This is a genomic window from Novosphingobium sp. CECT 9465 (assembly GCF_920987055.1).
Classification (GTDB): Bacteria; Pseudomonadota; Alphaproteobacteria; order Sphingomonadales; family Sphingomonadaceae; genus Novosphingobium.
Map to the genome: position 1 here is coordinate 1,867,915 of NZ_CAKLBX010000001.1, position 57,671 is coordinate 1,925,585.

The 57,671-nt window shown below is 62.1% G+C and carries 49 protein-coding genes and 1 pseudogene (1 of these 50 running past the window's edge); 23 read left to right on the top strand and 27 right to left on the bottom strand.

What is annotated here, in order from left to right; all coding sequences use genetic code 11:
- Positions 1-271 precede the first annotated feature (271 nt).
- Entirely contained in the window at positions 272-2,386 is a 2,115-nt protein-coding gene (locus tag LUA85_RS09130) for a TonB-dependent siderophore receptor (protein WP_231468960.1), read from the top strand.
- Complete coding sequence (locus LUA85_RS09135) at positions 2,386-3,654, top strand: PepSY domain-containing protein (protein ID WP_231468962.1); 1,269 nt, start codon at positions 2,386-2,388, stop codon at positions 3,652-3,654. The genes LUA85_RS09130 and LUA85_RS09135 overlap by 1 nt, the downstream gene beginning before the upstream one ends.
- 1 nt (position 3,655) lies before the next feature.
- On the opposite strand, the gene LUA85_RS09140 is transcribed toward LUA85_RS09135, so the two are convergent.
- Complete coding sequence (locus LUA85_RS09140) at positions 3,656-4,252, bottom strand: DUF2585 domain-containing protein (protein ID WP_231468963.1); 597 nt, start codon at positions 4,250-4,252, stop codon at positions 3,656-3,658.
- A gap of 96 nt (positions 4,253-4,348) precedes the next feature.
- On the opposite strand from LUA85_RS09140, the gene crtY reads away from it, so the two are divergent.
- From crtY to LUA85_RS09170, 6 genes are all read left to right on the top strand, one after another.
- The gene (gene crtY / locus LUA85_RS09145) at positions 4,349-5,545 is read left to right on the top strand and encodes a lycopene beta-cyclase CrtY (RefSeq protein ID WP_231468965.1); all 1,197 of its coding nucleotides are present in this window, start codon (positions 4,349-4,351) and stop codon (positions 5,543-5,545) included.
- Positions 5,542-7,020, top strand: coding sequence for a phytoene desaturase (locus LUA85_RS09150; RefSeq protein WP_231468967.1), 1,479 nt, complete (start codon positions 5,542-5,544; stop codon positions 7,018-7,020). Before crtY ends, LUA85_RS09150 begins: the two co-directional genes overlap by 4 nt.
- A complete protein-coding gene (locus LUA85_RS09155) occupies positions 7,017-7,598 on the top strand; it encodes a TIGR00730 family Rossman fold protein (protein WP_231468970.1) in 582 nt (193 codons plus the stop codon). The genes LUA85_RS09150 and LUA85_RS09155 overlap by 4 nt, the downstream gene beginning before the upstream one ends.
- Positions 7,599-7,601: 3 nt before the next feature.
- Positions 7,602-8,582, top strand: a complete 981-nt coding sequence (locus tag LUA85_RS09160; protein ID WP_231468972.1) for a phytoene/squalene synthase family protein — start codon at positions 7,602-7,604, stop codon at positions 8,580-8,582.
- A 90-nt stretch (positions 8,583-8,672) separates the two neighbouring features.
- Positions 8,673-9,524 (top strand): cytochrome b/b6 domain-containing protein, encoded by an 852-nt coding sequence (locus tag LUA85_RS09165; RefSeq protein WP_231468974.1) that lies wholly within the window; start codon positions 8,673-8,675, stop codon positions 9,522-9,524.
- On the top strand, positions 9,521-10,270 hold the full coding sequence (locus LUA85_RS09170; RefSeq protein ID WP_231468976.1) for a molybdopterin-binding protein: 750 nt from the start codon (positions 9,521-9,523) through the stop codon (positions 10,268-10,270). The genes LUA85_RS09165 and LUA85_RS09170 overlap by 4 nt, the downstream gene beginning before the upstream one ends.
- 26 nt (positions 10,271-10,296) lie before the next feature.
- On the opposite strand, the gene gorA is transcribed toward LUA85_RS09170, so the two are convergent.
- Together gorA and pgi are read right to left on the bottom strand one after the other, a co-directional pair.
- Complete coding sequence (gene gorA / locus LUA85_RS09175; protein ID WP_231468978.1) at positions 10,297-11,658, bottom strand: glutathione-disulfide reductase; 1,362 nt, start codon at positions 11,656-11,658, stop codon at positions 10,297-10,299.
- A gap of 88 nt (positions 11,659-11,746) precedes the next feature.
- Entirely contained in the window at positions 11,747-13,270 is a 1,524-nt protein-coding gene (gene pgi / locus LUA85_RS09180; RefSeq protein ID WP_231468980.1) for a glucose-6-phosphate isomerase, read from the bottom strand.
- A gap of 166 nt (positions 13,271-13,436) precedes the next feature.
- Between pgi and lepB the strand changes: the two genes are divergently transcribed.
- From lepB to LUA85_RS09200, 4 genes are all read left to right on the top strand, one after another.
- Positions 13,437-14,288: a signal peptidase I gene (lepB, locus tag LUA85_RS09185; protein WP_371823666.1), complete on the top strand. Its 852-nt coding sequence runs from the start codon at positions 13,437-13,439 to the stop codon at positions 14,286-14,288.
- On the top strand, positions 14,261-14,959 hold the full coding sequence (gene rnc / locus LUA85_RS09190) for a ribonuclease III (protein WP_371823715.1): 699 nt from the start codon (positions 14,261-14,263) through the stop codon (positions 14,957-14,959). Before lepB ends, rnc begins: the two co-directional genes overlap by 28 nt.
- A gap of 49 nt (positions 14,960-15,008) precedes the next feature.
- The gene (era, locus tag LUA85_RS09195; RefSeq protein WP_231468981.1) at positions 15,009-15,902 is read left to right on the top strand and encodes a GTPase Era; all 894 of its coding nucleotides are present in this window, start codon (positions 15,009-15,011) and stop codon (positions 15,900-15,902) included.
- Positions 15,903-16,085: 183 nt separating this feature from the next.
- Positions 16,086-17,645 (top strand): hypothetical protein, encoded by a 1,560-nt coding sequence (locus LUA85_RS09200; RefSeq protein ID WP_231468983.1) that lies wholly within the window; start codon positions 16,086-16,088, stop codon positions 17,643-17,645.
- Positions 17,646-17,651: 6 nt separating this feature from the next.
- Here LUA85_RS09200 and topA read toward each other — a convergent pair whose 3' ends face one another.
- The 3 genes and pseudogenes from topA to plsY form a co-directional block, all read right to left on the bottom strand.
- Positions 17,652-20,273, bottom strand: a complete 2,622-nt coding sequence (gene topA, locus LUA85_RS09205; protein WP_231468985.1) for a type I DNA topoisomerase — start codon at positions 20,271-20,273, stop codon at positions 17,652-17,654.
- A 75-nt stretch (positions 20,274-20,348) separates the two neighbouring features.
- Positions 20,349-21,457 (bottom strand): annotated as a pseudogene (dprA, locus tag LUA85_RS09210) (DNA-processing protein DprA).
- Positions 21,454-22,047 (bottom strand): glycerol-3-phosphate 1-O-acyltransferase PlsY, encoded by a 594-nt coding sequence (gene plsY / locus LUA85_RS09215; protein ID WP_231468987.1) that lies wholly within the window; start codon positions 22,045-22,047, stop codon positions 21,454-21,456. The pseudogene dprA and the gene plsY overlap by 4 nt, the downstream one beginning before the upstream one ends.
- A gap of 70 nt (positions 22,048-22,117) precedes the next feature.
- Here plsY and murI point away from each other — a divergent pair, with 70 nt between their 5' ends.
- The 3 genes from murI to hemA all read left to right on the top strand — a co-directional run bounded on the left by murI (position 22,118) and on the right by hemA (position 25,263).
- Positions 22,118-22,939: a glutamate racemase gene (gene murI, locus LUA85_RS09220; RefSeq protein WP_231468990.1), complete on the top strand. Its 822-nt coding sequence runs from the start codon at positions 22,118-22,120 to the stop codon at positions 22,937-22,939.
- Between the two features lie 45 nt (positions 22,940-22,984).
- A complete protein-coding gene (locus LUA85_RS09225) occupies positions 22,985-23,905 on the top strand; it encodes an MBL fold metallo-hydrolase (RefSeq protein WP_231468993.1) in 921 nt (306 codons plus the stop codon).
- A gap of 137 nt (positions 23,906-24,042) precedes the next feature.
- Positions 24,043-25,263 carry a 5-aminolevulinate synthase gene (gene hemA / locus LUA85_RS09230; RefSeq protein WP_231468995.1) on the top strand — a complete coding sequence of 407 codons (1,221 nt, stop codon included), beginning with the start codon at positions 24,043-24,045 and terminating at the stop codon, positions 25,261-25,263.
- A 356-nt stretch (positions 25,264-25,619) separates the two neighbouring features.
- Here the strand turns inward: hemA and LUA85_RS09235 are convergent, their stop codons facing one another.
- The 4 genes from LUA85_RS09235 to LUA85_RS09250 all read right to left on the bottom strand — a co-directional run bounded on the left by LUA85_RS09235 (position 25,620) and on the right by LUA85_RS09250 (position 29,843).
- Positions 25,620-26,825, bottom strand: a complete 1,206-nt coding sequence (locus tag LUA85_RS09235; protein WP_231468998.1) for a type III PLP-dependent enzyme — start codon at positions 26,823-26,825, stop codon at positions 25,620-25,622.
- Positions 26,826-27,075: 250 nt separating this feature from the next.
- Positions 27,076-28,275, bottom strand: a complete 1,200-nt coding sequence (locus LUA85_RS09240) for a carboxynorspermidine decarboxylase (RefSeq protein ID WP_231469000.1) — start codon at positions 28,273-28,275, stop codon at positions 27,076-27,078.
- 36 nt (positions 28,276-28,311) lie between these two features.
- The gene (locus LUA85_RS09245) at positions 28,312-28,638 is read right to left on the bottom strand and encodes a DUF1488 family protein (protein WP_231469002.1); all 327 of its coding nucleotides are present in this window, start codon (positions 28,636-28,638) and stop codon (positions 28,312-28,314) included.
- Complete coding sequence (locus LUA85_RS09250; protein WP_231469004.1) at positions 28,638-29,843, bottom strand: saccharopine dehydrogenase family protein; 1,206 nt, start codon at positions 29,841-29,843, stop codon at positions 28,638-28,640. Before LUA85_RS09250 ends, LUA85_RS09245 begins: the two co-directional genes overlap by 1 nt.
- Before the next feature lie 191 nt (positions 29,844-30,034).
- Here LUA85_RS09250 and LUA85_RS09255 point away from each other — a divergent pair, with 191 nt between their 5' ends.
- The gene (locus tag LUA85_RS09255) at positions 30,035-30,466 is read left to right on the top strand and encodes an MAPEG family protein (RefSeq protein ID WP_231469006.1); all 432 of its coding nucleotides are present in this window, start codon (positions 30,035-30,037) and stop codon (positions 30,464-30,466) included.
- A 21-nt stretch (positions 30,467-30,487) separates the two neighbouring features.
- Here LUA85_RS09255 and LUA85_RS09260 read toward each other — a convergent pair whose 3' ends face one another.
- The 7 genes from LUA85_RS09260 to LUA85_RS09290 all read right to left on the bottom strand — a co-directional run bounded on the left by LUA85_RS09260 (position 30,488) and on the right by LUA85_RS09290 (position 38,676).
- Complete coding sequence (locus LUA85_RS09260) at positions 30,488-31,693, bottom strand: class I SAM-dependent RNA methyltransferase (protein ID WP_231469008.1); 1,206 nt, start codon at positions 31,691-31,693, stop codon at positions 30,488-30,490.
- Complete coding sequence (locus tag LUA85_RS09265; protein ID WP_231469010.1) at positions 31,690-33,099, bottom strand: NAD(P)H-hydrate dehydratase; 1,410 nt, start codon at positions 33,097-33,099, stop codon at positions 31,690-31,692. The genes LUA85_RS09260 and LUA85_RS09265 overlap by 4 nt, the downstream gene beginning before the upstream one ends.
- Positions 33,083-33,436, bottom strand: coding sequence for a hypothetical protein (locus LUA85_RS09270; RefSeq protein WP_231469012.1), 354 nt, complete (start codon positions 33,434-33,436; stop codon positions 33,083-33,085). The genes LUA85_RS09265 and LUA85_RS09270 overlap by 17 nt, the downstream gene beginning before the upstream one ends.
- Positions 33,437-33,439: 3 nt before the next feature.
- Positions 33,440-35,287, bottom strand: a complete 1,848-nt coding sequence (gene ilvD / locus LUA85_RS09275) for a dihydroxy-acid dehydratase (protein WP_231469014.1) — start codon at positions 35,285-35,287, stop codon at positions 33,440-33,442.
- Between the two features lie 121 nt (positions 35,288-35,408).
- Positions 35,409-36,143: an N-formylglutamate amidohydrolase gene (locus LUA85_RS09280; RefSeq protein ID WP_371823667.1), complete on the bottom strand. Its 735-nt coding sequence runs from the start codon at positions 36,141-36,143 to the stop codon at positions 35,409-35,411.
- Positions 36,140-36,937: a 4-(cytidine 5'-diphospho)-2-C-methyl-D-erythritol kinase gene (locus tag LUA85_RS09285; protein ID WP_231471817.1), complete on the bottom strand. Its 798-nt coding sequence runs from the start codon at positions 36,935-36,937 to the stop codon at positions 36,140-36,142. Before LUA85_RS09285 ends, LUA85_RS09280 begins: the two co-directional genes overlap by 4 nt.
- Before the next feature lie 89 nt (positions 36,938-37,026).
- Positions 37,027-38,676, bottom strand: coding sequence for an electron transfer flavoprotein-ubiquinone oxidoreductase (locus LUA85_RS09290; RefSeq protein WP_231469016.1), 1,650 nt, complete (start codon positions 38,674-38,676; stop codon positions 37,027-37,029).
- Positions 38,677-38,779: 103 nt separating this feature from the next.
- Here LUA85_RS09290 and LUA85_RS09295 point away from each other — a divergent pair, with 103 nt between their 5' ends.
- The 4 genes from LUA85_RS09295 (at position 38,780) to LUA85_RS09310 (ending at position 42,966) form a co-directional block, all read left to right on the top strand.
- The gene (locus tag LUA85_RS09295; protein ID WP_231469018.1) at positions 38,780-39,547 is read left to right on the top strand and encodes a uracil-DNA glycosylase family protein; all 768 of its coding nucleotides are present in this window, start codon (positions 38,780-38,782) and stop codon (positions 39,545-39,547) included.
- Between the two features lie 74 nt (positions 39,548-39,621).
- Entirely contained in the window at positions 39,622-41,328 is a 1,707-nt protein-coding gene (locus LUA85_RS09300; RefSeq protein ID WP_371823716.1) for a lytic transglycosylase domain-containing protein, read from the top strand.
- On the top strand, positions 41,318-41,845 hold the full coding sequence (moaB, locus tag LUA85_RS09305; protein ID WP_231469022.1) for a molybdenum cofactor biosynthesis protein B: 528 nt from the start codon (positions 41,318-41,320) through the stop codon (positions 41,843-41,845). The genes LUA85_RS09300 and moaB overlap by 11 nt, the downstream gene beginning before the upstream one ends.
- Positions 41,846-41,892: 47 nt before the next feature.
- Entirely contained in the window at positions 41,893-42,966 is a 1,074-nt protein-coding gene (locus LUA85_RS09310; RefSeq protein ID WP_231469023.1) for a PA0069 family radical SAM protein, read from the top strand.
- A 3-nt stretch (positions 42,967-42,969) separates the two neighbouring features.
- On the opposite strand, the gene LUA85_RS09315 is transcribed toward LUA85_RS09310, so the two are convergent.
- From LUA85_RS09315 to LUA85_RS09350, 8 genes are all read right to left on the bottom strand, one after another.
- Positions 42,970-44,589 carry a long-chain fatty acid--CoA ligase gene (locus LUA85_RS09315; RefSeq protein WP_231469024.1) on the bottom strand — a complete coding sequence of 540 codons (1,620 nt, stop codon included), beginning with the start codon at positions 44,587-44,589 and terminating at the stop codon, positions 42,970-42,972.
- A 21-nt stretch (positions 44,590-44,610) separates the two neighbouring features.
- Positions 44,611-48,201 carry a DNA polymerase III subunit alpha gene (gene dnaE, locus LUA85_RS09320; RefSeq protein ID WP_231469025.1) on the bottom strand — a complete coding sequence of 1,197 codons (3,591 nt, stop codon included), beginning with the start codon at positions 48,199-48,201 and terminating at the stop codon, positions 44,611-44,613.
- A 75-nt stretch (positions 48,202-48,276) separates the two neighbouring features.
- Positions 48,277-48,765, bottom strand: a complete 489-nt coding sequence (locus LUA85_RS09325; protein ID WP_231469026.1) for a glutathione peroxidase — start codon at positions 48,763-48,765, stop codon at positions 48,277-48,279.
- A complete protein-coding gene (locus LUA85_RS09330; RefSeq protein WP_231469027.1) occupies positions 48,762-48,995 on the bottom strand; it encodes a hypothetical protein in 234 nt (77 codons plus the stop codon). Before LUA85_RS09330 ends, LUA85_RS09325 begins: the two co-directional genes overlap by 4 nt.
- A 69-nt stretch (positions 48,996-49,064) precedes the next feature.
- Positions 49,065-49,328 (bottom strand): hypothetical protein, encoded by a 264-nt coding sequence (locus tag LUA85_RS09335; RefSeq protein WP_231469028.1) that lies wholly within the window; start codon positions 49,326-49,328, stop codon positions 49,065-49,067.
- Between the two features lie 53 nt (positions 49,329-49,381).
- Positions 49,382-50,071: an ABC transporter ATP-binding protein gene (locus LUA85_RS09340; protein ID WP_231469029.1), complete on the bottom strand. Its 690-nt coding sequence runs from the start codon at positions 50,069-50,071 to the stop codon at positions 49,382-49,384.
- Positions 50,064-51,305, bottom strand: a complete 1,242-nt coding sequence (locus LUA85_RS09345) for a lipoprotein-releasing ABC transporter permease subunit (RefSeq protein ID WP_231469030.1) — start codon at positions 51,303-51,305, stop codon at positions 50,064-50,066. Before LUA85_RS09345 ends, LUA85_RS09340 begins: the two co-directional genes overlap by 8 nt.
- A 133-nt stretch (positions 51,306-51,438) precedes the next feature.
- The gene (locus LUA85_RS09350; protein ID WP_231469031.1) at positions 51,439-52,377 is read right to left on the bottom strand and encodes an MASE1 domain-containing protein; all 939 of its coding nucleotides are present in this window, start codon (positions 52,375-52,377) and stop codon (positions 51,439-51,441) included.
- Positions 52,378-52,579: 202 nt separating this feature from the next.
- Here LUA85_RS09350 and purF point away from each other — a divergent pair, with 202 nt between their 5' ends.
- The 3 genes from purF (at position 52,580) to LUA85_RS09365 (ending at position 55,245) form a co-directional block, all read left to right on the top strand.
- Positions 52,580-54,070: an amidophosphoribosyltransferase gene (purF, locus tag LUA85_RS09355; protein ID WP_231469032.1), complete on the top strand. Its 1,491-nt coding sequence runs from the start codon at positions 52,580-52,582 to the stop codon at positions 54,068-54,070.
- Entirely contained in the window at positions 54,071-54,790 is a 720-nt protein-coding gene (locus LUA85_RS09360; RefSeq protein ID WP_231469033.1) for an SDR family NAD(P)-dependent oxidoreductase, read from the top strand.
- Positions 54,791-54,885: 95 nt separating this feature from the next.
- On the top strand, positions 54,886-55,245 hold the full coding sequence (locus LUA85_RS09365; protein ID WP_231469034.1) for a PilZ domain-containing protein: 360 nt from the start codon (positions 54,886-54,888) through the stop codon (positions 55,243-55,245).
- Here LUA85_RS09365 and LUA85_RS09370 read toward each other — a convergent pair.
- Together LUA85_RS09370 and LUA85_RS09375 are read right to left on the bottom strand one after the other, a co-directional pair.
- Positions 55,232-56,503, bottom strand: a complete 1,272-nt coding sequence (locus tag LUA85_RS09370) for a cyclopropane-fatty-acyl-phospholipid synthase family protein (protein ID WP_231471818.1) — start codon at positions 56,501-56,503, stop codon at positions 55,232-55,234. The genes LUA85_RS09365 and LUA85_RS09370 overlap by 14 nt on opposite strands.
- 37 nt (positions 56,504-56,540) lie before the next feature.
- Positions 56,541-57,671 carry the 3' portion of a deoxyribodipyrimidine photo-lyase gene (locus LUA85_RS09375; RefSeq protein WP_231469035.1) on the bottom strand. 231 nt of this gene lie beyond the right edge of the window, so only the last 1,131 of its 1,362 coding nucleotides appear in the window; its start codon lies off the right edge, out of view; the stop codon is at positions 56,541-56,543.

Here is a 57,671-nt window from a genome sequence, read left to right on the forward strand (position 1 = left end):
TGTGTCTTTCCGTTGCCGCGAACCCGAACGTCCGCTTTTCATCTGATCGCGGTCAGCATCGCTTCCGTCGGCATTCAATAAGGCTGGCGGCAGCACTGAAGGGGCCAGAGCTAGGCAATGAAGGACTTTTGATTGCTGCGCCTGAGAAAAAGTTCTTCAGCCACCCGTTGCAATGACGCATTTTGAGTTTTTAACGAGAATGAGTTGCAATAGCATTGACTCTTGCGATTCACTCGCATTAAAGGCGCGCATCATTTGATGGGAGCCTGCCGTGCTGCACCACCTGCGTTGTTCGTCCACGATTTCGTTTCCCGCCCTGCTGACAGCCCTGCTGCCGTCGCTGGCGCTGGACATTTCCCCGGCATGGGCCATCGAGGCCGAAGAACCTTCAACCCGGATTACCGTGATCGGTGAAAAGGCGGAAGGTGTGACGCGCGGGGCGACCGGGCTGCCGCTGGCGATCGTCGATACGCCGCAATCGGTAACGGTGATCGATCGCGATGTGATGGACGATTTCGCGTTTGACGAGGTCAACGATGTATTGCGCTACGTTACCGGCGTGAATGTCGAGGAGGTTGAAACCGACCGCACTTATTACAACGCGCGCGGCTTCGACATTACCGAAGCAATGGTCGATGGTGTGCAGATCCCGAACATCTGGGGGCCTTCGATCGGATCGCTCGACACCGTGGCGTGGGATTCCATCGAAGTGGTGCGCGGAGCCAACGGACTGCTTTCGGGCGTGGGCAACCCTTCGGGTACGATCAATTACCGGAGGCGACACCCCACCGGTGAGCGCCGCATTTCGGGTGAACTGACCGCCGGATCATGGAACCGGGTGCGCGGTGAAATCGATCTGGATACACCGCTGACCGCCGATGGAAGCTGGGCGCTGCGGATCGTGGGCGCTGCGCAGAATTCGGATTCGTACCTTCGCGATTATCGCACCAGCCGCAGCGCGGTCCAGGGTGTGCTGGATGGACGGGTGACTGACACGGTGAGCGTATCGCTGGGCTATACCCGCCAGCAGAGCAAGGCGCGCGGGGTGATGTGGGGCGCACTGCCGCTGCTCGACAGCGAAGGCGAACAACTCGACTGGGATTTTTCCACCTCTACCACACAGGACTGGACCTATTGGAACAATACCGACCAGACCGCCTATGGCGAAGTGACCTGGGCGTTTGCGCCGGGCTGGACCGCCCGGACCCATCTGACGCGGCGGATTACGGATGAACCGTCACGGCTGTTCTACACCTATGGCACGCCAGACGCAGAGACGGGGCTTGGGCTTTACGGCTATCCGGGCGGGTATGAATCCACGGCGCGCGGGTGGATCTGGGACAACAGCTTACAAGGTACGTTCCAGCTGTTCGGGCGCGAGCACAAGCTGAACGTCGGTTTGCAGCGCACCTGGGCCGATTTCGAGTATCTTTCGTTTCCGGTGCCGGGGACCGATCCGGCATGGGGCGCGTTGCCTTCGCTGGCGAGCGGATGGGACGGAACCGAAGTGCCCTTCCCCGCTTTCGGTGCGGCGGTGCAGAGTTCCGACATATCCGACAAGCAGTGGCGCGTACGCGGGGCAACCGATCTGGAATTGACCGACCGGCTCAACCTGATCGTCGGGGCCAACTACGTTGACGTCAGGACGACCGGATACACCTTTGGCGTGAGCGCGGCGCGCAGCGAGAATGCGGTCAGCCCGTTCGTGGGCGCGACCTTTGCCGTGGTGCCGGGCGTCAATCTCTATGCAAGCTATACCGACATCTTCAATCCGCAGAAGGAACTGGGCACGGACCTGCGCCCGGTGGGATCGGCCAAGGGCACGAGCTGGGAAGCGGGCATCAAGGGCGAAACGCCGAACAAGGCGCTGTTCGGATCGATCGCGCTTTTTCGCGCCGAACAGAACAACCTGGCCGAAGCCGCGGGATACAACGTGGAACTGGGGCAAACGCTTTACAACGGGATCGACGTGCGCAGCCAGGGCATCGAGGCTGAAATCGGCGGGCGGATTGCGCCGGGGCTGACTGTGCAAGGCGGCATGACGCATCTTTCGCTGGAAGGTGCAGATGACAGCGCGGTTCGCAAATATGTGCCGCGCACCACGGCCAACCTGCTGGTACGGTGGGAGCCGGTGGACAGGCTGCAACTGGGTGCCGCAATGCGCTGGCAGGATGATGTCTCGATCACCAATGCACTCGGCACGATCCGGCAGGATGCCTATGCCACGCTGCAATTGCAGGCGGGGTATCGGTTAAGCGAAAACGTCAGCTTCAACCTGAATGTTGCCAATGCCACCAACCACAAGCACCTGACCAGCCTGTACTGGGATCAGGCACTGATTGCCGCGCCCCGCAATGTGACGGGATCGGTCAGGATGACGTTCTGATGGCAAGTCGCGTTGCTGCCTTTGCGCCTTCGCGGTGGCTGGCGCTTCCCCGCCGCGCGTTCTGGGTGATGGCCCATCGCTGGGCGGGGCTTACGCTGGCACTGTTTCTGGGCGTGGCCGGGCTGACCGGATCGCTGCTGCCGTGGATAGAGGAACTGGAAGCGGCGACGGCGCCGGGATTGCACAACGCGCAATGGGCGGGGGCGCCCGATCCACTGGTTGTTCGCGATAAGGTTCTGGCGCGCTATCCGGGGGCGGCGGTGGATTTCCTGCCACTGACGATCGAGCCGGGCAAGGCGCTCAGATTGCACCTGCACTGGCTTGACCCAAAAACCGGGCTTGAACGCGAACACGGTCCGGGCATACCCGATTGGGATGATATTTTCCTCGATCCGGTGACCGGTGCGGAACAAGGGCGGCGCCAATGGGGGGCGATCGATCAGGGCATCAAGAACCTGATGCCGTTCGTCTACCGGCTGCATTACAGCCTGGCGCTGGAGACTTTCGGCCTGCTGGTGTTCGGCATTGCCGCGCTGGTGTGGACGCTGGATTGCTTCATCGGATTTTACCTGACCCTTCCGCCGCGCATGGTCAAATCGGTACACGCGCCATTCGTTCAGCGGTGGCGGCCAAGCTGGCGGGTGCGCTGGCGGGCAACGCCCTACAAGCTGAACTTCGATCTGCATCGCGCAGGCGGGTTGTGGCTGTGGCCGCTGCTGCTGGTATTTGCGTGGTCGAGCGTATCGTTCAACCTGCCGCAAGTGCATGTGCCAGTGATGCGCGCGCTGGGGGCTGAAGATCCGCGCATGGTCCTGTTCGACAATACGCTGCCCAGCCCACGCAACGCGCCCGCGCTCGATTTCCGCGAGGCGACCGCGCGAGGGCAGGAACTGGCGGAGCGCGTGGCGCAAAGCCATGGGCTTGGTGTGCGCGAGGATGGCGAGCGCTGGATCTGGCATGTGCCCACAAGCGGCATGTATGTTTATGGCTTCACCACCGATGCGGACATCGGCCACCATGGCGGAGGGACGCGCGTGGCGTTCGACAGCAACACCGGGGAACTCAAGGCGGCGGAAATTCCAAGTGGGGTGAACGGCGCGAACACTTTCACCAACTGGCTGACCGCACTGCACACCGCCCATGTGTTCGGCCTGCCTTATCGCGTGTTCGTGAGTGTGCTGGGGCTGGCAGTGACGATGCTGAGCGTGACCGGTGTGGTGATCTGGCTGAAGAAGCGGTCGGCGCGGGCAGGCCGTGCCTTGCGATAGCCTACCCCGCTGCCTGCCACTGGCGCACGGACTCTACCGGCGAGACGAGCATCAGCACGTTGAGCGTCAGGTTATCGCGGATCATCCAGAGCGTGAACGCTTCGAAGATGAGCGCGATCATGACGGTCAGCAGTGCAGGCACACGGGCAGCGAAAAGGAAGCCCAGCGTCATGAAACCCATGTCGGCGGCAGAATTGAGCACGCTGTCGCCCGAATAGCCCCACGAGATCGTTACGGCACGGTAGCGATCGATGATGATCGGTGAGTTTTCGAGGATTTCCCATGATCCCTCGACCAGAACCGCCAGCATGAGCGCCCATTTCGATGAAAGCGCTTCGAACCCGAACCTGCGCCAGATGACATGTGCCGCGCCATAGAACAGGAAGCCGTGGATTACGTGGCTGAAGCTGTACCAATCGGAAATCTGCTGGCTGTTCTCGGCCGATTCGACCACGCCCTGCCATAGCCGGACCGTACCGCAGGGACAGATCGGCGGGCGGTGCATGCCCAGCAATATGATGACAATGCCGAGCGCCATGCCAATCGCAGCGATGGTGCCAGCCCGATCCGGCAAAAGCTGCGGTTTTACATTGTTCATTCTGTCCCCCGATCCCCTGACCTTTCTGACGTGTGCCGAAGCGGTGCACAAGGGCATGGTTGCACCGGCAACCGCATACCCCTAAGCGCTTGAGACATGACGGCACGGCACTGCGATATTGCAATCCTTGGCGGCGGCCTTGCGGGCGGACTGACTGCGCTGGCCTTGCGCCGCGCCCGCCCCGATCTGGCGCTGACGGTGATCGAGCAAGGGCCAACGCTTGGCGGCAATCACGTATGGTCGTTTTTCGGGTCGGACGTGGGCAAGGCCGGACGGGAATTGCTGGACGGGATGACCGTGGCGGCATGGCCGGAGTATTCGGTCGAATTTCCTGCATTCCAGCGGCGATTGAAGACCAGCTATTATTCGATCACGTCCGAACGGTTCGACGCGGTGTTGCAGGCGGAACTGGGGCCGGATGCGATCGTGACCGGGGTGCGCGCGCTGGCATGCAGCGCTACCAACGCGACCCTGCTGGACGGAACCCGGATCGAGGCGGATGCGGTGATCGACGCGCGCGGGATTCGCAATCTGGGGCACCTGACGGGGGGCTGGCAGAAGTTCGTCGGGCAACGGCTGAAATTGGCGGCACCGCACGGGCTGGACGCGCCAATCGTCAAGGATGCCACAGTGGAGCAGCACGACGGTTATCGTTTCGTATATTGCCTGCCGTTTGCGCCGGACGAAGTGTTCGTCGAGGACACATATTATTCTGATAGCGCGATGCTGGACGTGCCGGTGCTGAGCGCACGGATTGCAGATTATGCGCGCAGGCGCGGGTGGCAGATAGCCGAAGTGCTCTCCGAAGAACACGGCGTTTTGCCGGTGGTGGCAGGCGGCGATTTCGATGCGTTCTGGCGCTCTACGGGTGGCACCGTGGCGCGCGCCGGAGCGCGAGCCGGGCTGTTTCAGGCGGTAACCAGCTATTCCCTGCCCGATGCGGTGCGCTATGCTCTGGCGCTGGCGAAGCAGGATGACCTCTCAGGCCCTGCCCTCGCCGCGTTTTCAGAAGACTGGGCACGGCGGCACTGGAAACGCGGAGCCTATTTACGTGCGCTTTCGGCCATGTTGTTCGGCGCGGCCGAACCTGCTGAACGCTATCGCATTCTGGAACGGTTCTATCGCCTTGACCGCCGCCTGATCGAGCGGTTCTATGCCGGGCGCATGACCTTTGCGGACAAGGCGCGCATTCTGGCAGGCAAGCCGCCCGTGCCCATCGGCAAGGCCATCGGTGTGCTGACCGGCCTTGGCCACAAGCCGCAATCCCTCTCGCTTGCAGGAACCCGCGCATGAAGCGTGCATGTGTCATCGGTGCCGGATTCGGCGGTCTTGCGCTGGCCATCAGGCTGCAATCGGGCGGCGTGCAGACCACGCTGATCGAAGCCCGCGACAAGCCGGGCGGGCGGGCCTACGTCTGGGAGAAGGACGGCTTCACTTTTGATGCCGGGCCAACCGTGATTACCGATCCTTCGTGCCTCCAAGAATTGTGGGCGCTGAAGGGCCACCGCATGGCCGACGATGTGGAACTGATGCCGGTGATGCCGTTCTACCGGCTGAACTGGGGCGATGGCACCAATTTCGATTATTCGAACGATGACATCAGCCTGAAAGCCGAGATCGCCAAGCTGAACCCCGCCGATGTGGCGGGCTATGACGATTTCCTCGAATATTCGGCCGGTGTGCTGGAGGAAGGCTACGTCAAGCTGGGGGCAGTGCCGTTCCTCGATTTTGCGAGCATGATCAAGGCGGCCCCTGCCCTTGCCCGTTATCAGGCGTGGCGGTCGGTCTATTCGATGGTGTCCAGCTTCGTGAAGCACGAAAAGCTGCGCGAGGCGTTCAGCTTCCACAGTCTGCTGGTGGGTGGCAATCCGATGACCACCAGCGCGATCTATGCGCTGATCCACAAGCTGGAAAAGAACGGCGGGGTGTGGTGGGCAAAAGGCGGCACCAACAAGCTGATCGAGGGTATGGTCACGCATTTCCGGCGGATCGGCGGCGAAGTGCGGCTGGGCGATCCGGTGACGCATATCGCGACGCTGGGGACGCGGGTGACCGGCGTGGAAACGAAAAGCGGGTGGTCAGGGCAATTCGATGCCGTCGCCTCGAACGCCGATCTGATGCATTCCTACCGCGATCTTATGGTGGACAATACCCACGCCCAGCGCCGGGCCAAGGCGCTTGCGAAGAAGCGCTATTCGCCCAGCCTGTTCGTTGTCCACTTCGGCATCGAGGGCACATGGCCGGGCATCCCGCATCACATGATCCTGTTCGGGCCGCGCTACAAGGGCCTGCTCGATGACATCTACAATCACGGCGTGTTGCCGCAGGATTTCTCGATTTACCTGCACCACCCGACCGTGACCGACCCCTCGGTCGCGCCTGAGGGGATGAGCACGTTCTATGCGCTGGTGCCGGTGGCCAACATGGGCAAGCTGCCGGTGGACTGGGACGAGGTTGGGCCGATCCTGGAGAAGCGCATCCTCGACGAAGTGGGCCGCCGCCTGATTCCTGATATCCATACCCGTATCGTAACGAAGTTCAGCTATGCCCCCAGCGACTTCAAGAGTGACCTTTCGGCGCACCTGGGCAGCGCCTTCAGCCTTGAGCCGCTGCTGACGCAGAGCGCGTGGTTCCGTGCCCACAATCGTGACGATACGATTTCGAATTTCTACCTTGTTGGCGCTGGCACCCATCCGGGCGCGGGCATTCCCGGCGTTGTCGGATCAGCCAAGGCCACCGCCGGACTGATGCTGGAGGACCTTTCGTGAAGCGCCTTGCGGTCTATTGCGGCTCTGCCTCACCCGCCGATACCCGTTACGTTACGCTGGCCCGCGAAGTGGGGCAGGAACTGGCCCGGCACGGCATCGGGGTGGTCTATGGCGGCGGGCGACTGGGCCTGATGGGCGCGGTGGCCTATGGTGCGCTGGATGCTGGTGGCGAAGTGATCGGGGTGATCCCCGAAGCGCTGATGGGCAGCGAGGTGGCCAACAACGATTGCACCGAACTGCATGTCGTATCGGGCATGCACGAGCGCAAGAAGCGGTTCACCGACCTTTCGGATGGTTTCCTGACCATTCCGGGCGGCGTGGGCACCATGGACGAGCTGTGGGAAGCCGTCAGCTGGGCGCAGCTGGGATACCACGCCAAGCCGGTGGGTCTGCTCAACGCCTTCGGGTTTTTCGATCACCTGCTGGCGTTCAACCGGCACATGATCGAAGTCGGTTTCATCCGGCAGGCCCATGCCGGGATCATCCTTGCCGAGCCGAGCCTTGACTTGTTGCTGGCACGGATGACCGCCCATGAACCGCACGTACCGATCTTCGCGATGAAGGCTGACGATCTCTGAGCGATGAAGGATCGCGCCGCTCTCGTTAGTAACGCCCGCCAGTCGATCCTCAAGGGATCGAAAAGCTTCGCAGCGGCCAGCCATCTTTTCGATCGGGAAACGCGCGAGCGGGTGTGGCTGCTCTATGCCTGGTGCCGCCGTTGCGACGATATCGTGGATGCACAGGATCACGGCGGCGCGCTGGGCGATCAGAGCGGCGCCGCGGAACGGCTTCAGGCAGTCCGTGAAAAGACGATGCTGGCCTTTGCAGGGAAGCCTGCGGGCGATCCGGCCTTCGATGCGCTGGGCCTTGTCGCGCGCGAGACCGGGCTTGCTCTGGACATGGCCGAGGCAGTGATCGAGGGTTTCGCGCTGGATGCCGCCGACTGGCAGCCGCATTCCGAGGGCGACCTGATGCGCTATTGCTGGCACGTGGCGGGCGCTGTGGGGGTGATGATGGCCGTGGTCATGGGCGTTTCACCAAACGACGAGGACACACTCGACCGCGCCTGCGATCTGGGCCTTGCCTTCCAGCTGGCCAACATCGCGCGCGATATCGAGGAAGATGACGCGGCAGAGCGCTGCTATATCCCGATGGACTGGCTGGTAGACGAGGACATTCCGCCGGGCGAGCAGATGAAGCCCCGGTATCGGCCCGCGCTGACGCGGATCGTGGCGCGCATGTGCCATAGCGCGCATATTTATGAATGTTCCGCACGGATCGGCGCAGCGCGATTGAAGGGGCGGCAGCGATGGGCGATCCTTGCCGCAGCAGGCATTTACGGCGAAATTGCCCGCGAAGTGGCCCGGCGGGGCGATCACGCGTGGGATCATCGGACGGTCGTTAGTAACGCGCGCAAAGTGGGCTTCATTGGCAAGGCTGCATGGGCGGCGATGCGCCCGGTGCCGCGATCATGCATTGCCGCTGCCAGCCAGCGGCCATTCTCGCGGGCTGACCTGATCGCGCTGTCGCGGCGCGAGCCTGGGGGAATCGTCGCGACTTGAACGTGACGGCGCATCACGCGGCTTGTCCTTTTGCGGGGATATGGCACTCTGGCAATTCAATCGCACCGGGAGGCGGGCGTGGACACTGTAATGGCTTCCGTTACGGCACGGGATGAAGCTCAGGTCGTTCCACGACCGCTGATATACCGCACGCGGCTGCCCGTGCGGATCTGGCACTGGATCAACGCGCTGACGATCTTCGTCATGCTGATGAGCGGGGCGACGATCTTCAACGCCCACCCCCGGCTCTACTGGGGCGTTTACGGCGCGAATTACGACAATCCCTGGCTGGTCATCGGACGACGTGGGCAGGAGGGCTATCTCCGGCTGGCCGGGATGGAAATCCCGACGACCGGCATCCTCGGATTTACGGAAAATTCGATCAAGGCATTCCCGCCACTGGTGACGATACCGAGTTACTACAGTCTGGCAGAAGGGCGGCAGTGGCACTTCTTCTTTGCGTGGGTGTTGGTAATCTCGATCGCGATTTTCATAATATATTCGATAATTTCAAAACATTTATCCCGCGATCTTGTACTGAAACCTGAAGAGCGGAAACCCGCTCACCTGTGGCATGACGTCAAGGAGCATGCCCGGCTGCGCTTCCCCACCGGGGAGGCAGCAAGGGCTTACAATCCGTTGCAGAAAATGGCCTATCTCGGCGTCATCTTCCTTCTGATCCCGCTGGTTGTGCTCACCGGGTTAACGATGTCTCCCATGCTCAACGCGGCTTTCCCGTGGCTGTTAGACATTTTTGGCGGACGGCAATCGGCACGATCCATACATTTCCTTTGTGCAGCAGGATTTTGTGCGTTCATCTTCATCCATCTTCTGATGGTTGTACTGGCAGGACCCGTTAACGAACTGCGATCGATGGTGACAGGCTGGTATCGCCTGCCTGCCGAACGAAACCCTGCGGAACGGGTGGAGGACCGACCATGACGCTGATTTCCCGCCGCGCTGCGCTGGTCGGCGCCAGTGGTCTGCTGGTCGCCGGATGCGACAAGATCACGACTTCACCGACTGTGCGTAAAGTACTGACTTTAGGGGAAAAGGCTACCCTGAGCAGCCAGCGTCTCGTTACGGACCGTAACGCGCTCGCCCCCGAATTTGCCCGCGCCGACCTGTCGCCGCGCTTTCGTGTGAACGGCAACCGCATGCCTTCATCGCCGGAATACGCCGCGCACCTGGCCAATGGTTTTGCGGATTGGCGGCTGGCGGTTGGCGGACTGGTGGCGCGGCCGCTTTCGATGTCTCTGGCACAACTGCAGGCCGCGCCGCAGCGGACCCAGATCACCCGGCATGATTGTGTGGAAGGGTGGAGCGCCATTGGCGAATGGACGGGCGTTCCCCTTGCCCTGCTCCTGCGCCATGCAGGAATTTCATCTAATGCACAGTATGTTGTATTCCATTGTGCCGATGATTTCTCAGGAACGCCGTTCTACGAAAGCCTCGATATGGTCGAGGCCATGCACCTCCAGACGATCCTTGCGCACACGATGAACCGGCAACCTCTGCCGGTTGGCCATGGCGCGCCGATCCGCCTGCGCGCCGAACGCCAGCTTGGCTACAAGCAGGCCAAGTATGTGATGAAAATCGAGGCCGTTGCCGCGCTCGACGGCATCCATGGCGGCAAGGGCGGCTACTGGGAGGATCACTCCGGCTACCAGTGGAATGCCGGGATCTGATCGTCCTGAGCGCCGCCCTGCCGACGTCACCGCATCAGGACGAGTTCTTCGGCCATCGAGGGGTGCAAGGCCACCGTATCATCAAAATCGGCCTTGGTAAGGCCTGCCTTTACCGCGATGGCGGCGGCCTGAAGGATTTCGGGGCTGTCCGGGCCGATCATGTGAATGCCGAGCACCTTCTCGGTCGTGGCATCGACGATCATCTTGTAAAGGCCGCGTTCCGGGCGATGGCCGAAGATGTTCTTCATCGGGCGGAAATCTGAAGAATAGACCTTGATTTCGTTACCAAACGCCTGACGGGCCTGCGCCTCGGTAAGGCCGACGCCTGCCAGCGGCGGCTGCGAGAACACCGCGCTGGGAATGCAATCGTAGCTGATCTTCGTGTCCTTGCCCCCGAACATGCGGTCGGCAAAGGCCTGGCCTTCGCGGATGGCGATGGGGGTAAGCTGGACACGGTCCGTTACGTCACCCACCGCATAAATGCTGTCGCAAGCGGTCTTGCCAGTATCGTCGACCGGAATTTCATTGCGGGTTCCCAAGGCGATGCCTGCGTTCTCCAGGCCAAGGCCGTCAGTCTTGGGGCGTCGACCCGTGGCGACGAGCACCACATCGGCGATGATCGGATCGGGCTGTCCGCCAAGGAAGACGTGGAACGTGCCGTCTTCCTGCTTTTCGACCCGTTCGAACGGGCAGTTGAAACGATACTGGATGCCGCGTGCCATGGTAATCTGGAGCAAGCGGTCGCGCAGGGATTCGTCATAGCCGCGCAGCAGGGTTTCGCTGCGGTTGACCACCGTTACGTGACTGCCGAGCGCATTGAAAATGCCGGCGAATTCCATCGCGATATAGCCCGCGCCGGAAATGACGACGCGCTTGGGCAGGCTGTCCAGATGAAACACCTCGTTCGAGGTGATGCAATGTTCCGAGCCTTCGAATTCAGGCATGACCGGCCAGGCACCGGTTGCGATCAGGATATATCGGGCGGAGATTTCACGGCCGCTGTCGGCCAGCTTGACCGTGTTGGGACCAGTGATCGCGGCGCGTTCGAGGAAGCGCTCGACCTTGTTGTTTTCAAGCGTGGTGGTGTAGGCCGAATTGAGCCGATCCACGTCCTTCAGCACCGCGTCACGTAACGTCGGCCAATCGAAGGTCATCTTCTCGACTGTCCAGCCATAATTGGCCGCATCCTGCAATTCTTCGGCAAAATGCGAGCCATAGACGAGAAGCTTCTTGGGTACGCACCCCCGGATCACGCAGGTTCCGCCGATACGGTATTCTTCGGCCACTGCCACCCTTGCGCCATGGCTTGCCGCGATCCGGCTGGCGCGGACACCGCCTGAACCGGCGCCAATCACGAAAAGGTCGTAGTCGAATTCCTGCTCAGCCATGATGCGCTCCTGTTCGAACGCCGCATATGGCCTCTGGTCTCTGGCAAGACCAGAGGCTTTTCACGCAATTTGTTAGGGTGCCGAACTATTATCCACCAATGCCAGCTGCGGCCAGCAGCGCTTCGGTCGAAGGATCGAACCCTTCGCCGCCGCCGGATTCGATCTGCTTGGCGATGGCCTTGCCCAGTTCCACGCCGAACTGGTCGAAAGGATTGATGCCGAGCATGGCCGCCGAAACGAAAGTGCGATGTTCGTGGAAGGCGATCAGCGCGCCGAGCGTGGCGGGGTTCAGGTCGTCACACAGGATCGTGGCGGAAGGCCGATCGCCGGGATAGGCGCGCGCACCGTCTTCGGACGATTTGCCCGCCATCAGCGCGGCACCCTGGGCAAAGCAGTTGGACAGCAGGATTTCGTGATGCGCCGGATCGAGATCGTGGCCCTGAGTCTTGACCGCGAGAAAATCGACCGGGATCAGGTGCGTGCCCTGATGGAGCAGCTGGAACACCGCATGCTGGGCATCGGTGCCGACGCCCCCCCAGGTGACCGGCGCGCTGGCGCGGGTAAGCGGGGTGCCATCGGCATGCACACGCTTGCCGTTCGATTCCATCTCAAGCTGCTGGAGATAATCGGGCAGCAGCGCGAGGCGTTCATCATAGGCAAAGACAGCGCGGGTCTGGCAGGCGCGAACTTGCGTGTAATACAAGTCGGCAAAAGCGGCCCGGACCACGACGTTTTCATTCATGTCCGCATCGATGAAGTGGCGGTCAATCGCGGCCGCTCCTTCGAGAAATTCGGCAAAGCCTTGCCAGCCAAGCGCGATGGCAACGGGGAAGCCGATGGACGACCACAGCGAATAGCGCCCGCCGACAGTTTCGGAAAACGGCAGGATGCGCGTTTCATCGACGCCCCATTCTACTGCCTTTTCAGGCGCGGCGGTGAGCGCGATGACCCGGCCATAGGGATCGGACACGCCGCCATCGCGCAGCCAGTCGAGCGCGCTCAATGCGTTGGTGATGGTTTCGGTGGTGGTGAAAGTCTTGGAGGCAAGCGCGATCATCGTGGTGGCAGGATCGCAGGCCTTCATCGCGGCTTCGAGGGCACAGCCATCGATATTCGACACGACATGGACGGCAACTTTCGCGCCATCGCGGGTAAGTGCGTCGATCGCCAGCGCCGGGCCAAGCGCCGAGCCGCCGATGCCGATGTGGATCAGGCTTTTGACTTCGCCCAAAGCGCCATCGTGAATGGCTTCGACCAGCATCTGCATGCGGGCGTGAAGCGCAGCGGCCTCTTCTACGCTCGTGTCCTTGCCGATGCCGCGCTGGGCGGTGTGTTCAGCGGCGCGGCCTTCGGTGTTATTGATCTTTTCACCCTCGATCAGCGCAGCGCGGCGGCCTTCGAAATCCATGGCAGCGGCGATGGAGCCAAGCAGCGCCTCTACTTCGAGCGAAAGGTGAGTCTTCGACCAATCGAACCGGATCGGGCCACCGGGAAGATCGAGCACGGTTGCATAAGCATCAAGCCGGGCGGGGTCGGCAAATAACTCTTTTAGCGTGGGCCGGGGCAGGCCTTCGAGTGCGGTCCAGAACGTTTCGGCTTCCGCTACGGTCATGGTCTTCCTCATCCTTTCGCAACTGCGTAATGACGCTATGCCCGCTCTGCGCGCCCGCGCCAACCCGCCTGTTCATTGCCGCGAAAGCTTTGCAGACGTATTTCGCCGCTGTATTATCCAAACAACACACTTGACGAAGGGCACGGCTGGCAACATGACCGCGACGATGAACGACACGCCCCAAGCCACGCCAGCCCCTGCGCCACAGCCGCTGGCGCCGATGCCGCCTGCGAAAAAGGAAAAGAAGGAAGACAGTTTTCCCGTCTTCCTGATCAAGCTGGTGCTGGTGGTGGCGATCTTCCGCAGCTTCATCTTTGCACCCTTCAATATTCCATCGGAATCGATGCTGCCGCGGCTTGAAAACGGGGATTACCTGCTGGCCGCCAAGTGGCCCTTCGGGTTCAGCAAATATTCGCTGCCGTTCAGCCTGCCGCTGATCCCCGGACGTGTCCTGGCAAGCCAGCCCGATCGTGGTGACGTGGTGATCTTCAAGGCACCTCCGGGTAATGACGTTGATTACATCAAGCGCGTGATCGGCCTTCCCGGCGATACGGTGCAGATGATTGGCGGAACCTTGCATTTGAACGGGCAGGCCGTGCCAAAGCAGCGGATCGCGGATTTTGTCATTCCGGTCAGCCCTAATACCGATTGCCTTTCGCCCGAATTCGCGGTGACGGAAAAGGACGGAACGCAGACGTGCCACTACCCGCAGTACCGGGAAACGCTGCCGGGCGGACGCGCGTACAATGTGCTTGATCTTGGCTATCGCCCGCAGGACGACAGTGTGCCGCTGGTGGTGCCGGAAGGGCAGATGTTCCTGATGGGCGACAACCGCGACAATTCGATGGACAGCCGCTTCCCTGCCATGGAAGGCGCCGGAATCGGCCTTGTGCCCCAAGAGAACCTTGTCGGGCGCGCCATGGTGATGATGTGGTCCACCGATGGCAGCGCCAACTGGTTGCTGCCGTGGACGTGGTTCAGCGCAGCGCGCTGGGACCGCATCGGGGGCACGTTCTGAGCGCGCTTTCTGCCGATGCCGCCGCTTATATTGCGGCGCTGACCGGGGCGACCCCTGCCCGCACCGACCTTTGGGCCGAGGCGCTGACGCACGGGTCGATGGGCGAGGCGCGCGATTACCAGCGACTCGAATTTCTGGGCGACCGGGTTCTCGGACTGGTGATCGCCGACTGGCTGCACGAAAAGAGCGATGCCGCCGAGGGCAAGCTTTCGCAGCGGCTCAATGCACTGGTCAGCCGCGAGACGTGCGCGGACGTTGCGCGCGCCGTTGCGCTGCCGGGCCACATCCGGCTGGGCAAGCAGGCGCGCGACGATGGCGGGGTACAGAGCGACAATATCCTGGGCGACGTGATGGAAGCGCTGATCGGCGCGCTGTTCGTCGAGCGCGGGTTCGAGGCCGCGCGCGATTTCGTGCGCAAGGTGTGGGACAAGCCGATGGCTTCGGGCACCGGCCAGCGCAAGCATCCCAAGGCCGCCTTGCAGGAATGGGCGGCGGGCAATCGTCGCAAGCCGCCGGTCTATACTCTGGTATCGCGTGATGGCCCGGATCACGCGGCGACTTTCACCGTTTCGGTAACAGTCAACGGCGTGGGCGAAGCTTCAGCGCGCGGATCGAGCAAGCAGGAAGCCGAAACGGCTGCCGCGCGCGCATTCATGCAGGCTTATGCCTGAGGGCCTTTTGGCCTATAGTCCTTCGACTTAACCGATAGAGATTTCATTCATGACCGAAAAATGTGGCCTCGTGGCCGTGCTTGGCGCGCCGAACGCCGGTAAATCCACCCTCGTCAATTCGCTGGTGGGGCAGAAAGTGGCGATCGTTTCGGCCAAGGCGCAGACGACCCGCGCAAGGCTGATGGGCATTGCGCTGGCGGGTGAGACGCAGATCATCCTGGCCGATACACCGGGCCTGTTCGAACCCAAGCGGCGGCTAGACCGCGCGATGGTGAGCGCGGCGTGGGACGGCGCGCAGGAAGCGGACGCGATCCTGCTGGTGGTGGATGCGCGCAAGAAGAAGCGCGATTACCTTGAACCGATCCTTGCCAGCTTGAAGGATCGGCCCGAACGCAAGATCCTGGTGCTGAACAAGGTGGATTCGACGCCAAAGGAACCGCTGCTGATCATGGCGGAGGAACTTTCGGCAGATGCGGCGTTCGACGAGGTGTTCTTCATTTCCGCGCTGACCGGCGATGGCGTGTCCGAACTGAAGCAGCGACTGGCCGACCTGATGCCCGAAACGGCGTGGCATTATCCGGCTGATCAGGTTTCCGATGCCAGCGAACGCCTGCTGGCAGCAGAGATCACTCGCGAGCAACTGTACCGCCAGCTTCATGACGAACTGCCCTATGACAGCACGGTGCGGCCCGAAAAATACATCCACCGCAAGGACGGATCGATCGAGATCCACCAGCAGATCGTGATTTCGCGCGAGAGCCAGCGCCCGATCGTACTGGGCAAGGGTGGCGCGAAGATCAAGGCGATCGGCGAAGCATCGCGCAAGGAGCTGGGCGAATTGCTAGAAACCAGAGTACATCTGTTCCTTCATGTGAAGGTGGATGAGCGCTGGGCCGATGCTCGCGAAATTTACGAGGAAATAGGGCTGGAATGGGTGAAGTGATCATCCAAGCGAATTAAGCACGGTTTATCGCATATACGATACGGTTCAGCGCTGGCCGACGCGATGCAAATTCAATATGGCACAGTTGAAAGCATCCGTTCAGGTTGCAAAACTACCGCAAGCAAGAAGGGAACGGGCACGTCGCCCGTTTGCGTCCTGACTGGGGCATGACGGAGCAGACGGATGGACGAACCTACCGGCGCAATCGGGCTGCGCGTTGCGCATTCCCTGCCCGTGCGCGTTGCGGCAACACTTCGCCCACTGAACATCCCCGATTGGCTGGCCACCGCCCTTGCCTACCTTGGCCTCGCCCTGCTGACGCGCGCATTCCTGCTCGGCAATCCGATCGTTCACATCGATGAACAGTTCTACCTGTTCGTGGCTGAACGCATGCGCGACGGCGCGCTGCCTTATGTCGACATCTGGGATCGCAAGCCTATAGGGCTGTTCCTGCTCTACGAAGTGATGGCCGCGATCCCCGGAGATCCGGTGCTGGCTTATCAGGCCGGCGCGGTGCTGACGACGACCGCCACTGCGATGGTCGTGGCGCGCATAGCCCGCGAGATTGCCTCTCCTTCGGCCGCGTGGCAGGCAGGCATGGCTTATGTGCTTTTCATGCCGGCATTCAATTCCGGCCTGGGCCAAGCGCCGACATTCTACAACCTGCTGGTGGCGCTGGCCGCGCTGGGCCTGATCGATACGATGAAGCGGCCGGAAAGCATGATGCTGGTATGGCGCGGCGCCGCTATCATGGCACTGCTGGGGCTTGCCATCCAGATCAAGTACACCGTGGTTTTCGAAGGCGCGGCCTTCGGGCTGATCCTGCTGGGCCGGGGCTATGCTGATGTATGGTCATGGCGCAAACTTGCGGCCGTTGCCGTTTTGTGGATTGCCGTGGCTTTGCTGCCCACGGCCTTGGCTGCTGCATATTACGCCAACCTTGGGCATCTGGACGAATTCATCTTTGCCAACTTCCTTTCGATCTTCGCGCGTGAATCCGATGGCTGGAAAGCGCCGTGGCGGCTGACCAAGGAAATGCTGGCACTGCTGCCGTTCTGGCTGGCGATCTTCCGGGCGCCGAAGCTGTTCAGCACTTCGGGCGGTTCATATCCCAAATCGCATTCGGTTATTGCGCTGTGGGGGGCTGCTGCCTTTGCCGGGTTCCTGCTGTTCGGCACCTGGTACGATCACTACGTTGCACCACTGCTGGTTCCGCTGTCGGTACTGGCGGCGCCTGCACTGGCGCGGGTTGTCCCTTCCGAGCGCAAGTTCGGCAGGTTTCTCCTGGGCTTCGGCGCATTGGCGAGCGTTGCCGTGCCCCTTTATCAGGTGCGCAGTCATGGCACGGCGACTCAGTTTTCCGAAATGAACGCGATGATCGCGCGCGAACTGCATGGCGGATGCCTGTATATCTACGAAGGCGAGCTGGCATTCTACCGTACGCTGAACACCTGCTTGCCGACGACGCGGATCTTCCCGAACCACCTGAACACTTATGTCGAAGCTCCGGCAGTCGGCGTCGATCCCGTGAATGAAGTGCGCAAGGTGATGGCGACAAAGCCGAGCGTCGTGCTGTTCTGGGCGCCCTCGCGCCTCTATCTGCCCAACCATGATACGCGACGCGTGGTCAGAGCAGAGCTGGCACGACACTACGAACGCTATGAAACCTATACACTGGGGACGCGGGTCTACTGGCTGTACCGGCTGCGGCGACCGGCCGGGAGCGCCGCAGCGGCAAGCTGAAACATTCTATTCCGCTGCGGCTTTTGTCTTGGCCGAAGCTGCCTTCTTGGCCGGAGCGTTCTTGGCCGAAGCTGCCTTCTTGGCCGGAGCGTTCTTGGCCGGTGCCTTGGTCGCAGCCGCTTTTTTGGCAGGCGCCTTTTTCGCAGGCTTCTTGCCCTTGGGCGGACCTTTGGCCGCGCGTTCATCGATAAGCGTGATGGCTTCTTCAAGGGTGAGCGCTTCGGGCTGCTTGTCCTTTGGCAGCGTAGCGTTGGTGGTGCCATCGGTGACGTAAGGACCGTAGCGTCCCGCCATCAGCTTGATCTCGCCACCCGATGTGGGGTGCGGACCGAAAGTGTTGAGCGGTTCGGCAGCCGCGCGATTGCCGCGCCCGCCAGCGCCCGCAGCGGCGGCGGCCAGCAGCATGACGGCGGCGTTCATGCCGGTTTCGAAAACTTCGGCGGTGGACTTGAGCCGCGCGTACTTGCCGTCATGCGCCAGATAGGGACCGTAGCGGCCGATGCTGGCGGTGATCGGATTGCCCGATTCCGGGTGCGTGCCGACTTCGCGCGGAAGCCCCAGCAGCTTCAGCGCCCATTCGAGATCGAGTTCGCCGATATCCTTGGGGATCGAAGCGCGCTTCGCCTCCTTGCCCTCACCCAACTGGACATAAGGTCCGAACCGGCCTGTCTTGCGGGTAACGTCGAGGTCGGTCACCGGGTCCTTTCCCAGAACACCATCGTCGTCCCCGCCTTCGCCATCGGCACCGCCGGGCTGGGCGAACTTGCGGGTGAACTTGCATTCAGGATAATTCGAACAAGCCACGAATGCACCATAGCGACCGCCACGCAGCGAAAGGCGGCCTTCAGCACATTTCGGGCAGATGCGCGGATCGGTGCCGTCCTCACGCGGCGGGAACAGGTAATCGGACAGGAATTCGTCAAGCTCGGCCATAACCTCGCTCGGCTTGTTCTCCATCACCTCGTCTGACTTGGGTTTGAAATCGCGCCAGAAATCGGCCAGCACGATTTTCCATTCGGCCCGTCCGCCAGAGACGTTATCGAGTTCGTCCTCCATCCCGGCGGTGAATTCATAGGCCACGTAGCGCGGAAAGAAACGCTCCAGAAATGCTGTGAGAAGTCGACCCGATTCCTCTGCAAAGAAACGATTTTTCTCGGTCCTGACGTAATTGCGATCTTTCAGTACCTGAAGCGTGGCGGCATACGTGGACGGGCGCCCGATGCCGAGTTCCTCAAGCCGCTTGACCAGACTGGCTTCCGAATAGCGCGGCGGTGGCTGGGTAAAGTGCTGGGTGGCATCAACCCCGCGCTTGGCCGGGGTATCGCCGGTGTTCATCGCCGGGAGCAGGCCGCTCTCCTCATCGTCGCCGTCCTGCTTCTGGTCGCGGCCTTCTTCATAGACCGCGAGGAAACCGGGGAATTTGATCACCTGGCCGGTAGCGCGCAATTCATGCTTGCCGGTGCCATCACGCAGGGTGATTGTGGTGCGCTCAATATTGGCAGAGGCCATCTGGCTGGCCATCGCGCGCTTGTAGACAAGATCGTAGAGCCGCGCTTCATCGCCTGAACCATAACGGTCCTTGGTGAAATCGGTGGGGCGGATCGCCTCGTGCGCTTCCTGCGCGTTCTTGGCCTTGGTTTCGTAATGACGCGGCTTTTCCGGCAGGTAGTGACCATCATAGCGGTCGGAAATGGCCTTGCGCGCTTCGGAAATGGCGCTGGGGTCCATCTGCACGCCATCGGTACGCATGTAGGTGATCGCGCCCGCTTCATAGAGCGTCTGCGCCACGCGCATGGTGTGACTGGCCGAGAAGCCGAGCTTGCGCGCCGCCTCCTGTTGCAGTGTTGATGTGGTGAACGGCGGATAGGGATTGCGGCGGGTCGGCTTGGTCTCCACCTCCTCCACGCGGAACGTGGCGGATTCGACCAGCGCCTTGGCCTTCAACGCCGCGCCTTCATCGCCCAGCGTCAGCTTGTCGAGCTTCTGACCTTCGAAACGCACGAGGCGCGCGGAAAATTCGGTGCCAAGATGTTCGAGACGCGCGATGACCGACCAGTATTCCTGGCTGCGGAATGCCTCGATCTCGCGTTCCCGCTCGACAATCAGGCGCAGCGCGACCGACTGGACGCGACCTGCCGATTTCGCGCCGGGCAACTTGCGCCACAGCACCGGGGAAAGCGTGAAGCCGAACAGGTAATCGAGCGCGCGACGGGCCAGATAGGCGTCGATCAGATCCTGATCGAGTTCGCGCGGACGCTTCATCGCATCGGTGACGGTCTGCTTGGTGATCGCATTGAAAGTGACGCGTTCCACCTCTTTAGGCAGCGCCTTACGTTTCTTCAGCAACTCCCTGACATGCCAGGAAATTGCCTCACCCTCACGATCAGGGTCAGTCGCCAGGATCAGACGGTCGGCGGTCTTGGCCGCATCGGTGATGGCCTTCACGCGCGAGGTCTTGTCGCCGTAAAGCTCCCAGTCCATCGCGAAATCCTCGTCCGGGCGGACAGAGCCGTCCTTGGGCGGCAGATCGCGGATGTGGCCATAGGAGGCGAGCACCTTGTAGCCGGGGCCGAGATACTTCTCGATGGTCTTGGCCTTGGCCGGAGATTCTACGATGACAAGCTGCATGGTGATTTTAAGCAGTCCTTACGTGTACGTGTGCGCGAGGGTGGGGACGATTGAAGCGGTTCGTCAAGCGGCACCTTATGCGGAAAGGCTGACCCGGCCTGCGGCGTGACGTTGCAGGCGCCCGGCCAGTTCGAGTTCGAGCAGCGCCATCTGCACCGCCCCGGCATTCGCCCCGCTCTGGCGGATGATCTCATCCACGGCGATGGGGGCAAGGCCGAGCAGTCCGGCGATGTCGGCAGGTTCTGCGGCAATATCGGGTGCATAGGCATCTGCCGATTCACGGAAATGCGCACGGGGCCGGCCTTCGAAACCGGCGAGGAGTTCGATCACGTCTTCAGGCGACTGGACGAGAATCGCGCCCTCGCGAATCAACTGGTTGCACCCCTGCGAGCGGCTGTCGAGCGGTGAGCCGGGGATAGCCATGACTTCCCGGCCCGATTCGGCGGCAAGCCGCGCCGTGATCAGCGAGCCGGAACGGGGGGCGGCTTCGACCACCAGCGTTCCGGTGGAAAGACCTGCGATGATGCGGTTGCGGTGGGGGAAGTGGCGCGCGAGCGGTTCGGTGCCCGGCGGCATTTCGGCGATCAGCAGGCCTTGCGTTGCAACCTGCTCCTGCAAGTCGGCGTTTTCGGGCGGATAGGCTATGTCGATCCCGCTGGCGATCACGCCAATGGTGCTGCCGCCATCGGCCATGCCCGCCAGCGCGCCCCGGTGGGCGCGGAATCGATACCCCGCGCGAGGCCGGATACGACCACGTAACCTCTGCCCGCCAGCACCGTGGCGAAATCGCGCGACAGCTTGACCGCACCCGCCGAGGCATTGCGGGCGCCGACGACGGCAACAGACGGGCGGGCGAGCAAGCCTGCATCGCCGCGCACGGTGAGGATCGGCGGCGGGCTTTCGAGTGCGGCCAGGAGGGCGGGATAATCGGCGCCATCGTGGAACAGGTAGCGCGCGCCCGACGCGCGAACGGCAGCAACTTCGGCTTCGATGCGTTCCACCGGGGCGGGGCGATAGGGCGCGCCGCCCCTTGCCGAGAGATCGGGCAAGGCATCAAGCGCGGCACTGGCGGTGCCGAAGCGACGGAGCAACTGGTTGTAACTGACCGGGCCGATGTTGGGCGAGCGCAGGAGGCGGATGCGCGCGAACGCTTCGGCACGGGTAAGCACGGCCGCGGTGTTCACTTTTTGCCACCAACCTTCGGTTCGGTTCCAGCCCGCAGGCGAGCGATGTTTTCGCGGTGGAGGAACACCACGAGCATGGCGAGAAACGCCAGCGCAGGGACATAAGGCGCATCGCCGAGCAACGCGGCGGCAACCGGCGCTGCGACCGCCGCGCTCATCCCGCCGAGCGACGAGATGCGGCTGACGCCAAGCACGCTGAGCCACACCACGGCATAGGCAAGGCCGATGGGCCAGGCGAGGCCGAGCGAGACGCCCATCAGCGTTGCGACGCCCTTCCCGCCCCTGAACTTCAGCCAGAGCGGAAAGCAGTGGCCAAGCACGACGGCGACGGCGGTCAGGGCTTCGCTACCGGGCCAGACATGGCGGGCAAGCAGCACCGCAGCGATCCCCTTTCCCATATCGAGCAGGAGCGTTGCGGCTGCGAGGCCTTTTCTGCCGGTGCGCAGGACATTGGTAGCGCCGATGTTACCCGAACCGATCGCGCGCAAATCGCCCGCGCCGGTAAGGCGGGTGAGGATCAGGCCGAAGGGGACGGACCCCAGCAGGTAGCCGACGACAAGAGGCAGGAGCGTTTCCACAGAAGCGCTCATACGCAATCCGGTGGCAAAAGCGAAAGAGGTCCCTTCCCATTTTACCGCCATTACCGATACAAGCGCCGCAATGACGGGGACAGACACAGCAGCGACAGGTGATCCGGCGGCCCCGGTGCTGCTGTTCGATTCGGGCGTGGGCGGCCTTTCGGTGCTGCGCAAGGTGCGCGATGTCCTGCCGCAGGCTCCGGTGATCTACGTGGCCGACAACGCAGGCCTGCCCTATGGCACCAAGACCGAGGCGCAGATCGCGGCGCGGGTTTCCGGGCTGCTGGGGCGGCTGACCGAACGGCTGCGCCCCCGCCTGGTGTGCATCGCCTGCAATACAGCATCCACCATCGCACTCGCATCGGTGCGCGAAGTGCTGGAAGTGCCCATTGTGGGCACCGTGCCTGCGATCAAGCCTGCCGCTGCAATGACCAGGACCGGCGTGATCGGATTGCTGGGCACCGCGGCAACGATCCGGCAGGGCTATGTCGACCGGCTTGAGGCAGAATTTGCCGCGGACAAGCGCCTGTTGCGGCATGGTGCGCCCGAACTGGTCGCGGCCGCCGAAGCCAAGTTGCGTGGCGAGACGGTTGATTCTGCGGTCTATGCACGGGCGGCCGAAGCGCTTCGAGCGCACCCGGATGGCGACAGGATCGATACGGTGGTGCTGGCGTGTACGCATTTTCCGCTGATCGAGGATGAATTGCGCAAAGCGTTTGGTCCCGGCGTATCGTTCATCGATGGATCGGACGGGATCGCCCGCCAGATTGTTTTTCTCACGCAAGGGCAGGAATGGCGACGCGAAGCGCCCGATCTTGCGCTGTTCACCCGTGGCGGAATCGATGTGGACCAGCTAGGTTCGACGCTCGAAGCGCATGGGCTTGAACGTGTTGCGATATTTTGACGGGCGTTCGCGGCGCACGTGTCGGCCGACTGGGGGGCCGCTGGAATGAGTCGATTTTCGAAGGCGGTCATCGTTCTGCTGCTCATGGCCGGCATGATGTATTACTGGCTTTTCGTGAATGCCGGGCCGGCCAGTGCCCCGATACGCAGGATCGACCTTGCCCAGATCCGCCAGGCTGCCGAGTCCCTGCCCGGCGATAAGCCCACTGCACTGGAATATGCCACGCTCGCTTCGCGACTGGTGCCCGGCGCCGCACTGGCCGCAGGTACGGGCTTGAGGCAGGTCTGGACAGGCGTGATCGTGTGGCGGATCGTCAGGCCTGACGGTGGCATCGTGATCGACAGCGGCTTTTCAAGGGCAGACGCCAAGGAACGGAAATTCAGGCACTACGACAAGCGGGTCGAGAAGCTGGTGGGGCAGTGGATGGAGGGTGCGCGGCAGATCGTGTTCACGCACGAGCACATCGATCATGTGGGTGGATTTCTCGATTACCCAAGGTTTGATGCCATTGCCAGCAAGGCGATAGTCTCACCCGAACTTGCACAGGGCATGACCGCGCTGTGGCGGGAAAACGCCGGACGATTGCCTGCTCCTCGCAAGCTTGCCGCAATCGAAGCCATTGCCCCCGGCGTGGTCCTGATCCAGACGCCGGGGCATACACCCGGATCGCAGATGATCTTCGTCAAGCTGCGGAATGGACGCGAGTACCTTTTCGCGGGGGATACCGGTTCATTGGCCGCCAATATCATCGAGACCACCCCTCGTTCCCGCTTGCTCACCGACTGGCTGATACAAGAGGACCGCGTTGCCACGATTGGCTGGCTTAAGGGCCTCAACGACTTGAGGGAAAAGAACCAATCCCTTGTTGTTCTGCCATCGCACGACCCGTTGTTTCTGAAGGCCACGGCGCTTCAGGATGGCTTTGCCGAGGCGCCCGCGCTGCGCCGACCGACGCTGGCCCAATAGATTGGTCTTTTGGGTCAGCACAACAAATCATGCTGGCATTGCGGATTCATCCGGCGTAGAGACCGGCCATTCGCCGATGGGCCTGGGGATCGGGCCTCAAGGGCAAACATGTCCTTGTTGCAGGAAGGAGCGGCGGGGTGAACTACGATCAGGTTTTCGATTCGGCTATCGAGCGTCTGCACTCCGAGGGCCGCTACCGCGTGTTCATCGACATTTTGCGCAACAAGGGCGCATACCCCAACGCGCGCTGCTTTGCCGGTCACAACGGCCCAAAGCCGATCACAGTGTGGTGTTCGAACGATTATCTCGCCATGGGCCAGCATCCCAAGGTGATCGAGGCGATGGAAGAGGCGCTGCACAATGTCGGCGCGGGTTCCGGCGGAACGCGCAACATCGGTGGCAACACGCATTACCATATCCAGCTTGAGGCTGAACTGGCCGATCTGCATGGCAAGGATGGCGCGCTGCTGTTTACCAGCGGCTATGTCTCGAACGATGCCACGCTTTCAACGCTGGCCAAGATCCTGCCCGGCTGCGTGATCTTTTCCGACGAATTGAACCACGCATCGATGATTGCGGGCATTCGCAATTCGGGTGCGGAAAAGAAGGTGTGGCGTCATAATGACGTGGAACATCTAGAAGAACTGCTGGCCGAAACCGACCCCGCGGTGCCCAAGCTGATCGCATTCGAATCCGTCTATTCGATGGACGGCGATGTCGCGCCAATCCACGCGATCTGCGACCTTGCCGAAAAGTACAACGCGCTGACTTACATCGACGAAGTCCACGCCGTCGGCATGTATGGCCCGCGCGGCGGCGGCATCACCGATCGTGACGAAGCCGCACACCGCATCGACATCATCGAAGGTACGCTGGGCAAGGCATTCGGCGTGATGGGCGGCTATATCGCGGCCGACACGCGGATCATCGACGTGATCCGCTCCTACGCGCCTGGCTTTATCTTCACGACATCGCTTTCGCCGGTGCTGGTAGCTGGCGTGCTCGCCAGTGTGCGGCACCTCAAGGCTTCCAGTGTCGAGCGCGAAGGTCAGCAGGCAGCGGCGGCGTTCCTGAAGAAATCGCTGGCCGATGCGGGCCTGCCGGTCATGCCATCGACCACGCATATCGTTCCGCTGATGGTGGGCGATCCGGTACGCGCCAAGAAGATCGCCGACATCCTGCTGGCCGAATACGGCGTCTATGTGCAGCCGATCAATTACCCGACCGTACCGCGCGGCACGGAACGCCTGCGCTTCACGCCCGGCCCCTCGCACACCGAGGCGATGATGACCGAGCTGACCGAGGCGCTGGTGGAAATCTGGCAGCGCATGGAACTGGAACTGCAACAGGCCGCCTGAGCCGCGGGTTTCCGGTTTGTTGACGAGATCAAGCCCTCCCCTTGCCGGGAGGGCTTTTCGTTTCTCCCCCACCCCGTTGACGATTATCCCCTTCGCCTACAGTTATATCTTCTTCGTCACCCCGGACTTGCTCCGGGATCCATCTATCTCCAACAGCGACAGTCTGTTCGGCACCATGAATCCTGAAACAAGTTCAGGATGACGTTGCTGAAGTTTACGTTGCCAGACGGGATGACAAAATCCCCGTTCGTGTCGAACGAAGGCGAACGGGGGCTGTCAGGCTTGATCGAACCGGTCGATGAAAAAGGCCCCACCTTGCGGCAGGGCCTTTTCTATTCACGCCACGGCGCAACAAATCAGCGCAGCGATACAACATTGTCCGAGACGCGGGGATCGCGGCGGTCACCACGATACTGGCTCGACATCGGTTCGTCCGATACTTCGAAGACTTCGGTTGCGCCAAAGCCGTTGAACGCGGTCTTCATCGCCGCGCCATAGGCACCAAGCATGCCGATTTCGATATAATCGCCTGCCCGGATGTTCGAAGGCAGTTCGAACGGGCCGTCCATGTGGTCCATGTCGTCGCACGTGGGACCATAGAAGCTGAACGGCTCCAAGGTGATCTCCACGCCGTCATTGGCCACTTCGCCGCGCAGCAGACGCACGGGGAAACGCCAGCCGACATGAGCGGCATCGAACAACGCACCATAGGCTCCGTCGTTGATGTACAATTCGGTGCCGCGACGACGTTCGACACGCACGATCATCGAATTGTATTCAGCGCAGAGCGCGCGGCCCGGTTCGCACCACAGTTCTGCCGAGTACGACACCGGCAGCGATTCATACGTGCGATCGATCACGCCGAAGTAATCTTCGAGCGGGGGCGGTTCCATGCCGGGATAGATCGACGGGAAGCCGCCGCCGACATCGATGATGTCAACCAGCACCGACGCGTCAACGATCGCTGCGCGCACACGCTCAAGCGCCTGGACATAGGCGTGAGGGCTCATCGACTGGCTGCCGACGTGGAAGCACACGCCAAGCGAGTCTGCCACCTGGCGGGTCGCCTGGAGCAGTTCTGCGGCATTGGTCAGATCGCAGCCGAACTTGGACGCCAGGCTGAGTTCGGAATATTCCGACGAAACACGCAGGCGGACGCAGAGCGTGAGGTCTTCGGCGTTGTCTGTCGCTTCGGTTATCTTTTCGAGTTCGTCGAGCGAATCGAGGCTGAACACGCGCACACCGTGGCTGTGATACGCCTCGCGGATCGCGCTGGACGACTTGACCGGATGCATGAAGCACAGCGTGGCTTCGGGCAGCGTTTCACGCGCAAGCCGCACTTCGACGATCGAAGCGACATCATAGTGCGTGACGCCCGCGTCCCACAGGATGCGCAGCAAATCGGCCGAAGGGTTCGCCTTCACCGCATAGAGCGACTTGCCCGGAAACTTCTCGACGAAGAAGCGGGCAGCGCGCGCAGCGGCGTGCGGACGGTTCAGAATGGCAGGTTGGTCAGGCGCCGAGGCGCCAACTACAGCCAATGCGTCAGGATAGATGTGCAACTCAAGGGACCCCCAAACGGAACGTTGAACAAGGCTGCCTTGCGGTTTGGAAGTCCCCATGGGGCAGCGAGAGGGGGGTAAATAAGGCCCTCACGCTGAACATCAAGTGAAAAAGAACCCCCTGCAAACGCGTGTCAGAAAAATGACATATTTCTGGCCAAATTCCCGGAAATCCTGCAATTTTTTACAGTGCCGTGGCACCCCCCCGGCACAAGGGGCATGATTCGTGGCTCGAATCAACGGGACGGCTTCAGGACAGGCGGTTGCGGAAGTCCTCGTAGGAAAAGCCGCGCACCCGTTCCAAGGTGTCGCTCTTGCTGTCCCATAGCCAGATCGAGGGCAGCGGCACACCGTTGAAGGTGGTGGTCTTGACCATGGAATAATGCGCCTGATCGAGGAACGCAAAGCGGGTGCCGGGTTCGGCGTCATTCGGCAGGCGGTAATCGCCAATCACGTCGCCAGCCAGGCAGGAAGGCCCACCCAGACGCACAGGGGCACCGCCCTCGCCCGCATCTTCGTATTCATCAATCGGCAGTTCGCCAAGCATCGCAGGGCGATAGGGCGCTTCGATCACATCGGGCATGTGGCAGGTGGCGGAAATATCGGTGATCGCCAGCGGCATGCCATTCCAGTGCGTATCGAGCACGGTGCCGACAAGGATGCCCGCGTCGAGCGCGACTGCCTCGCCCGGTTCGAGATAGATCTCGCATCCGGTTTGCGCTTTCACATCTTTCAGGAAGGCGACCAGATCGTCGCGCTGGTAATCGGCGCGGGTGATGTGGTGGCCGCCGCCGAAGTTCAGCCATTTGAGCTGGCCCAGGTAGGGCGCAATGCGGGGAAGCAGGGCATTCCACGTGCGCTGGAGCGGCTCGAAATCCTGTTCGCACAAGCTGTGGAAGTGAACGCCGCTGACGCCTTCGAAATGTTCGGGTGCCAGTTGATCGACCGGAAATCCGAGGCGCGAATGCGGCGCGCACGGATCGTAGCGCGGCACTTCGCCTTCGGCATGGAGCGGATTGACGCGAAGGCCGATGTCGAACACGTCGCCACGCGCCCGTGCGGCCATGATCTCGCCCTTGAAACGCTGGTGCTGGCCGGGCGTGTTGAAAATCACGTGATCGGACAGGCGGAAGATTTCGGGCAGGTCCTCCGCCTTGTAGGCCGCGCAATAGGTTGCGATTTCGCCCTGATAGTGTTCAGCCGCCAGCAGCGCTTCCCACAGGCCAGAGGTGCACACGCCATCGAGGTATTCGCCGACGATGGGCGCGACCTGCCACATGCTGAACGCCTTGAGCGCGGCGAGAACCTTGATCCCCGCGCGGTCACGCACATCGGCCAGCACCGCCAGATTGGCACGCAGCTTCGCTTCATCGACCACGAAGGCGGGGCTATCGACGCGGCCCAGATCGAAGTGAACGAACGCGCCCGGATCACCGGCTCTGGTTTCCATAATTCAGTCCTTAGTCAATCCGCGCCATTCCGAAGGTCAAAGAGGCTTCCAAGGCTTGGGGACGTGTGGCAGGCTCGGTTCAACACCAGTGAATCTTAGGACATCGCGGTAGGTCACCATATACGTTGGCTGAATTTCCACGTTCTCTTCGATTAGACTCGCAACGACTAGCTCAAGGAGTTTTCCGCCAGCCGCGTAGGCTACCAACGGGTCGGAAGTTGAAAACCCCATCGCCTGACTAACAATAAACAGCGCATGTGCTGTTACCGTCACGCTAGTTTGGGTGCGTCCAACCGTCGCGAAAAAGCGCACTTCCTCCTCGTGGCGATCATATTCACCCGGCCCAAGAATTCGAACTTTCATCAAAACGCCAGCGGACCCGCCAGTTCCTTTACCTGCCACGGCAAGCCATGCTGGTTGAGCATGTCCATGTAGGGATCGGGATCGAGCTGTTCGATGTTGAACACGCCCTCACCTGACCACACGCCCTGCACCATCAGCGCGGCACCGATCATCGCGGGAACGCCGGTGGTGTAGCTGACTGCCTGGTTGCCGGTTTCGGCGTATGCGTCTTCGTGATCGCAGATGTTGTAGATGTAGAAGGTCTTTTCCACGCCGTCCTTGAGACCGGTGGCGATGTCGCCGATGTTGGTCTTGCCCTTGGTGGTTGCGCCCAATGACGCAGGTTCGGGCAATACGGCCTTGAGGAACTGGAGCGGGATGATTTCCTGCCCATTGTACATCACCGGATCGATGCGGGTCATTCCGACATTCTGCAGCACGGTGAGGTGCGTGATATAGGCATCGCCGAAGGTCATCCAGAAACGGATGCGCTCGATTTCAGGGATGTGATGCGCGAGGCTTTCGAGTTCCTCGTGATACATCAGGTACATGTTCTTCGGGCCGACGGCCTCGAAATCGAACTGCTGGCGGATGGTCAACGCCGGCGTTTCAACCCATTCACCGTTCAGCCAGTGGCGCGCGGGAGCCGTCACTTCGCGGATGTTGATTTCCGGGTTGAAATTGGTGGCGAAGTGCTGACCGTGATCGCCGCCGTTGCAATCGAGAATGTCGAGTGTGCGGATCGTGTCGAGCTTGTGCTTGTGCAGCCACGTGGCAAACACGCTGGTCACGCCGGGATCGAAGCCCGAACCCAGCAGCGCCATCAGGCCAGCTTCCTTGAAGCGTTCCTGATAGGCCCACTGCCACTTGTATTCGAACCTGGCCTCGTCAATCGGCTCGTAATTCGCGGTGTCCATGTAATTGACGCCTGCGGCAAGGCAGGCGTCCATGATGTTCAGGTCCTGATAGGGCAGCGCGAGGTTGACGACGAGGACCGGCTTGACCTCGTTGATCAGTGCCGTGGTTGCAGCAACGTCGTCGGCATCGATCTGGTACGTATCGACGGACACGCCGGTGCGGTCCTTCACCGAGGCGGCGATGGCATCGCACTTTGACTTGGTGCGGCTGGCGAGCGCAATGCCTGTAAAGATTCCTGCGTTCATCGCCATCTTGTGAACCGCGACCGAGCCGACGCCGCCTGCGCCGATGACGAGAACTTTTGCCATGCTATCTCCGAATCTCTGCTGCGCCGCCACGTTCCTGGCCTGCGCGGATTTTCATGGAATGGGCCTTTAGGGGATCGGCGTTACAAACCCAAGTCCCGTTTACCGGGCCTTCAAGCCCCAGATAGGTTGCATTTGACAATCGATCGAGGCTTGCGCAATCTCCTGTCGAAAATAAGGGGAGTTCGACGATAATGCAGGCGCAAATCCTGACACCGGCGGCGGTGCTGGTGCTTTGGTCATTGGTGATGCTGTTCTGGATGGCCGGAACGCGGCTCCCAGCTATCAAGCAGATGGGCGGCCTCGGCAAGGCCAAGCCCGGCGGACGCGGACAGGATCTTGAGGGTGTACTACCCGACGTGGTCAACTGGAAAGCGCACAATTACAGCCATCTGATGGAACAGCCGACGCTGTTTTATGCTACGGTAGCCATCCTGGCAATCATGGGGCCGGCCACGGTCGATGTCGCGCTGGCCTGGGGCTATGTGGCGATCCGTATCGTGCATTCGATCTGGCAGGCAACGGTCAACCGCATATCGATGCGTTTCATGCTGTTCCTGTTTTCAAGCCTGTGCCTGATCGGTCTGGCAATCAGGGCTTTGTTGGCAACACTGGTGCCCGTGTAAGCATGAGATATCTGCGGCCAATCAATCACGCAGAAACAGGCTGGCCAGTTCCACATGCGTCGACCAGCGGAACTGGCCGACCGGGCGCAGTTCCGCCAGCCTGTATCCGCCTGCGATCAAACGCACGGCATCGCGCGCCCAACTGGCTGGGTTGCAACTGATATAAACCACCCGCGCCACCTTGCTGGCCGCGATCTGATCGACCTGCTCCTGCGCACCCGCCCGCGGCGGATCGAGCAGGACGGCGGCGAAGCGGTCAAGCTCCTCGACGCGCAGGGGATTGCGGAACAGGTCGCGGTGCAGGCAATGAACAGGGCGTCCGTTCATGCGCGCGGCGGACTGGCAGGCAAGATGCGTGTCACGCGCGGCTTCAACCGCGAGAACCTTGGTAGCAGGCCCCGCCAGCGCGAAGGCAAAGGTGCCAAGGCCGGAGAAAAGATCGGCGACGGTCAATGCATCGCCAAGCCATTCGCGCGCGGCGGCGACGAGCGTTTCCTCGCCATCGCGCGTGGCCTGAAGGAAGGCGCCGGGGGGCAGCGAGACCGCTGTGCCGCCCAGCGTGATGGTGACCGGCTCAGGCTCCCAAGTGCCTTCAGGACCGTAGCCGCTATCAATGGTCAGCCGAGCGAGATTGTTGTCGCGCGAGAAATCGAGCAGCGATTCGGTGCGCTTGAGGCCTTCGACCTTGAGGCCCTTGAGGCCAACCGACAGACCCTGATCGGCCATGGCGAGTTCGATATCGACGCCCAGTTTGCGGTCGCCCCATGTTTCGAGCAACTGCCGCAACGGCGCGATCAGCGCGACCATTTCGGGCGTCAGGACATGGCATTCGCGCATGTCGACGATCTTGTGCGAGCCTTGTTCGCGAAAGCCGATGACAACGCGCTTGCCGATGACCTGCGCGTGGAGGGTGGCGCGACGGCGGCTTTGCGCAGGCGAGAGGTGCGGCGGGGCCGTGTTGACCGGATCGATGCCCTGCCCCTTGGCTGCACCCACCACGCGATCGAACACGTAATCCGCCAGCGCGGTTTCTGACAAGTGCTGCAACTGGCAACCGCCGCATGCGGGGAAGTGGCGGCACGGCGGGACGACGTGGTTCGGGCCTCTGGTCAGGCTGCCATCGCCTTCGATCACATCGCCGGGGGCGGCCAGTTCGGCATAGCGGCCGTCCGCAGTGGCGCCCTCGCCCTTGGCGGCGATGCGGACAATCAGGCCGGAGTTGGTCATGGAAGGCACTCGATCAGGGCAGGACGGATGGCGAGTGCCAGGTCGCCGGGGGTAAAGGCTGCGCCGCACCGGCGGGCCGCTTCGCCGTGGAGCCATAGACCTTCCTGCGCCGCGCGCAACGCATCACCGTGTACGGCAAGACGGCTGGCGATGGTTCCGGCCAGCACATCCCCGGTGCCCGCAACCGATAGCCATGCCGAAGCGCGTGGCGCGAGGATGAGTGTGCCATCGGGCGCGGCGATCAGGCTGTCAGGACCTTTGAACACGACAACCGCGTTGCTGGCACGGGCCAGCGCCTGCGCACGATTCCGGCGCGGACCTTGCGAGGGCAGGCCAAATGTGCGCTCAAGCGCGGACATTTCACCTTCATGGGGCGTAAGGATAGAGGATACGCCCGGCAGCATCGCAGGACGCAGCAGGACCAGCGCATCGGCATCGATCACGGTTGGTCTGGCGGCGCTCAACGCCCGATCCAGCAGACGCGAGGCTGCATCCGAACGTCCGAGGCCAGGCCCGATCAGCAATGCAGCCATGCGCTTGTCGGCAAGCAGAGCAGCACTGTCAGATGTGACGACCAGTTCCGGCGCTGCACCGCTGGGCGCAGGATCAGCGGCGAGCTTCACGTAACCTGCCCCTGCCTGCTGCGCCGCCATGGAAGCCAGCAATGCAGCACCGGGCATTTCACCGCCGATGATACCGAGCAATCCCCGACGGTATTTGTGAGCATCGGGTGCTGGCGGCGTGATCCGGGGTTTGGCCAGAACCTGCGCCGCGCCGGCATGCGCCGCCACGCCGATATCGACCAGACGCAGCGCGCCCATGCGGGCGCAAGCGGGCATGGTCAGGTGGGCGTACTTCCATGCGCCGAGCGCGATGGTCAGCGTCCAGTCGGGCAAGCCCGCATTCAATGGCTGTCCGCTGTCACTTTCGATGCCGCTGGGCAGATCGATGGCAATGCGATGGGGGTGATGCGCTGCAAGGCTGGTCAGGAGGCCAAAAAGATCGTCGGGCAAGGGCCGGGCAAGGCCGCTGCCGAACAGGCAATCCACCAGCACATCCCCTGTAATTGCGGGATCGGCGGGGGCGATTTCCCCGTGATAGAGCGCGCGCGCGTTGCGCGCCGCGTCCGTTGCGGGTTCGCGCGCCGCGATGACTTTGACCGGATTGCCCCGCTCGCGCAGGTATTCCGCAATCACCCAGCCATCGCCGCCATTGTTGCCGGGGCCGCACAGGACCGTAACGGATCGCCCGGCAGCAAGGCGGCGTACCCATTCGCCCGCCCCCTGCCCGGCGATCTGCATCAGAGAATCAACCGTGGCGCCGGCAGCGATCAGGTCTGCTTCGGCGCTTTGCATCTGCGCCACGGTGAGCACTTGCGCCAGCACGACATCACGGTTGCGGGGCATCGCTTTTCATCCTTGCGGGAAAGCGAAAACGATCCTTGCCCACGGCGACTTCCAGAACGCCTTCGGCAGACCACTTCGCGGTCGCCTCATCTGCGCCATCGGCGGCGATCACGCCGCGCCCGTCATCGACCATTTCGAAGCGACGGAATGCGCCATCCTTGTGGCGCACCGTAAGGAAACGCCGTTCGCCGACGCGCGAATCCTCGACGAAGCAATCAGGCAGGAACTTTTCCGATCCGCCAACCATGCAATCGATCACGCGGCCCTTGGGCGCCTCTTCCGCCGCCGAACATGCCGCAAGGGCCACGATCAGCGGCAGGAGGGCGGGCGCGCGCATCGATCAGCCTCTGGTCAGTTGCGAAACGTCGCGAACCGCGCCGCGCGCGGCGCTGGTGGTCATCGCGGCATAGGCCTGAAGCGCGGTCGAAACCTTGCGCGGACGTTCCTTGGCAGGCTTCCACCCGGCGGCGTCCTGTGCGGCACGGCGTTCTGCCAGAACCGCGTCAGACACCGCAAGATTGATCGTGCGGTTGGGAATATCGATCTCGATCACGTCGCCGGTTTCGACCAGCCCGATTTCGCCACCTTCAGCCGCTTCGGGGGAAGCGTGGCCGATCGACAGGCCGGAGGTGCCGCCCGAAAAGCGCCCGTCAGTCAGCAGCGCGCAGGCAGCACCCAGACCCTTCGACTTGAGGTAGCTGGTGGGATAAAGCATTTCCTGCATGCCAGGGCCGCCCTTGGGGCCTTCGTAGCGGATAACCACGACATCACCCGCAACGACCTGCCCGGTCAGCACGGCGGTGACGGCAGCATCCTGGCTTTCATAGACCTTTGCCGGGCCGGTGAACTTGAGGATCTTGTCATCAACGCCAGCCGTCTTCACAATGCAGCCTTCGCGCGCAATGTTGCCGAACAGGACCGCAAGCCCGCCGTCCTTGCTGAACGCGTGTTCGGCCGAGCGGATGACGCCGCCTTCACGATCAAGATCGAGTTCCTTCCAGCGGCGATCCTGCGAGAACGCGACTTGCGTGGGAACGCCGCCGGGCGCCGCCCTGAAGAATTCCTGCACGGATGGCGCATTGGTGCGCCTGATATCCCACAGGTTCAGCGCATCGGCCATGGTGCGCCTGTGCACGGTGGGCAGGTGCGTGTGGATCAGGCCGGCCCGATCCAGTTCGCCAAGGATGGCGTAAATCCCGCCCGCGCGGTGGATGTCTTCCATGTGCACGTCGGCCTTCGCGGGCGCGACCTTGGACAGGCAAGGCACCTTGCGGCTGAGCCGGTCGATATCGTTCATGGTGAAGTTCACGCCCGCTTCGTGCGCGGCGGCGAGCAGGTGGAGCACGGTGTTGGTCGATCCGCCCATGGCGATATCGACGCACATCGCGTTTTCGAAGGCTTCGAAGCCCGCGATGGTGCGTGGCAGCGCCGTCTCATCGTCCTGTTCGTAATAGCGCTTGCACAGATCGACCACGAGCCGTCCCGCTTCAAGGAACAGGCGCTTGCGATCAGCGTGGGTGGCCAGGGTGGAACCGTTGCCGGGCAGCGAGAGGCCCAGCGCTTCGGTCAGGCAATTCATCGAATTGGCAGTGAACATGCCAGAGCACGAACCGCAGGTCGGGCAGGCCGAGCGCTCGATCGTCTTCACTTCTTCGTCGGTATACGATTCATCGGCGGCGGCAACCATCGCATCGACCAGATCGAGCGCGGTTTCCTTGCCGCGCAGCATGACCTTGCCTGCTTCCATCGGCCCGCCCGAAACGAATACGACCGGGATGTTGATACGCAGCGCGGCCATCAGCATGCCCGGCGTGATCTTGTCGCAATTGGAGATGCACACCATCGCGTCGGCGCAGTGGGCGTTGACCATGTATTCGACGCTATCAGCGATCAGATCGCGGCTGGGCAGCGAATAGAGCATGCCATCGTGCCCCATGGCGATGCCATCATCGACCGCGATAGTATTGAATTCCTTGGCAACACCGCCCGCAGCCTCGATCTCGCGCGCGACCATCTGGCCCAGGTCCTTGAGATGGACGTGGCCGGGCACGAACTGCGTGAAGCTATTGACCACCGCGATGATCGGCTTGCCGAAATCGCTGTCCTTCATGCCGGTGGCCCGCCAGAGTCCACGAGCGCCGGCCATGTTGCGGCCATGGGTGGTGGTGCGTGAACGATAGGCAGGCATGTGCGAACTCCGGCAGGGAATCAGTTATATTCTGTGCGACTTGGGTTGCCCCTAACCCACCAGAGGGCTTGCGTCGAAGGTTAAATTACCTTCGTGTCAGTGGGGAAAAGCCCCGGAAATCCTAGGTAATTGCAACCGCAACCTGATTGGCGATACGGACAAGCCGCTTGGCCCATTCCATCTGGCCTTCGACGGTGCAGATCAGGTCCTGCCGCACTTCGATGCCGAGATAGGGGCGTCCATCCGCTTCGGCGTGGCGGTTCATCGTGGCGTTAAGCAGCCTGCCCGAATAGGGAAGCTGATCGCCCACGCACAGCCCTTCGGCCTGAAGCAACGGGATCGCCATACGCGCCGCGCGGTCGTCCTGATTATAGAGCACGCCGACATGCCAGGGGCGTGGCTCGTCGCTTGATGCAAGGTGCGGCGTGAAGCTGTGCAGTGACACGATCAAGGCTTGCGGGGTGGTGTCCAGCAAGCTTTCAAGCGCAGCGTGATAGGGGCGGTAAAAGCGGGCAAGACGCGCTTCGTGCCCCGCATGATCGAGCGCATTGCCTGGAATCGCGTGGCCGTCGCTGGCGATGGGAATGACCGTCGGCAGATGTTCGTCGCGGTTGAAATCGCAGACGAGGCGGCTGACGTTGCCTTGAAACGCTGCAAAACCGGGACACTGGGCCATGATCGCGCCGATGGCAGCAACGCCGATGTCGACCGCAATGTGCTGGTCGAGCAGGTCTGGCGCGATGCTGAGGGCAATGTCACCGGGCACACGGTTCGATGCATGATCCGATACCACAAGGATCCCGCCGAAACGCGGGGTGCCGATCAGGCGGAAGGCTTCGTTCATCGCGCCGGTCATCGCAACGCCCCTGCCAGCGTCCACCATTGCGGGGGCATGGCCTGCCGGGCGGCATCGCGCTGCGCAATTGTATCGAACAACGCAAAACACGTCGCGCCAGAGCCTGACATGCGTACGATCCAGGCTTCGGTCTGACGCAGCGCCGCCAGGACGTCGGCAATCTGCGGAACCAGTGAGAGCGCGGACGCTTCCAGATCGTTGCGCCCGTTCAATGTCATTTCCCGCAGGGTCCCGCCGTCGAGGGGACCGCGATCTTCCCCGTCCCAGCCCTTGAAAACCGGGCCTGTGGCAAGCGGAACGCGCGGATTCACCAAAAGCGCCGGGGACCCGGCCAGATCGTTATCGACAGGTTCGAGATCGGTGCCCGTGCCGCGCCCGATGCAGGCCGTGCTTGCGACGCAGGCCGGGACATCCGCACCGAGCCTGATAGCCGTTTCCTGCCAGTCAGCAGGCAGGCCGAATTCACGCTCGACCATGCGGAAAATCGCGCCCGCATCGGCGGACCCTCCGCCCAGCCCTGCGGCAACGGGCAGGTTCTTTTCGAGTGTCACCGCCCAGCCTGGGCCGTGCGGCAGCCGGGACAGCGCCTGCGCGACGATATTGCCGAACGGATCGCTGAGGGCGCCCCCAAATTCGCCGGTTACGCGCAGTTCGTCGCGCGATGCAGCGGTGGCAACAAGTTCATCGCCCGCATCGACAAAGGCAAACAGCGATTCCAGTTCATGATAGCCATCATCGCGCCGCGCCCGCACGTGCAGGGCAAGGTTGATCTTGGCATAAGCAGTTTCACGCATCATCGGCGCCACCCTGAAACGGGCGAAGCGCCGGAGCAAGCCCCGACGCTTCGTATTTCCCCCTCCCCGTACCGGGGAGCAACATTATCCTACATGTTCGGATAGTTGGGTCCGCCGCCGCCTTCGGGTGTGACCCATTCGATGTTCTGGGTCATGTCCTTGATGTCGCAGGTCTTGCAGTGGACGCAGTTCTGCGCGTTGATCTGCAGGCGCGGATTGCCTTCTTCCACGCCGATGTATTCATAGACACCTGCCGGGCAATAACGCGCTTCGGGGCCAGCGTAGATCGGCAGGTTGATGCGCGTGGGAACGGTCGGGTCCTTGAGCACGAGATGACACGGCTGGTCCTCCTCGTGATTGGTATAGGAGAACGCGACGCTGGTCAGGCGATCAAAGGTGATCACGCCATCGGGCTTGGGGTAGGCGATGGGCTTGTAAAGATCGGCGCGCTGGGTGGCTTCCGCGTCCTTGTGGTGCTTCATCGGCTTCCAGATGCCGAAGCCGCCGATGGTGCGCAGCCACATGTCGGCGCCTGCCAGCACGGTGCCCAATTCGCCACCGAACTTGGCGACGAGTGGCTGGGCGTTCTGCACCTTCTTGAGTTCGGTCGCGATCCAGCTTTCGCGGACGGCAGTGTCGTATTCGACCATGTCGTCCTTCTCACGGCCCGCAGCAATGGCGGCGACGATGGAATCCGCTGCCAGCATCCCGCTTTTCATCGCGGTGTGGCTGCCCTTGATCCGGGGCACGTTGACGAAGCCCGCCGAGCATCCGATCAGCGCACCGCCGGGGAACGACAGGCGCGGCACCGATTGCCAGCCACCCTCGTTGATTGCGCGCGCGCCATAGGACACGCGGCGACCGCCTTCGAGAATTTCGCGGATCGCCGGGTGCTGCTTCCAGCGCTGAAATTCCTCGAACGGATAGACGTAGGGGTTGGCGTAATCGAGCGCGGTGACGAAGCCGAGCGCCACCTGGTTGTTGGACTGGTGGTAAAGGAAGCCGCCGCCCCACGAATTCGATTCCGACAGCGGCCAGCCCTGCGTGTGCAGGACGCGGCCCGGCACGTGCTTTTCGGGATCGATGTCCCACAGTTCCTTGATGCCGATACCATAGACCTGCGGTTCGCAATCACGCTCAAGGTCATAGTGCGCTTTCAGGCGCTTGGTCAGATGGCCGCGCGCACCTTCGGCAAACAGCGTGTATTTGGCGTGAAGTTCCATGCCGGGCTGGTAATCGCCCTTCTTCGAACCGTCCCTGGCCACACCCATATCGCCGGTGGCCACGCCCATGACCGCGCCGTTATCATCAAACAGCACTTCGGCAGCGGCGAAACCGGGGAAGATCTCCACGCCCAGTTCCATCGCCTGTTCCGACATCCAGCGGCACAGGTTGCCAAGGCTGCCGGTGTAATTGCCGTCGTTCGACATGAACGGAGGCATCGGCCAGTGCGGAATCGCGACCTTGCCGGTCTTGGTCAGCAGCCAGTGCCAGTTGTCAGTCACCGGCACTTCGGCCAGCGGGCAGCCCATCGTGCGCCATTCAGGCAGCAGTTCGTCCAGCGCCTTGGGATCGACTACCGCGCCCGACAGGATGTGCGCGCCGATTTCGGAGCCTTTTTCGAGGACGCACACCGACACTTCGGGATTGGCCTGTTTCAGCCTGATCGATGCGGCAAGACCTGCTGGTCCGCCGCCAACGATGACCACGTCATACGGCATCGATTCCCGTTCGCTCATGCCCGCGTACTCCCGACTATTTGCGCATCCGAATTCGCTTTCCGCCTTGAAAGAGGCCACCGTCAAGGTCAAGACCGCAAATCGGACCCGGAGGAAAGACCGCTTGCCAGAGATTGCCGACGCAAACCGTGCGAACTGGAGCGAAGCCCTTGTGGCAGCGCTGGACTGGTGGCGCGATGCGGGCGTGGAGGGGACGTTCGTCGACGACCCTCAGGATTGGCTGGCGCAAGGCGAACATTCTGCCGAAGCCCCGGTTCCGGCGCCGCAGAAGCCGCTGCGTGAACTGGTCGCAACACGCGATTCGCCGCAGGCACCGATCGTCAGCGATCGTTCGCGATGGCCGCAATCGCTGGATGAATTTGCATCATGGTGGCTGGCTGAAGGGCCGCTTGCGCCCGCGGGCCTCGCGCGCCTGCCACCCGCCGGGCCGGTGCAGGCCAGGCTGATGGTTCTTGTGCCGATGCCGTCAGCCGACGATGGCGCTGCCTTGTTGAGCGGCCGCGCAGGGCGTTTGCTCGATGCAATGCTCGGCTCCATGGGGCTTGCACGAGCAGAGACTTACATCGCCTCTGCCCTGCCCGCTCACGTTCCGATGCCCGATTGGGAGGCGTTGCGCGCAACCGGGCTGGGCGAGGTGCTGCTTCACCATATCCGCCTTGCGGCACCGCAAAAGTTGCTGGTCTTGGGCGCGACAGGCGTTTCAGCGCTTCTGGGACACGACCCGCCGAATTTGGCTCACGGTTTACGCACAATTAATCAAGAGACATCAGGTATAGCAGCCATATCGACGTGGGATCTTGACGCCATGTTGGCACGCCCCTCCCTGAAGGCGGGGTTCTGGGGCCGCTGGCTCGACTGGACGGGGAAATAGTCATAGTGAAACTGGCTCGCGCTGCACGATGCACGCTCCTTGCGCTGGCGACGTCTGTCGCTGCGCTGGCGGCGATGCCTGCACACGCCAACAGTGCGGCTGTGGATTACTTCCGTGGCCGCGCCGACCGGACGGCAGTGCCAACCCTGCTGAGCCAGGATGACCGTTCGTACTACAAGTCGCTGTTCGGCGCGATCGAGAAGCAGGACTGGACGCAGGTTCAGGCGCTGTTTTCGCAACGCAGCGATGGTCCGCTTCATGCCGTGGCCCGCGCGCAATACATTCTGGCGGCCACCTCGCCCAAGGCTGAACTGGCCCCGATTACCGATACGCTGAACGCCGCGCCAAACCTGCCATGGGCAGAGCAACTGGGCCGGCTGGCGCTCAAGCGCGGAGCAAGCGAACTTCCGGCATTGCCGCAAGCGCAGCGCTTCGTTTCCCTGCCAAGCGTGTCGAAGCGCATCCGTCCGCGCTCGATTGCCGATGGCACTATGCCCGAAGGCGTCTCATCCGCGATCCTTGAGCGGATCAAGATGGACGATCCGGTCGGCGCGCGTGTGCTGCTGGATGGGGTGGATGCCACGCTTTCGGCCGAAGCCCGCGCGGAATGGCGCCAGAAGGTCGGCTGGGCGTTCTATATCGAGAACGATGACGCCACGGCCCGCGCCATTTCGCTGACGGCTGTCGAAGGCGCAGGGCCTTGGGTGGCAGAAGCCTACTGGACGGCAGGGCTTGCAAGCTGGCGGCTGGGCGATTGCCTTTCCGCAGCCGATGCCTTTACCGCGGCGGCCACTTCGGCGCAGAACGAGGAACTGGGTTCTGCCGCGCATTATTGGGCGAGCCGCGCGTGGATGCGCTGCCGCAAGCCCGAAAAGGTATCCGCCTCGCTCCGTTCCGCTGCCCGCTTCGGCGATACGCTGTATGGAATGATGGCAACCGAGGCGCTGGGCATGCGCGAAAACCAGCCACAGGCAGCGCCGGATTTCTCGACCAGCGACTGGCAGGCCCTGCGCAACGTCTCCAATATCCGCACTGCCGTGCAGCTGGCCGAAATTGGCGAGGATGGCCTTGCCGACGAAGTGCTGCGGCATCAGGCGCGCATCGGCGATCCTGGGCAATATGCGCCGCTTTCACGCCTGGCGCGCGATCTGGGGTTGCCTTCGACGCAATTGTGGATGGCATACAATGCGCCGACAGGGGCAAGGCCGGATGAAGCCGCGCGGTTCCCCGCGCCCAAATGGGTTCCCGCTACCGGGTGGAAGGTCGATCCAGCGCTGCTGTTTGCCCATTCGCTGCAGGAATCGAATTTCCGCACGTCCGTCACCAGTCCGGCGGGTGCGAAGGGCTTGATGCAAGTGAGGCCTGGCACCGCGCGCGACATGGCGCGGGCCGAACCACTGATGGCGGGCCGCGACAGCCAACTGGACCTGCCGGACGTGAATCTGGCGTTCGGTCAGCAATACCTTCAGCAATTGCGCAATTCCGAAGCGACGCAAGGCCTTCTGCCCAAGGTCATGGCGGCCTATAACGCCGGACCATTGCCGATTTCGCGCTGGAACACCGAAATCCGCGGCGGCAACGATCCGCTGCTGTGGATGGAATCGATTCCCTATTGGGAAACGCGCGGTTACGTTTCCATCGTGATGCGCAATTACTGGATGTATGAGCGGCAGGCCGGCGGACCATCGGAAAGCCGCCTCGGACTGGTGCAAGGCATGTGGCCGAAGTTTCCGGGCCTTGCCGGGGCTGAGAATGTAAGGATCGCATCGCGTGGCAATTGACACTTCGCGGACCTTCAAGCCGATCAACATTGCCTTGCTGACCGTTTCGGATACGCGCGGCCCCGAAGACGACACATCCGGCGATATATTGGCCGAACGGGTCAAGGCGGCAGGCCACAAACTGGCGGCGCGCGGGCTGGAAAAGGATGATGCCGACCGCATCGCCAGCCGGCTCAACAACTGGATCGATGATCGCACGGTGGATGCGGTCATCATTACCGGCGGCACCGGACTGACCGGGCGCGACGTGACCCCAGAAGCGCTGGACCGCGTGAAGACGCGAGACATTCCAGGCTTTGGCGAACTGTTCCGCTGGCTCAGCTTCAAGACCATCGGCACCAGCACGATCCAGTCACGCGCCTGCGCGGTCGTGGCGCGCGGAACGTATATTTTTGCCCTGCCCGGATCAAACGGAGCGGTAAAGGATGGCTGGGACGGTATCCTTGCCGAACAGCTCGACAGCCGCAACCGGCCCTGCAATTTCGTTGAACTGATGCCGAGGCTGCTGGAACAATAGCTTTCTGGCGCTTGCCTTTTTGTTCTGTTTATGTTCCAATCCCTGCCATGACGATCCATGGCAGAGGCGCGCAATCGGCAAATGTGCCCACCCGCTTCGGCCTTGCCACGCGCGAAGCCGATGGCGACTGGCTGGATGCCTGCGAAGATATCGACGGTCCCGGCCCGAAGCTACGGACATCGGTAACGCAGGAGCATCCCCGCTCCATCTTGACCTTCAACCGATCGCCCGACATTCCGTTTGACCGCTCGGTCAACGCCTATCGCGGGTGCGAGCATGGCTGCATCTATTGCTATGCCCGGCCCAGCCATGCCTATCACGATCTGTCACCGGGGCTGGATTTCGAAACGAAGCTGTTTGCAAAGCCCGATGCCGCAAAATTGCTGCGCGAGGCGCTCGCCAAGCCAGCCTATACGCCCGCGCCCATCGCGATGGGAACGAATACCGATCCTTATCAGCCGATAGAGGCACGCTATCGCATCACACGATCGGTGCTCGAACTGTGCCTTGAACTGCGGCATCCAGTAACGATCACTACCAAATCGGCGCGCGTACTGGATGATCTCGATCTTCTGGTAGAGCTTGCGCGGCACAATCTGACGGCCGTCGGCGTCTCGGTTACAAGTCTCGATCCGCGCCTGTCTGGTGTGCTGGAGCCGCGGGCATCCGCGCCTGCCAAGCGTCTGGAGGCGCTGGGACGTCTGGTCACCGCAGGTGTAACAGCCCATGTTTCGATCGCACCGGTGATTCCATCGATAACCGATCAGCATCTTGAGGGAATTCTGCAGGAGGCCGCCGAACGCGGGGTGCGGTCTGCCAGCTGGATCATGCTCCGGCTGCCGCACGAGGTGGCGCCGCTTTTCCGCGAATGGCTCGATACACATTTTCCCGACCGCGCTGACAAGGTCATGTCGATCGTCCATTCCGTTCGCGAAGGGCGCGACAACGATCCGCGATTCTTCACGCGGATGAAGCCGAAAGGTGTGTGGGCAGACCTTGTCCGCAACCGGTTTCGTGTGGCCTGTCGAAAATACGGCATCGGCAAGGCCGAAGTGGACCTCGATTGCACACAATTCAGGAAACCCGGCAGAGGCGGGCAACTCGATCTGTTTCAGGCCTGAACGTCACACGGGCCATTGATATTCGCGAAACAGTTCGCGCAAGTCCTTCTTGCTGATCTTGCCGGTGCCGGTGTGCGGAATGGCATCGACGAAGGCGACCGCATCGGGGACCCACCATTTGGCCACATGCTGCCGCAAGTAATTGCGCAGTTCGTCCTGCGTAACTTCAGCGCCTTGCTTGGTCACCACGACCAGCAAGGGCCGTTCGCCCCACTTCGGGTGGACAATGCCGATGGCGGCGGCCTCGGCCACGGCCGGGTGACCCATTGCGACGTTTTCGAGTTCGACCGAACTGATCCACTCCCCGCCGGATTTGATCACGTCCTTGGTGCGATCGGTCAGTCGCAACGTGCCTTCGGGATGAATGATCCCGACGTCGCCGGTATCGAACCACTGATCATCGCCGACTGCGTCGTGTTCGGCCTTGAAGTACCGCTTGACCACCCATGGCCCGCGAATCTGCAACGCGCCTGCGCTCTTGCCATCGCGCGGCAGGACCGTGGCAGGATTGCCAAGATCGACGCAGCGTATCTCGATACCGAACGGAGGCCGCCCCTGCATCGCCTTGACCGCAACCCTTTGGTCAAGGCTCAGCTCTTCCCAATCAAGGGTTTCGGTCCCGGCGGTCCCAACGGGCGATGTTTCGGTCATGCCCCAGGCGTGATTGACGCGGATGCCCTGGCGCATGAAGCGTTCGACCATTACGCGCGGCATGGCGGAACCTCCGCAGACGATCGTTTTCAAACTGCCTGGAATTGCGCCGTCGGTCGCATCGACATGTTGCAGCAGTGCAAGCCATACGGTCGGTACGCCAGCTGCTGCCGTCACGTGTTCACGATTGATGAGATCGCACAGGACGGCGCCTTCGTTGACGGCCGAAAACACCAGTTTGCTGCCGGCGGCTGCACCTGCCCAAGGCAATCCCCAGCTGGCTGCATGGAACATCGGCACGATCGGCAACATGACCATGCGCGTATCCATGCCGAAAACCGGCGGAGTTATCGCGCTCATCGCATGAAGCATGGTCGAGCGGTGTTCGTAGAGAACACCCTTGGGATTTCCGGTGGTGCCACTGGTATAGCACAACATGCAGACATCGCGTTCATCGCCATCGGCCCATTGGGCCTGCCCGTCTTCCGGGGCAATCCAGTCTTCGAAGTGAGGTGCCGGTTCGCCGCTGTCGAAGCAGATGTAGCGTTCGACCGTTGGCCAGCGGGGTTTCATCCGTGCGACCAGGGGAGCAAATGCCTTGTCAAACAGCATCACCCGGTCTTCGGCGTGATTGACGATATAATCGAGCTGATCTTCGAACAGGCGTGGGTTGATCGTGTGCAGGATGCCGCCAACGCCCACCGCGCCATACCAGCTGACGAGGTGGCGGTGATGATTCATCGCAAGCGTGGCTATACGGTCGCCCGGTTGAATGCCGATGCGGCGCAAGGCCTGGGTCATGCGCAGCGCATCGTGACGGATGCCGGCCCAGTTCGTGCGTGTTTCGCTGCCATCGGCCCAGCGGCTGACGATCTCGCGCGTGGGGTGTTCGCGCGCGGCGTGATCGATCAGCCGAGCAACGCGCAACGTCCAGTCCTGCATCGACCCCATGGGCTGATTCCGCTGCTGCATGGTCTCTCTCCCGAACGCCGTCTATTCGACGAGCCGCAGATACCTTTCCGGCCTTGCGGACAGCGCCACATTGGCAAGTCCTTCTATCGGGATCAATCTTTCGATCAGGTCACTGTCGAGTTTGAAATCGTTGCCGAGCCGGACCAGAGGCTCCTTCGGTCCGCCGGTCTTGAGCCGCGCCAGTACCTCGCCCTTGGCATCGCCGCCACGCGGCAGCAGCAGGGCGAGTTCGGCAATCGCTTCGGGCCGGGACACTTCGAGCTTCAATTGCATGCGCGATGCGCTGGTGACCGAGGCCAGAGGCCGCGCGCCCCGGACCGTCACGCGCGGGGCTTCGTCAGGGTTCGGGCGGTCGAGTTCGACATTGAGCAGGACGCAGGTGCCTTCCCGCGCCCATTGCTGGAACGGTTCGACCAGCGCTTCCTCGAAGCATGAGGCCGAAAACAGCCCCGAACTGTCCGAGAAATCGGCCATGACGAAGTCCTTGCCTCGCTTGGTCTTGCGTTTCTGCACATTCTCCACCAGCGCGGCCATGACCGCCGCCGACCGGCCCGCCGCCTCACCCGTCCCGCCGATCAGGCTGCCGAAAGTCCGCGCGCCGTTGGCCGATGCGACTGCGCGATATTCCTCGACCGGGTGCGCCGCAAAATAGAAGCCGAAGTTCTCGCGCTCTGCCGCCATCTGTTCGGATCGCGACCATGGCTTTGCATCGGCAAGGCGTGTAGCGGGAACGGCGTGATCGTCGCTTCCGAACAGCCCGCCCTGCCCCGATGTGCGCGAGCGTGACGCTTCATCGGCAACCGCCATCAGCAGTTCGGCGTTGGCGATCACTTGTGCGCGATTGGATTCCAGACAGTCCAGCGCTCCGCCAGCGGCCAGGGCTTCCAACTGGCGGCGGTTCATCGCGCCTGCGGGGATGCGGCGAAACAGGTCATCGAGCGAGGCGAACGGGCCATTGGCTTCGCGCTCCTCGACAATCTGCTCCATCGCCTTTTCACCGACATTGCGCAGGCCCGCCAGGGCATAGCGCACAGCATAGCCATCATGTGTGCGTTCGACGGTAAATTCAGCGACCGAATGATTGATATCCGGCCCGGCCAGCGCCACGCCATTGCGGCGCATATCATCGACGAAGACCGAAAGCTTTTCCGACTGGTGCATGTCGAAGCACATCGAAGCAGCATAGAATTCGTGCGGGTAGTGGGTTTTCAACCATGCGGTCTGGTAAGCCAACAGGGCGTAAGCGGCGGCATGGGACTTGTTGAAACCATACCCTGCGAACTTGTCGATCAAGTCGAACAGTTCGTTGGCCTTGGCTGCCGGGATGTCGGAAACGGTCTTGCAGCCATCGACGAAACGCTGGCGCTGCGCATCCATTTCTGCCTGGACCTTCTTGCCCATGGCGCGGCGCAGAAGATCGGCGTCACCCAGCGAATAGCCCGCCAGTATCTGCGCGGCCTGCATCACCTGTTCCTGATAGACGAAGATGCCGTAGGTTTCGGAGAGGATGACGCTGAGCTTCTCGTGCGGATATTCGATCGCTTCCAGCCCGTTCTTGCGGCGGCCGAACAGCGGGATATTGTCCATCGGACCGGGCCGATAAAGCGAGACCAGTGCGATAATGTCGCCGAAGTTCGTGGGCTTCACCGCCGCCAGTGTGCGACGCATGCCTTCGGATTCGAGCTGGAACACGCCGACGGTATCGCCCGACTGGAGCAGCTTGTAGGTCTGCTCATCGTCCCACGCCAGCGCGGACAGGTCGATCTCGATCTGGCGCTTGCCCAGCAGGTCCACCGCCTTGCGCAGGACCGACAACGTCTTGAGACCAAGGAAGTCGAACTTGACCAGCCCTGCATCCTCGACATGCTTCATGTCGAACTGGGTGACCGGCATGTCCGAGCGCGGATCGCGGTACAGCGGCACGAGTTGCGCCAGCGGACGGTCGCCGATCACCACGCCTGCCGCGTGAGTGGAACTGTTGCGCGGCAGACCTTCCAGTTGCATCGCCAGGTCGATCAGGCGCTTGACCTCAGGGTCGCGGTCATATTCGCGCTTGAGTTCCATCACGCCGTTCAGCGCGCGGGGCAGCGGCCACGGATCGGTGGGATGGTTGGGCACCATCTTGCACAGGCGGTCGGTCTGGCCATAGCTCATCTGCAGGATGCGGCCGGTATCGCGCAGCACCGCGCGGGCCTTCAGCTTGCCGAATGTGATGATCTGGGCGACGTGATCCTGCCCGTATTTCTGCTGGACATAACGGATCACTTCGCCGCGCCGTGTTTCGCAGAAATCGATATCGAAGTCCGGCATGGACACGCGTTCGGGATTGAGGAAGCGTTCGAACAGCAGGCCCAGCTTGATCGGATCAAGGTCCGTGATCGTCAGCGCCCATGCAACGAGCGAACCTGCGCCCGAACCACGGCCCGGCCCCACCGGAATGCCCTGATCCTTGGCCCATTTGATGAAATCGGCCACGATCAGGAAGTAACCGCCAAAGCCCATGCGGTTGATGATACCAACTTCGAATTCGAGGCGCTCGCGATAACCGAGAACTTCATCCCAAACGCCGGCAAGGTTGAGTTGCGGGTAATCGGCCGGGTCCGGTTCGGCATCAGGCCCCAGGCACAGCACCCGGTCCAGTTCTTCGTGCGTGAAATCGGGGTAATAGGGCTTGAGCCGCAGGACGAGACCCTTGCGGCTGTCTGCCGCGCACATCCGCGCTTCGCCTTCCTGATCGCCCGCAAGACTGGGCAGGATCGGCTTGCGGCGTGGCGGCATCACCGCGCAGCGTTGCGCCACGACCAGCGTGTTGGCGATGGCCTCAGGCAGATCCTTGAACAGTTCCTCCATCACCTCGGCAGGCTTGATCCACCATTCGCGGCTTGAACGCGGGCGGTCGGTGCTGTCGACATGAGTGGAACTGGCGATGCACAGCATGGCATCATGGGCATCGTAAAAGCCGCGTTCGGCGAACCGGGCGGGGTTTGTGGCGACAAGGGGCAGATCGCGCGCATAGGCCAGATCGATCAGCGCATTTTCGGCGGCTTCTTCTGCGGCATCGTTGCGGCGCGCGATTTCAATGTAGAGACGCCGGGGAAACAGGTCTTGCAGCTTGCCGAGGTAAGCTTCGGCGGCGGATTGCTGCTGCCCCGCCAGCAGTTGCACCAAAGCGCCTTCCCCGGCGGCGGTCAGGCAGATCAGGCCATCTGTATGACCGACAAGGTCCGCCAGCACGACATGGGCTTCGAATTCCAGCGGGCGATCCAGATGCGCGCGGCTGACAAGATGGCAGAGATTATCGTAACCGGCCGAATCCTGGGCATAGAGCGCCAGCCAATCGATAGTCGGCGATGCGGGACCGAAGCCGGTTGCGGCCCCTTCCCGATCGGGCCGGGCAACCGCCAGCATTGTTCCGATGATGGGCTGCACGCCCATATCCTTGCACGCCTTGGCAAAGGCGACGGAACCATAAAGCCCATTGCGGTCGGTTATGGCGACAGCCGGAAAACCACGCTCTGCCGCCGTCTTGGCGATGGCTTTCGGGTCTACCGCACCATCCAGCATCGTATAGGATGAAAAGACGCGCAGCGGGACAAAGGAAGCGTGGGGCATGATTTCAAGGTAAGCAAAAGGCTGCGCCCTTTCGAGAGGCGCAGCCTTTTTTATCCCCTGTTGTCTATGCGATAATCAGAGCAGCGCTTCGATATCCCTGGCGATGCTTTCAGGCTTGTCGGTCGGGGCGTAGCGGCGGACGACCTTGCCGTCGCGACCGATCAGGAACTTGGTGAAGTTCCACTTGATCGCCTTGGTGCCAAGCACACCCGGCGCTTCCTTCTTGAGCCAGTCATAGAGCGGATCGGCATTGTCGCCGTTGACATCGATCTTGGCCATGAGCGGGAAGCTGACGCCGAAGTTGATCTTGCAGAAGCTTTCGATCTCGTCAGCACTGCCCGGCTCCTGCGCGCCGAACTGGTTGCACGGGAATGCCAGCACTTCAAAGCCACGGTCACCGTACTGTTTCCACAGCGCTTCGAGGCCATCGTATTGCGGGGTAAAGCCGCATTTCGATGCGGTGTTCACGACGAGCAAGACCTTGCCGACCTTGTCAGCCAGATCGATCGTTTCGCCATTTGGCTTCTTCGCCGTGAAATCGGCAATGGTCGCAGGTGTGCTCATACCAGACCTTCAGACTTGGCCAGTTCCATGACTTCACCGACGTTGAGCGACTTTCCGCCCGCCACATCGATGACCAGACGTGCGCGCTGATCGACCGACATGCCGACCACCTCGGTAACGAGTTCGCGGAGCGGTGCCTTTTTCAGCATGTTGAAGTTATACTGCATTTCCGAACCGGCATCGTCGCGTTCATGCAGCGTGGCCTCGGCATTCCAATCAAGACCGGACATGATTTCTCCCCTTGTCGGCGAAAGACGTGGCACGTCATGCAAACCCGATCAACGGGAAACCTCGCCAGCTTAACCCGGAAAATCGGAGCGCCGTGCCAGCGCCGCGATTTCTGCGGCGGAATACTGGCGGTCACCCGATTTTTCGATCACGAGGCTTGCGCGCTCATCTTCTGAAAGGCGGGCGACAAGCCTGACCATGTCAGCAAACGTGCCTGCATGAAGCGAGGCGAAACCGTGAAATACACCGTCGGCCGCCTCGCGGCGCAAAACGGTGGCATGGTCGTTCCAGAATGCGGCGGCATCGGCGGCTTCTGCGCGGATCGTTGTGTTCATGGGAATACGATCTCCTTCTGCAAGAACAAACGCGCAGAATGGCCGCCGTATCCCTATTCCAGCACACCTTCATGCAAGCGTACGACGCGGTCCATGCGCAAGGCCAGCCGCTCGTTGTGCGTGGCGATGAGCGCTGAACTGCCCTCGCCGCGCACCAGCTTGAGGAATTCCTCCAGGACGCGGTCTGCGGTGGCTTCGTCAAGATTGCCGGTCGGTTCGTCGGCCAGTACCAGTTCCGGGCGGTTGGCGAGCGCGCGCGCAACCGCGACCCGCTGCTGTTCGCCCCCGGAAAGCTGGCTTGGACGGTGATCGAGCCGCCTGGACAGACCGAGCGCGCCGAGAAGCTCACTTGCGCGTGCTTCGGCGGCTGAGCGATCTGTGCCCGCAACCAGTTGCGGCAGGACCACATTTTCGAGGGCACTGAAATCTGCCAGCAGGTGGTGGAACTGATAGACGAAGCCAAGATGATCGCGGCGCAGCGCGGTGCGATCATCGCCTGACAGCTTTGACGCATCCGTACCGGCAATCTCGATCAGCCCGGAAAACCCGCCTTCGAGCAGGCCGATGGCTTGAAGCATGGTCGATTTGCCAGAGCCTGATGGGCCGAGCAGCGCGACGATCTCACCGGGACGGATTTCGAGGTTCACGCCACGCAGAACATCGATGGTCACCCCGCCCTGGCTGAACGAGCGGCGCAATTCGCGCAGGCGGACGATTGGCTGATTGCTGTTGGAATCACTCATAACGCAGCACCTGAACGGGGTCCGTGCTCGCCGCCTTCATCGCGGGGTAAAGCGTGGCAAGAAAGCTTAATACCAGCGCCATCACGCTGATCGTAGCGATCTCGACCGGATCGGACCGGCTGGGCAGTTCGGTCAGAAAACGGATCGAGGGGTCCCACAGGTTCTGCCCGGTAACGAACTGGATGGCATTGACGATGGGCTGCCGGAAAAACAGGAACACGAAGCCCAGCGCCAGACCTGACACCGTGCCAAGCGCGCCGATCACGAAACCGATCGTGACGAAGACCTTGAGCAACGATTTACGGGTGGCACCCATCGTGCGCAGGATCGCGATGTCGCGCGTCTTGGCGCGGACCAGCATGATCAGCGAAGAAAGAATATTGAACACCGCCACCAGCACGATGATCGACAGTACGATGAACATGGCGATCCGCTCCACCGCCAGCGCTTCGAACAGGCTGGCGTTGATCGTCTTCCAGTCGGTGATGACCGCCTGCCCCGCCAGTTGCTGCTTGAGCGGACCGAGCGTCTCCATCACCGTGTCGGCATCGGTCGTGGTAACCTCGATCATGCCGATCGTGTCGCCGGTGAGAAGCAGCGTCTGCGCATCCTGGATGGGCATGACGACATAGGCCTGATCGTAGTCATAGACGCCAACCTCGAACAGCGCCGAAACGGTATAGGCGATTTCACGCGGGACAGTGCCGAACGGGGTGGAACGGCCCTGCGGATTGATGATCGTGATGGTATCGCCGACCCGCGCGCCAAGATTTTCGGCAAGACGGGCGCCGAGCGCGACATTGCTGGCCCCCGGACGCAGCGAGGCAATCACGCCATCGACGCGCTTTTCCTCAAGCCGCTTGATATCGCCATCGGTATTGCCGCGCACGAGGATCGCCTCGACACGACCGTTGAAGCTGGCAAGCAGCGGCTGTTCGATCAGCGGCGAGGCATGGGTAACCCCTTCCGTCTGCTGGACCCGCTTGAGGATGTCCTGCCAGTTGTCGAGCCTGCCACCATAGGCCTGGATGATCGCGTGGCCATTCAGCCCCACGATCTTGTCGAGCAGTTCGGCGCGGAACCCATTCATCACGCTCATCACGATGACCAGCGCGGCGACGCCGAGCATGACCGCAACAAGGCTAATTCCCGCTACAAGCGCGATGAACGCTTCCCCCCGGCCCGGCAACATGTAGCGCTTGGCGATAGTCCATTCGAACGGAGAGAGGATCAAGCAGCAGCCCTTTACGGAAGCGGTTGGCCAGTGCGGCGCGGCAGGATGTAGGGCTGTCCGCATCAAACGGCAATGGCCTGCGAATTCCGCCTCCATCAAGCCGCGCCTTGGCAGGCCGTCGTGGGGCAATGGTTCAGTGAACCAATGGTTCCTGCAGTCCCAAGCGCGCAAGCTGTTCGCGCATGTGCCGCAATTCGGCCATGCGGCGTGAACGTTCGCAGGCGACCGGGAGACCCGCGAGCACGGTTATGCCGACATAGAGTTGGAAGAACTGGATGCGATCGCCATATGCGATGTCCATCAGCGCGATCGGTCCCATGTCCAACGCGGTCAGCGCACCACCGATTGCGATCAGCACAACAGGCATCGGCGCGACCATGGATTCATCGAGCACTGCAGCACCGACAACGACGAACAGCAGCGGAAATACCAGCAGTGCCCGCATGTCCAGCACGAACACGATCGTCGTCAACAGCGCAAACAGGCCCAGGACCAATATGGCAAAGGGCCGGTCCGCCACGCTGGGCAAACAACTGCGTCCGCGTGACCATCGTCCGTAAACGAAGCGAAACACCGGAAGGCAGGTGATCAATCCGAGCGAATGTCCGATGATCCAGTGCGTGAAGTTTTCCAGAATCGGCACATCCGCTGTCAGATGCGCGACGATCGTTGCCACCGCACCGCTCGCCAAGGGCGTGATCAGGCCGATACCGATATAGAAGCCTGCGATCCATTCCAATGTTTCGGCCGGCCAGAACGCTATTGAAATTCTGCGCATGACAAGGGCGGCCGCCGACGCTTCGACGATATTTATGGCTGCCAGGGGAATGGACGCTGCCCAGCCGAGGCCAAACAGGCCGGTTGCGAGCATGCTGGCAATGCCGCAAGCCACCAGCCACGGCCCCCAGCGCTCCTCAGGCATGGCCACCAACCGTCCGGCCAATTGCGCGCCTGCAACCCAGACCATCGCTACGCCGCCAGAGAAGCGGGCAAAACTTATCGTCAGCGCCGCAAGGGCGAAGAACACGATGCCCACGCCAACGGGACTCGCAAGGAAACGGGCGAAGCGCATAGTTCCATATCTGACGGCAGATGGTTAAGATTTCATCACGAAGCGCCCGGCATCCGGCACTCGTTTGTGCCAAGACATGCTTGTCGACAAGTGATTGCCACCGCCATGCTCAAGCTTGCCCTTGCTATCCGCAGCAAACGTCGCCATTTGGGCGCCAGCAGTTGGCCGGTGCTTTTGCGCCCACGCGAGTCCACGTCGACCCATGACTTTACAGAACGAATTTCTCGACCGCGCACCCTGGGACATCGGTGCCGATGATGACAAGCTGCGCGAAGAGTGCGGCATCTTCGGTGTACTGGGCGTTCGTGACGCTGCTGCGACAGTAGCACTTGGCCTTCACGCCTTGCAGCATCGCGGGCAGGAAGCGGTTGGCATCACCAGCTTCGATGGACAGGAGTTCTATTCGCGCAAGGGCATCGGCCATGTCGCGGCGAACTTTTCGACCGGATCGGCCATTGCAGAGCTGCCAGGCACGATGGCTTCGGGCCACGTGCGCTATTCGACAACCGGCGGCGCGGGTTTGCGCAATGTGCAGCCTCTGTTTGCCGATCTTGCCTCTGGCGGGTTCTCCATCGCGCACAACGGCAATATTTCGAACGCCATGTTCCTGAAGCGCGATCTGGTGCAGAAAGGCGCAATCTTCCAGTCGACGTCCGATACGGAGGTGATCATCCACCTCGTCGCGACCAGTCGCTATCCGACCCTGCTTGACCGCTTCGTCGATGCGCTCCGCCTTGTAGAAGGCGCTTATTCGCTGATCTGCATGACACCCGAAGGCATGATCGCCTGCCGCGATCCGTTGGGCATCCGCCCGCTGGTGATGGGCATGATGGGCGATGCGGTTGTGTTCGCTTCGGAAACCGTGGCGCTTGACGTGGTCGGCGCGGATTTCGTGCGCGAGATCGAGCCGGGCGAACTCGTGCAGGTGGATCTTGACGGCAAGCTGCACAGCCACCGCCCATTCGGCAAGCCCGATGCGCGGCCCTGCATTTTCGAACACGTCTATTTCAGCCGCCCGGATTCGATCATGGGTGGCCGCTCGGTCTATCAGGTGCGCAAGGAAATCGGCGCGCAACTGGCCATCGAAAGCCCGGCGGATGCAGACCTTGTCATTCCGGTGCCCGACAGCGGCGTTCCCGCGGCTCTTGGTTATGCGCAAGCCTCCGGCATTCCGTTCGAACTGGGGATCATCCGTTCGCATTATGTCGGTCGCACGTTCATCCAGCCTTCGGATGGTGCCCGCAATGCAGACGTGAAGCGCAAACACAATGCCAACCGCGCGCTTGTGGCGGGCAAGCGGATCGTGCTGATCGACGATTCGATCGTACGCGGCACCACCAGCCTCAAGATCGTGCAGATGATGCGCGATGCAGGCGCCGCCGAAGTGCACATGCGCATTGCCAGCCCGCCGACCGAGCATTCGTGCTTCTATGGCGTCGATACGCCGGAACGCTCTAAGCTGCTGGCCGCGCGCATGGACGTGCAGGCCATGGCCGACTTCATCCATGCAGACAGCCTTGCCTTCGTGTCGATTGACGGGCTTTATCGCGCGGTCGGCGAGGCGCAGCGCAACAATGCCTGCCCGCAATATTGCGACGCATGCTTTTCAGGCGAATACCCGACCCGCCTTACCGATCTGGGCGATCGCGACGATGCAGCCCAGCTTTCGTTCCCGGTCGAAAAGGTCGCCTGAATGAGCGGCCAGGGTCCGTTTGCCGGCCAGCTTGCACTGGTAACGGGGGCAAGCCGCGGCATCGGCGCGGCCACCGCGCGCGCATTGGGCGCAGCGGGCGCTCATGTGATCCTTGTGGCGCGCGCCGCCAAGGATCTTGAGAAGATCGAGCAGGAGATCTTCGACGCTGGCGGCAGCGCCACGATCGCGCCGGTCGATCTTGCCGAAGCCGATGGCATCGCAAGGCTGGCAACCGCCATTTCCGGGCGCTGGGACGCGCTCGACATCATGGTCATCAACGCCGCCGCGTTCCCCACGCTGACCCCGGTCTGGCAGATCGATCCGCGCGAGTTCAACAATGCCCTCACGCTCAACGTGCTGGCGACCCAGGCGCTGATCGCGGGCTTTGACGGCATGCTCAAGAAGAGCAAGGACGCCCGCGTGATCGGCGTGACCAGCAGCGTCGGCGCGGCTCCGCGTGCCTACTGGGCCGCTTATGGCTCATCGAAAGCCGCGTTCGACGTGCTGCTCGATTGCTACGGACAGGAAGTGCGCAATACGTCCGCCGTGCGCGTTGCCGTGGTAGACCCCGGCGCCACCCGCACCAAGATGCGGGCCAAGGCCTATCCGGGGGAAAAGCCCGAAAGCGTGAAGCCGCCGGAGGTGGTTGCCGACCGGATCGTGGCACTTCTTGGTGAACAGTTTGCCAGCCCCCACCGCGAGCGCGTTAACCACGCCTGACAATCCCGAATTAACGCAGACGCGCGATTCTGGCGCCTGACCTTGCTGGCGCTGGCCGGCGGGGAAAAGGCAGATCGGTCGAGGGCGTTCGTTCTATGGACACCGGCAATACGGACTGGAACACCGGCACGTACGGACAGGCCGCGCTGGAAGACCGATGTGCGCCGCGCCAACGCGTCAACATTCCCGCAACCCTGCGGCCATCGGGCGAACGTGGGTTCAAGACAGTGCTGACCGACCTTTCGCTTGGCGGGTTCTGCGCGAATTCGATGCAGCAGATGTTTCCCGGCAATCGCTGCTGGTTGACGCTCCAAGGCATGGAAGCCCTGCAGGCCGATGTGATCTGGTGGGACAGCGGACGCGTGGGCTGCGCCTTTGCGACACTGCTCAGCCCCATCGTGCACGACAATATCCTGGCGCGTTATCGCGGCGACAGCGTATTCAGGCGCGCTTGATAAGCGTAACCTGTGCGACATTGATTCCGCCGCCCCGGAAGCCGCCTTCGCAATACATCAGGTAATAGCGCCACAGATCCAGAAACTTGTGATCGAAGCCCGGCGGCAGCGCACCGGTCTCTACCGCGCGGTCAAGCGCTTCGCGCCAGACCCTGAGCGTTCGGGCGTAGTCCAGACCGAAATCGTGCTGGTCCTGCCATGCAAGTCCGCGTTCGGCCGCAAGCGCGCGAAATTCGCGCTCGCTGATCAGCAGTCCACCGGGAAAGACATAGGCCTGGATGAAATCGGCGCTGGCGGCATAGGCATCGAACAATTCATCCCGGATCGAGATATATTGCAGCGCCGCCCGCCCGCCCGGCTTCAGGCACCGTGCCAGGCAATCGAAATAGGACGGCCAGTATTCGCGGCCAACCGCCTCGACCATCTCGACGCTGGCAATTGCATCGAACTGGCCTTCTACATCGCGATAGTCCTGATGGCGGTATTCGATCCCCTGGAGCCGCGATCCGGCCAGTTCATCGCGCGCCCAATCGAGCTGCTCATCCGAAAGGCTGATCCCGGTCACATGGGCACCGGTCGTTTCAGCAAGGCGCCTTGCAAGGTAGCCCCAGCCGCAACCTATTTCGAGGACCTTGCCGCCCGGCTTCAGGTTCAGCCTTGCGCCGAGCCGATCGACCTTGTTGGCCTGCGCCATTTCCAGCGATGCATCGGGTGCAATCCCGTCCCACAAGGCGCTCGAATAGCTCATCGTCGGGTCGAGCCAGAGCCGGTAGAAATCATTGCCGAGATCGTAATGCGCGGCGATATTGCGCCGCGCCTGCGCGCGTGAATTGCGCCGCGCCATGTTGAGCAACCGCCCGGCCCAGCGCCATGGCCCCTTGGCACGGCCCGTATCGCCCAGCGTATCGGCATTGCGCATGAACAGGTCGAAAATGACGACCGGATCGGGGCTGTCCCATTCGCCCGCAACCCAGGCATCGTACCAGCCGATGGATCCCGCCGTGGCCAGCCGCACCAGTGCGTTCCAGCTTTTCAGATCAATGCGCGCCGTTGGCCCGTCACCGCGCCCGCCCACCTTGCGCGACGATCCATCGGGCAAGGTTGCAAGGATTGTTCCGCTTGCAAGCCCCCGGTCGATCCGATCCACTGCGGATGCAAACGATCCGGCGAACAGCCTGGCGATCCAGCGACCGGTGGCGGAAATATTCCGTCCCCCGGCGACCAGATGCCCCCCCCTGATTGGCGTCTGCGCGTTCATACCGGGCATATGCGTTGACCGGCCCTTGAGCGCAAGGTCACGCGTGCTTCATCTGGTCATGCGCGGCAAGCGCGCGCGCGCGCGCCTCGGCGTGGTCGATGATCCTGGCGGGATAGCTCCGCGGACGGACGGCGGGATCGTGGATCTTGTCGTCCGCAAGGTGGGCCAGTTCCGGCACCCAGCGGCGGATATAATCGGCGGCCTCGAACTTGGGGCTTTGCGTCAGTGGCGCCATGATCCGTACGAACATGTTGGAATCGACGCCCGTTCCCGCCGTCCACTGCCAGTTGACCGCGTTCGATCCATAATCGGCATCGACCAATGTATCCCAGAACCAGCGCTCCCCCTCGCGCCAGTCGATCAGCAGGTGCTTCACCAGAAAGCTCGCCGCGATCATGCGTACGCGATTGTGCATCCATCCGGTGTGCCACAATTCGCGCATCCCGGCATCCACGATCGGATAGCCCGTCCGGCCCTGCTGCCACGCCTTGATGTCGGCAGCATCATCGCGCCATTGCAGGCGGTCGTAGGCATCGCGAGCGTTGCGAGTGCCGTAATCGGGGAATTGCGCGATCACGTTCTGCGCGTAATCACGCCAGCCCAGTTCGCCCAGAAACACATCGACCGACCCGCCCGCTTCGCCAATCCGGTGCCAGATCGTCGCAGGCGAAATTTCGCCGAAATGCAGGTGTGCTGACAAGCGCGAAGTGCCTTGGATGGATGGCAGATTGCGACATTCGCCATAGCGCGCAGCCCGATCCACGAAATCTTCGAGGCGGGAATGAGCGCCAGCCTCGCCCGGAGTCCATTCTTCGCGAAAACCGCCTGCCCAATCCGGGACGGTCGGCAGCAGCGACCAGTCGTTCAACGTCTCGCCGGTTGGCCAGACCTGCGGCGCATGGAGTTGCGCGGGTGCGGCCAAGGGGGCTGGTGGCGGCATGCGTTCGCGCAAGGCATGCCAGAACGGGGTGTATATCTTGTAGGGCGATCCGCTGCCGGTCCGCACGGAACCGGCGGGCGCAAGGTAATTGCCATCATGCAGCACAAGCCGGAACGTCTTGGCCACGGCCTTTTCGGCGTTGCGCCACCACGGTTCGTAATGATGCAGGGCGTGGACGGTGCGCGCGCCGGTTTCTCGCCGGATGGCCGCGAGTTCTTCATGGCATTT

Excerpts from the sequence above, each read along its gene's own strand:
- crtY (WP_231468965.1), top strand. The coding sequence starts at position 4,349 with ATGACGGCACGGCACTGCGATATTGCAATCCTTGGCGGCGGCCTTGCG.
- murI (WP_231468990.1), top strand. The coding sequence starts at position 22,118 with ATGACGGGGACAGACACAGCAGCGACAGGTGATCCGGCGGCCCCGGTG.
- ilvD (WP_231469014.1), bottom strand. The coding sequence starts at position 35,287 with ATGCCTGCCTATCGTTCACGCACCACCACCCATGGCCGCAACATGGCC.
- LUA85_RS09240 (WP_231469000.1), bottom strand. The coding sequence starts at position 28,275 with ATGGAAACCAGAGCCGGTGATCCGGGCGCGTTCGTTCACTTCGATCTG.
- LUA85_RS09300 (WP_371823716.1), top strand. The coding sequence starts at position 39,622 with ATGCCTGCACACGCCAACAGTGCGGCTGTGGATTACTTCCGTGGCCGC.
- LUA85_RS09280 (WP_371823667.1), bottom strand. The coding sequence starts at position 36,143 with ATGACCGGCGCGATGAACGAAGCCTTCCGCCTGATCGGCACCCCGCGT.
- LUA85_RS09260 (WP_231469008.1), bottom strand. The coding sequence starts at position 31,693 with ATGACCAACTCCGGCCTGATTGTCCGCATCGCCGCCAAGGGCGAGGGC.
- LUA85_RS09150 (WP_231468967.1), top strand. The coding sequence starts at position 5,542 with ATGAAGCGTGCATGTGTCATCGGTGCCGGATTCGGCGGTCTTGCGCTG.
- era (WP_231468981.1), top strand. The coding sequence starts at position 15,009 with ATGACCGAAAAATGTGGCCTCGTGGCCGTGCTTGGCGCGCCGAACGCC.
- LUA85_RS09160 (WP_231468972.1), top strand. The coding sequence starts at position 7,602 with ATGAAGGATCGCGCCGCTCTCGTTAGTAACGCCCGCCAGTCGATCCTC.
- plsY (WP_231468987.1), bottom strand. The coding sequence starts at position 22,047 with ATGAGCGCTTCTGTGGAAACGCTCCTGCCTCTTGTCGTCGGCTACCTG.
- lepB (WP_371823666.1), top strand. The coding sequence starts at position 13,437 with ATGAACGACACGCCCCAAGCCACGCCAGCCCCTGCGCCACAGCCGCTG.
- LUA85_RS09135 (WP_231468962.1), top strand. The coding sequence starts at position 2,386 with ATGGCAAGTCGCGTTGCTGCCTTTGCGCCTTCGCGGTGGCTGGCGCTT.
- pgi (WP_231468980.1), bottom strand. The coding sequence starts at position 13,270 with ATGACCGTAGCGGAAGCCGAAACGTTCTGGACCGCACTCGAAGGCCTG.
- LUA85_RS09250 (WP_231469004.1), bottom strand. The coding sequence starts at position 29,843 with ATGGCAAAAGTTCTCGTCATCGGCGCAGGCGGCGTCGGCTCGGTCGCG.
- LUA85_RS09285 (WP_231471817.1), bottom strand. The coding sequence starts at position 36,937 with ATGCGTGAAACTGCTTATGCCAAGATCAACCTTGCCCTGCACGTGCGG.
- LUA85_RS09370 (WP_231471818.1), bottom strand. The coding sequence starts at position 56,503 with ATGAACGCGCAGACGCCAATCAGGGGGGGGCATCTGGTCGCCGGGGGA.
- purF (WP_231469032.1), top strand. The coding sequence starts at position 52,580 with ATGACTTTACAGAACGAATTTCTCGACCGCGCACCCTGGGACATCGGT.
- LUA85_RS09200 (WP_231468983.1), top strand. The coding sequence starts at position 16,086 with ATGGACGAACCTACCGGCGCAATCGGGCTGCGCGTTGCGCATTCCCTG.
- dnaE (WP_231469025.1), bottom strand. The coding sequence starts at position 48,201 with ATGCCCCACGCTTCCTTTGTCCCGCTGCGCGTCTTTTCATCCTATACG.
- LUA85_RS09140 (WP_231468963.1), bottom strand. The coding sequence starts at position 4,252 with ATGAACAATGTAAAACCGCAGCTTTTGCCGGATCGGGCTGGCACCATC.
- LUA85_RS09165 (WP_231468974.1), top strand. The coding sequence starts at position 8,673 with ATGGCTTCCGTTACGGCACGGGATGAAGCTCAGGTCGTTCCACGACCG.
- LUA85_RS09290 (WP_231469016.1), bottom strand. The coding sequence starts at position 38,676 with ATGAGCGAACGGGAATCGATGCCGTATGACGTGGTCATCGTTGGCGGC.
- LUA85_RS09365 (WP_231469034.1), top strand. The coding sequence starts at position 54,886 with ATGGACACCGGCAATACGGACTGGAACACCGGCACGTACGGACAGGCC.
- LUA85_RS09350 (WP_231469031.1), bottom strand. The coding sequence starts at position 52,377 with ATGCGCTTCGCCCGTTTCCTTGCGAGTCCCGTTGGCGTGGGCATCGTG.
- LUA85_RS09245 (WP_231469002.1), bottom strand. The coding sequence starts at position 28,638 with ATGAAAGTTCGAATTCTTGGGCCGGGTGAATATGATCGCCACGAGGAG.
- LUA85_RS09340 (WP_231469029.1), bottom strand. The coding sequence starts at position 50,071 with ATGAGTGATTCCAACAGCAATCAGCCAATCGTCCGCCTGCGCGAATTG.
- topA (WP_231468985.1), bottom strand. The coding sequence starts at position 20,273 with ATGCAGCTTGTCATCGTAGAATCTCCGGCCAAGGCCAAGACCATCGAG.
- LUA85_RS09330 (WP_231469027.1), bottom strand. The coding sequence starts at position 48,995 with ATGTCCGGTCTTGATTGGAATGCCGAGGCCACGCTGCATGAACGCGAC.
- LUA85_RS09170 (WP_231468976.1), top strand. The coding sequence starts at position 9,521 with ATGACGCTGATTTCCCGCCGCGCTGCGCTGGTCGGCGCCAGTGGTCTG.
- LUA85_RS09360 (WP_231469033.1), top strand. The coding sequence starts at position 54,071 with ATGAGCGGCCAGGGTCCGTTTGCCGGCCAGCTTGCACTGGTAACGGGG.
- LUA85_RS09270 (WP_231469012.1), bottom strand. The coding sequence starts at position 33,436 with ATGCGCGCGCCCGCCCTCCTGCCGCTGATCGTGGCCCTTGCGGCATGT.
- LUA85_RS09265 (WP_231469010.1), bottom strand. The coding sequence starts at position 33,099 with ATGCCCCGCAACCGTGATGTCGTGCTGGCGCAAGTGCTCACCGTGGCG.
- LUA85_RS09335 (WP_231469028.1), bottom strand. The coding sequence starts at position 49,328 with ATGAACACAACGATCCGCGCAGAAGCCGCCGATGCCGCCGCATTCTGG.
- LUA85_RS09225 (WP_231468993.1), top strand. The coding sequence starts at position 22,985 with ATGAGTCGATTTTCGAAGGCGGTCATCGTTCTGCTGCTCATGGCCGGC.
- LUA85_RS09325 (WP_231469026.1), bottom strand. The coding sequence starts at position 48,765 with ATGAGCACACCTGCGACCATTGCCGATTTCACGGCGAAGAAGCCAAAT.
- LUA85_RS09255 (WP_231469006.1), top strand. The coding sequence starts at position 30,035 with ATGCAGGCGCAAATCCTGACACCGGCGGCGGTGCTGGTGCTTTGGTCA.
- LUA85_RS09315 (WP_231469024.1), bottom strand. The coding sequence starts at position 44,589 with ATGCAGCAGCGGAATCAGCCCATGGGGTCGATGCAGGACTGGACGTTG.
- LUA85_RS09310 (WP_231469023.1), top strand. The coding sequence starts at position 41,893 with ATGACGATCCATGGCAGAGGCGCGCAATCGGCAAATGTGCCCACCCGC.
- gorA (WP_231468978.1), bottom strand. The coding sequence starts at position 11,658 with ATGGCTGAGCAGGAATTCGACTACGACCTTTTCGTGATTGGCGCCGGT.